The sequence below is a fragment of the Blastococcus sp. SYSU D00820 genome (assembly GCF_054050695.1).
Genome location: NZ_JBJGZW010000001.1, coordinates 57,672 through 115,221, shown reverse-complemented (window position 1 = coordinate 115,221; position 57,550 = coordinate 57,672). Strand labels below are relative to the sequence as shown.

Below are 57,550 nucleotides of genomic sequence, written 5' to 3'. Positions count from 1 at the left end.
GGAAGTAGTTAGGGTTCCACGTGAAACGCGGGCCGGGCTGCCTGAGGGCGACCGTCACCGCGTCCCGCGCGTCATCACCACCACGGTAGTGGCAGCGTCTCCCAGGTCTGCACCGACGGCCCGTGCCTCGATGTCGCGCATCCCGGCGGCGGTCAGCTCCGGGCGCAGACCGGGCAGGTCCTCCAGCGCGCGGGCACCGACCAGCGCGACCAGCGTCGTCCCCGGGCGCAGGAGACCGCGGCACCAGGTGACCAGCCGGGGGAGCGGAGCCACCGCGCGGGCGGTGACCACGTCGACGGGCCCGACCGTGGAGACCACCGAGCGCTCCTCCGCCCGGCCGCGGACGACCCGCCACGGCGTCCCGAGCTCGGCCACGGCCTCCTCGAGGAACTCCACCCGGCGGGCCATCGGCTCCACCAGCGTCAGCCGGAGGTCGGGCCGGGCCAGGCCCAGCGGGATGCCGGGCAGGCCGGCCCCGCTGCCGACGTCCACGACCCGCGAGCCCTCGGGCACCGCCTCGGCGACCGCCGCGCTGTTGAGCACGTGCCGCTCCCACAGCCGCGGCACCTCGCGGGGGCCGATGAGACCCCGGACCACGCCGTCGCCGGCCAGCCGGGCGACGTAGGCCTCGGCGGCCGGCAGCGCCGCCCCGAAGACGCGGGCGGCGACCTCCGGCGGCGCCGGGGGGAGAACCTGGTCGCTCACCGGGTCAGGAGCCGGGCAGGACCACGACCCGCCGGTTGGGCTCCTCGCCCTCCGACTCGCTGTGCACGCCGGCGACACCGGCGATGACGTCGTGGACGACCTTGCGCTCGAACGGGTTCATCGGCGCCAGCCGCTCCGGCGCGCCGCTCTGCGCCACCCGGCGGGCGGTCTCGCCCGCCAGCGCGGTGAGGTCGGCGCGGCGCTTGGCGCGGTAGCCGCCGATGTCGAGCATCAGCCGGCTGCGCACCCCGGTGGACTGCGCGACGGCCAGCCGGGTCAGCTCCTGGAGCGCCTCGAGGACGGCGCCGTCGGAGCCGACCAGGTCGCCGAGCTCACCGCCGACGATGGCCACCGAGGCGCGGTCGCCCTCGACGTCGAGGTCGATGTCGCCGTCCACGTCGAGGATGTCGAGCAGCCGCTCGAGGTAGTCACCGGCCACGTCGCCCTCGCGGACGAGCAGGTCGTCCCCACCGGCCCCACCCTTCCCACCGGTCCCGGTGGTCTCGGCGGGCTCGACGACGGAGTCGGCGTCCTCCGGACCGCTGTCGGGCAGCTCGGTGACGCCCGACGCGTCGGTCGCGGGGCTGAGCACGGCGTCGGAGGTGGCCTCGGCGGTCGCCGTCGTGTCGGCGGGGCTGGGGTGCGGGGCGCTCATGGGTGTCCTCCCAGATGGGTGCAGGCGGCCGGGGCGTCCCCGGTGGTCGGTGGCGGCGCCGCGAGGCGCCGGAACGGGGTCAGCGGCGCTTGCGCTTGCCCCGGTTGGCCGGTCCGGCGCCGCCGCGGCCGCTGCCGGGCCGGCTGGGCGCGCGGTCGGCCGGACCGGTGCCGTTGGTGACGGTGCCGTTGGTGCCCGTGCCGTTCCCGCCGTCACCGCTCGCGGAGGCCCCGCTCGGCGGGGACCCGCCGGCGGAGGTGCCGTTCGACGACGAGCCGTTGGACGAGGCGTTCCCGGCCGGCGGTGCCGCCGGGCGGGCACCCTTCGTGCGCACCGGCTTGGCGCCGGGCTTGGGGGCGAGCGTGCGCGGGTCGATGGCGGGCTTGTCGGCGGCGGCCTTGGCCAGCGCGGCCGGCGACCCCGGCGGGGGCAGCTTTTTCAGGATGTAGAACTGCTGGGCCAGCGTCCACAGGTTGTTGGTGAACCAGTAGAGCAGGACGCCGATCGGGAAGAAGAAGCCCGTGATGAACAGGCTGATCGGCATGCCGTAGAGCATCAGCTTCTGCACCATGGCGGCCTGGCCCTCGACCGGCCCGGAGCGGCGCATGATCTGCTTCTGCGTGATGAAGGTCGTCGCGCACATGATCACCATGAGCGTCAGCGCGACGATCCGGATGCCGCCCTCGGTCACCCCGGGCAGGGCGAGCAGCTGCTCGGCCTTGGTGCCGCTCATGTTGAACGACGAGGAGATCGGCGCACCGAACAGCTCGGCCTTGGCGGCCTGGTCGGTGAGCGTGTCGTCCCAGCTGTAGAGGCCCTTGCCCTCGGGCCGGAGCCGGCGCAGCACGTGGAACAGCGCGATGAAGACCGGGATCTGCGGCAGGATCGGCAGGCAGCCGGCCAGCGGGTTGACCCCGCGCTCCTTCTGCAGCGCCATCATCGCCTGGCTGAAGCCCTGCTTGTCGCTGCCGTACTGCTTGCGCAGCTTCTGGATCTCCGGCTGGAGCTCCTGCATGGCCCGCTGGCTCTTGACCTGCTTGATGAACAGCCGGAAGAGCAGCACGCGGATGGTGACGACGAGCATCACGATGGACAGCGCCCACGTGATGCCGGCGGCGGGGTCGAGGAAGGTGGAGAACAGTGCGTGCCACTGCTTCATCACCCACGCGATGGCGGTGTACAGCCAGTCAAGCAACGCCGGCCTCCTGCTGGGCGGGCCGGCGCTGCGCCGGCGGGGTGGCTCGGGGATACCGGGCCGGGTCGGGGCGACCGGCCGCGTCGGGGGCGGGCACCGGAGACGGCGCCCCTCTCCCCGACGAGCGGTCGGCGGTGTCGGTTCCGGATGGGCGCGGCCGCGGCGGAGGGACCGGGTCCCAGCCGCCGGGGTGCCACGGCGCGCACTTCGCGATCCGGCGCAGCGCCAGCCAGGTGCCGCGGGCGGCACCGTGCACGGCGATCGCCTCCGCGGCGTAGGCGCTGCAGGTCGGGGCGAAGCGGCAGCGCGGCGGTAGCGCCGGGCTGATGGCCCGGGAGTAGAAGCCGACGGCGGCCAGCAGCGCCCGGGCGACCGGCCCGCGGGGCCGGCTCACGGTGTGCGGACCCGCGGTGCGAGCAGCCGGTCGAGACCGGCGACGAGGTCGCGGTGCAGCACCGCCGAGGACGCCTCCGCGGCCTCCGGGCGCGCCCGGACCACGAGGTCGGCCTCGGCCGGCAGCCGGGACAGCTCGGCGCCGACCACCGCGCGCAGCCGCCGGGTCACCCGGTGCCGCACGACGGAGTTGCCGACGGCCTTGCCCACCACGAAACCAGCCCGGGGCCCTGCACCCTGCGGTGCCGGCCCCGGGCGTTCGGGGAGGTAGTGGAGGACCATGGTCGGCCGACCGGCGCGGCGGCCGGACCGGACGACCGCGGTGAACTCCGGACGCCGGCGCAGGCGTGCCTGCGCGGGCAACACCTCAGGCGGAGAGCTTCTCGCGACCCTTGCGGCGACGGCCGGCGAGGATCGCGCGGCCCGCACGGGTGCGCATCCGCAGCCGGAAGCCGTGGGTCTTGGACCGACGACGGTTGTTCGGCTGGAACGTGCGCTTGCTCACGGAGTACTCCCACTACACGACATCGGCGGTGCACACCCGCCGGCGGGCGGGCACGCGCGGGGTGCGACGGGACGGCGGTGCCGCCCCGGGGCCCCCGGAAGCTGGTCGACCGGGACCGTCCACGACCGCGCACCGGCACGAGAACGCGCCAGGACGCCGTGGCCGGGCCACAGACTCGGTCCAGCATAGCCGAGGTCGGCAACCGGACGGTGGGCCGGTTCGACCGCGACTCGTCAGGTTCCCCCAGCACCGGTCGCGGACGGGGACGGCGCGCCGACGCAGCCGCGCGACACGCCCGGCGACGCGCCGGGGACGGAGCCGACCGTCGTTGCCCGCCTGTGGACGAGGCTGTTAGCGTCGCCGTCGCTCCGCCCCCGGATCCGGGAGCCGGAGCACGGGCCGACCCGTGGGTCGCCCGGACCGCCGCACCGCCCGACCGACCGCCCGACCCCCTCCCCGACCAGCGACATCGCACCGGTCCGGACCTGCCGACACGGGCCCGGTCGCCGCGCGCCGCCGGTCGTGCACAGCCTGTGGACACTGGTGTGGAACCGGTGTGTCCGGATGTCCACAACGGGGGAGTCAGCGGGGGACGCCCCGGGATCCACCGGGTGCGCGGCCGGGCACCCGTCCCATCGGCGGTCCGCTCGGGGCGACGCGACCGGGCCGTGTGCGACGGCGCCGGACACAGCAAGGGGAGGAACCGTCATGGCCGATGCCACCGTCGACCTGGCGACGGTCTGGGACCAGATCCGCCGGCGACTGGCCACGAGCCTCTCCCCGCAGCAGAACGCGATGCTGAACCTGACCCGGCCCCTGGGTCTGGTCGAGGACACCGCGGTGCTGGCCGCCCCGAACGAGTTCACCCAGACGGTGCTGGAGTCCCGGATGCGCCGGGTGCTCGCCGAGGCGCTGTCCGAGCAGCTCGGCCGCGACATCCGGGTCGCCGTCCAGCTGGAGGACGCCCCGGCCGACACCCGGTCGGCTCCCGAGCCGGTCGAGCCGCTGCCCACCCGGCGGCCGTGGTCGCAGGTCGAGGCCTCCCGCGCCGAGGAGGACCGCGACCAGCGTGACCGGGCCGACGACGGCCGGTCGGCCTTCGGCGTCCGCGCCGACACCCCGCCCCCGTGGGAGCGCGAGGCCGCGCCACCGGCGCCGCAGCCGGGCACCGACTGGAGCCCCGCCGCGCTCCGCCCGGCCGGGGGCCGCAGCCGGCGCAGCACCCGCGACTGGGGCGGTGCCGACGACGGCGCCGCCGTCCTCCCCTTCGACCTCGGCCTGCCCGACGAGCCGCCGGCCGACGACGACGCCGCACCGCGACGCCCGGACTCCGGCCGCCCCGCCCGCGGCGGCGGTGGCGGTGGCGGTGGGGAGGCGGTGTCGCTGTTCGGCGGCGAGCGCCGGCCGGCCGGTCAGGACCCGGGACTCAACCCCAAGTACGTCTTCGACAGTTTCGTCATCGGCAACAGCAACCGGTTCGCCCACGCCGCGGCGGTGGCGGTCGCCGAGGCACCGGCGCGGGCCTACAACCCGCTGTTCATCTACGGCGACTCGGGGCTGGGCAAGACCCACCTGCTGCACGCCATCGGCCACTACGCCGCGCGCATGTTCCCCAACGTGCGGGTGCGCTACGTGAGCACCGAGGAGTTCACCAACGAGTTCATCAACCTGGTCCACTCCGGCCGGGCCGAGGACTTCCGCCGTCGCTACCGGGACATCGACTTCCTGCTGATCGACGACATCCAGTTCCTCGAGCGGGCCGAGCGGACGCAGGAGGAGTTCTTCCACACCTTCAACACGCTGCACAACGCCAGCAAGCAGATCGTCATCACCTCCGACCGCGCGCCGAAGAAGCTGACGACGCTGGAGGACCGGCTGCGCACCCGGTTCGAGTGGGGACTGATCACCGACGTCCAGGCGCCGGACCTCGAGACCCGCATCGCGATCCTGCGCAAGAAGGCCTGGGGCGAGCGGCTGCAGGTGCCCGACGCGGTGCTGGAGTTCATCGCCAGCAAGGTGCAGACCAACATCCGCGAGCTCGAGGGCGCGCTGATCCGGGTCACCGCGTTCGCCAGCCTCAACAAGCAGCAGGTCGACCTGCCGCTGGCCGAGCTGGTGCTGAAGGACCTGATCAGCGACGAGCAGGGCCCGCAGATCACCGCGGCGATCATCATGGCGGCCACCGCGGAGTACTTCTCCGTGACGATGGAGGAGCTGCAGGGCAGCAACCGCAGCCGCACCCTCGTCAACGCCCGCCAGATCGCCATGTACCTGTGCCGCGAGCTCACCGAGCTGTCCCTGCCGCGCATCGGGGCGTCCTTCGGCGGCAAGGACCACACCACGGTCATGCACGCGGTCAAGAAGATCACCAACCTCATGAGCGAGCGCCGGGCCACCTACACCCAGGTGACCGAGCTGACCGCGCGGATCAAGAGCCGCGCCCGCCAGTAGTCCCCCGGCTGTCCACAACCCTGGGGACCGCCGCGGTCGGTGACCGCCCGGGCGGACGGCGGCTTCCGGGCCCACCCGGGCGGTGACCTCGGTCGACACGTCGACGAGTTGTCCCCAGGAATGTGCACAGGTTGGGGAATCCCGGCCGCCGGTCCCGTGGACGGCGGCCCCGCGGCCACTCCGCTGGCGCCGGTCGCGATCACCCGTCCGGGGCACCGACACGCGGCTGACCTGCATCGATGCGCTCCGTGTGCAGTTCCGGACGGTCTGGAGCCGTTCCGTCGTGCGGCCGTCGCCGGACGCCCTGGGTACGGCCTGGGGACGGGGACGGGAGACAGCAGGGGACAGGACGTGGACGACGGGCACCCCCGGTGCACAACCGTCGAGATGTCCACGTGTCGACAACAGGCGCACAGCGACCACCCACAGTCGGCCAACATGTCGACTCCGGCACTGACCTGCGCGAACGACCTCCGTCCCCAGCTTCCACACCAGTGATGACGAGGATGAGGGAGTTATCTCGGGGAGTTCTCGAACCACACTCTGGGTGGGGACGCTGCGGTCCGGGGGTCCCCGGGACCGCAGAAGATCAGCAGGGACAGCAGGAAGGGACCGCGCCCGGACGGGCCCCGGGACCCGATCGCAGGACAGCGGTTTCCCCCCTGGGGGCCGCACACGGCACGATGGGTCCAGCCGCACGCGGTACCGGGTGTCCCGTGCCGAGGCGTGCACGGAGCAGGACGACAGAGCAGGGGTGGGTCAGGTCATGGAGTTCCGGGTGGCACGCGAGGTGCTCTCCGATGCGGTCGCGTGGACGGCGCGCAGCCTGCCGCCTCGTCCGTCGGTCCCCGTCCTGGCCGGCATCCTGCTGGAGGTCGACGGCAGCCAGCTGTCGGTGTCGGGCTTCGACTACGAGGTGTCCGCGCGTGCGGAGGTCGACGTCCAGGCCTCGGAGAGCGGCCGGGTGCTCGTGCCCGGCCGGCTGCTGGCCGAGATCACCCGCGCGCTGCCGCCGCATCCGGTCGACGTGCGGGCCGAGGGCGCCCGGCTGGCCATCACCTGCGGCAATGCCCGGTTCAGCCTGCCGACGCTGCCGGTCGAGGACTACCCGTCACTGCCCTCGATGCCGTCGTCGGCCGGCGTGGTGGACAGCGACGTGTTCGCCGAGGCGGTCAGCCAGGTGGCCGTCGCCGCCGGCCGGGACGACACCCTGCCCATGCTCACCGGCGTCCGGCTGGAGATCGAGGACGACCGCGTCACCCTGGCCGCGACCGACCGGTACCGGCTCGCGGTGCGCGAGTTCGCCTGGCGCCCGGACACCCCCGGGATCTCGGCGGCCGTCCTCGTGCCGGCGCGCACGCTGGCCGACGCCGCCAAGACGCTGACCAGCGGACCCGAGATCGTCGTCTCGCTGTCCTCCGGCGGCTCGGGCGAGGGCATCCTGGGCCTGTCGGGCAAGGACCGGCAGACCACCACCCGGCTGCTGGACGCCGAGTTCGTGAAGTACCGGGCGATCATGCCGAGCGAGTCGCACGCGCACGCGACGCTGCCGGTCGGGCTGTTCACCGACGCGGCCAAGCGCGTCGCGCTGGTCGCCGAGCGCGGCACCCCGCTGCGGTGCGAGTTCACCCCCGGGCAGGTCACCCTGCGGGCCGGGGGCACCGACGACGAGGGCCAGGCCGAGGAGCGCTGCGACGTCGAGTTCGAGGGCGAGCCGCTGACCATCGGCTTCAACCCGTCGTTCCTGCTCGACGGGCTGGCCGCGGTGCACACCGGCCGGGCGCGGATGGACTTCGTGAGCCCCCTCAAGCCCGCCGTGCTCTCGGGGGTCGAGGAGCCGGCCGCCGACGACGACGCCGCGCAGCGCCCCGAGCAGCCGGGCAGCTACCGCTACCTGATCATGCCGGTGCGCCTCCCGGGCTGAGCGCACCTCGCTGCCCCACCGCTGGCACGCTCACGGCGGGACCCTGCAGCGAGGCCGGGCATCGCGCACGATGAGCGCTGGAAACGGGATCACGAAGAGGGGACTGCTGTCGTGCAGCTGGGGCTGGTCGGGCTGGGCAAGATGGGCGGCAACATGGCCGAGCGGGTACGCCGCGCCGGTCACGAGGTGGTCGGCTACGACCGCTCGCCGGGGAAGCGGGACGTCGACAGCCTCCCCGCGCTGGTCGAGGCGCTGCAGGCGCCGCGCGTGGTGTGGGTGATGGTGCCCGCCGGGGAGCCCACCCGGGCGACGGTCAAGGAGCTCGCCGACCTGCTGGAGCCCGGCGACGTCATCGTCGACGGCGGGAACTCCAAGTACACCGACGACCAGGTGCACGACGTCATGTGCCGCGAGAAGGGCATCGGCTACATCGACGCCGGCGTCTCCGGCGGCGTGTGGGGCCTGGAGAACGGCTACGCGCTCATGGTCGGTGGCACCACGGAGGACGTCGCCAAGGTGCAGCCGGTGTTCGACGCGCTCCGGCCGCCGGCACCCGAGGACGAGTCCGGGCAGGCGATGCCCGGCGCCGGCTTCGTGCACGCCGGGCCGGTGGGCGCCGGGCACTTCAGCAAGATGGTCCACAACGGCATCGAGTACGCGATGATGCAGGCCTACGGCGAGGGCTACGAGCTGCTGGCCGCGGTCGACCTGATCGAGGACGTCCCCGGCGTCGTCGCCTCCTGGACGCAGGGCACCGTCATCCGCTCCTGGCTGCTGGACCTGCTGGTGCGCGCGCTGCAGGAGGACCCGGGCCTCGAGCGGATCCGGGGCTACGCCGAGGACTCCGGCGAGGGCCGCTGGACGGTGGAGCAGGCCATCGAGAACGCCGTCCCGATGCCGACGATCGCCGCGTCGCTGTTCGCCCGCTTCTCCTCCCGGCAGGAGGACTCGCCGACGATGAAGGCGGTCGCCGCGCTGCGCAACCAGTTCGGCGGGCACGCCGTCCAGGCGGTGCAGGCCCAGGAGGCCGAGCGCCCCGCGTGAACGACACCGCACCGACGGGGTCCTGAGCCAGGTGTACGTCCGCCACCTGCAGCTGGGCTCCTTCCGCAGCTGGGAGCTCGTGGACCTCGCCCTGCGGCCCGGCCCGACGGTCTTCGTCGGCCGCAACGGCGAGGGCAAGACCAACCTGGTCGAGGCCGTGGGCTACCTGGCCACGATGAGCAGCCACCGGGTGTCCTCGGACGCGGCGCTGGTCCGGCACGGCGCGGCGCAGGCCGTCGTCCGGGCCGCGCTGCGCCGGGAGGACCGCGAGCTGCTCGTCGAGATCGAGGTGAACCCCGGCAAGGCCAACCGGGTGCGGGTCAACCGGGCGCCGCTGCCCCGCCCCCGCGAGGTCCTCGGCCTGGTGAAGACCGTGCTGTTCGCGCCCGAGGACCTCGTGCTGGTGCGCGGCGACCCCGCGGAACGGCGCCGCTTCCTCGACGACCTGCTGGTCAGCCGCACCCCGCGGCTGGCCGGCGTGCGCAGCGACTACGACCGGGTGCTCAAGCAGCGCAACGCGCTGCTCAAGACCGCCCGGATGGCCCGCGGCGGCGCGCTGGCCACGCTCGACGTCTGGGACGGCCACCTGGTCGACCTCGGCAGCCAGCTGCTGGCCGCCCGGCTGCGGCTGGTCGCCGACCTCGCGCCGCACGTCGAGCGGGCGCACGGCCAGGTCGCCGGACCCGATGCCCCGTCCGCCGGGCTGGGCTACAGCAGCACCGTCCCGCTGGCCGGCGAGGGCGCTGCGCTGACCGCGGGGACGGCGCTGCCGACGACGGCCGAGCTGGCCGAGGCGCTGCGGGCCCGGGTGGCCGAGCGGCGGCAGGACGAGGTGGACCGCGGGATGACGCTCGTCGGTCCGCACCGCGACGACCTGGTCATCCACCTCGGTCCCGTGCCGGCCAAGGGCTACGCCAGCCACGGCGAGTCCTGGTCGCTGGCGCTGGCGCTCAAGCTGGGCTGCTTCGCGCTCTTGAGGGCCGACGGCGAGGAGCCCATCCTCGTGCTGGACGACGTCTTCGCCACCCTCGACGCCGACCGGCGGGCGGCCCTGGCCGCGGTCGCCCGCTCGGCCGAGCAGACGCTGATCACCGCGGCGGTGCTCGACGACGTGCCGCCGGAACTGCGCGGCACGCGCGTGCAGGTGGCCGGCGGGTCGGCGTTCGTGGTCGACGATCCCGCGGAGGACGCCTCCGCGGACGAGCCCGAGGTGCTGGAGGAGGGGGCCCGGTGAGCGAGGAGAGGCCGGGACGGCCGAGCGACGTCGCCCGCGCGGCGCTGGAGGCCGCCCGCGCCGCGGCCGCCTCCCGCCCGCAGCCGACCCGGCGCCGGATCGCCGGCCCGCGGCGGCGGTGGACCCCCGCCGGCCCCAGCGCCGACGACCCGCAACCGCTGGGGCGGCTGGTCGACAAGCTGGTCAGCGACCAGGACTGGACCGCGCACACCCGGGTGGGCTCGGTGTTCGGCCGCTGGGACGCGCTGGTCGGCCCGGAGATCGCCGCGCACTGCCGGCCGGAGACCCTCAGCGAGGGCGAGCTGCTGGTGGTGGCGGAGTCGACCGCCTGGGCCACCCAGCTGCGGCTGCTCGCGCCGACCATCCTCGGCCGGCTGCGCGCCTCGGTCGGCGGGGACGTCGTGACCCGGTTGCGCGTTGTCGGACCGACGGCCCCGAGTTGGAAGAAGGGCCCGCGGTCGGTCCGCGGTCGGGGGCCGCGCGACACGTACGGATAGGGCGGCACCGGCCGCCCGGGAGGACCACCAGATGAGGACGTGCCAGCGATGACCAGCCCGCGCGACCGCGACCGGGACGGCTTCGACGACGACGCCGGCAACACCTGGCGGGAGCCGGCCCACCTCGGCGACGGGTCCGACACCCCGCCCGCCGGTGCGCAGCCCCCGGCCGCCGACCGGCCGGCCGAGGGCGCGGGGTGGCAGCCGCCGGGCTGGGATCTCCCCCCGGCCACCCCCGACCGGCCGGCGCCGGCGCCCCAGCCGGGCTACGAGCCGTGGCAGCAGCCCGATCCCGACCAGCCCACCGTCGAGCAGGCCCCGCCGCAGCGCGGGCTGTTCGGACCACGCCGCCCGCGCACGCCGGGCGAGGTCGAGAAGGTGTTCGCCTACCAGGGTGACCAGGTCGGCGCCCAGGGCTGGGCGGTGCAGCACGGCTGGACGGTGTCCGACGGCAGCGGCCCCCAGGACGCCGTCCTCGCCGAGCTCGTCGCCTCGGCGCCCACCCGGCTGACCAGGGACCACCGCGCCGCCGGCGTGATGCGCGGCCGGTACGGCAGCCTCGAGCTGGTCGCCTTCGACGTCGTCTACGCGTCCGGGAAGTACCTCGTCCCGGAGTACGCGATCACCGCCGCCCCGGTGCTGACCGGCCTCCCGGGGCTGCGGCTGTCGCCGGCCCGGTTCTGGAAGCACCGCACCGGCGGGCTGGTGCCGGTGCCCAGCGGCGATCCGGAGTTCGACTCGCGCTGGCAGCTGCTGGCCACCGAGGACGGCCCGGCCGTGCAGCGCCTGGTGCAGGACCCGGCGGTCCGCGGGCTGCTGCTGGGCAGCGACGACGGCGACGAGTTCTGGTCGGCGGCCGGGCACCTCGCGGCCATCCGGCCCGACGGGCACCGGCCGGAGCTGATCGAGCACCACGCCCGGCTGCTCGCCGCGATGGTCGGCGCGCTGGCCGCCGCCCTGTAGGCCGGCACCTGGACGCGACCGGGGCGCCGGCACCGCCCGCCGCCGGGCTGCGCCAGCTGCTGCCCCTGCTCCGCCCGCACCGCCGGGCGCTGGCGCTCGCGGCCCTGCTCTCGCTCGTGGGAGCGGCCGCGGCGCTGGCGCAGCCGGCCCTCGTCGCGCGGGTGATCGAGGCGGTCGGCGCCGGGCGGGCCCTGCTGCCCGAGGTCGCCGCGCTGCTCGTCGTCCTCGTCGGCGCGGCGGTGCTGGGCGCCGCCCAGTCCTACGTGCTGCAGCGGAGTGCCGAGGGCGTCGTCCTCACCACCCGGCGGCTGGTGGCCGACCGGCTGCTGCGGCTGCCGGTCGCGGAGTACGACCGCCGCCGCACCGGCGACCTGATGTCCCGGCTCGGCGCGGACACCACGCTGCTGCGCGCGACGGTCACCTCCGGCGTCGTCGAGGTGGCCGGGTCGGTGGTGGTCGCGGTCGGTGCGCTGGTGGCGATGGCGCTGGTCGACGTCTGGCTGCTGCTGGTGACCGTGCTCGCCGTCGCGGTGGGCACCACCGTCGCGATCTCCACCAGCCGGGGCGTGCGCCGGTTGTCCCGCCAGGCGCAGGAGGAGGTCGGCGCGATGAGCGCCGCCGTCGAGCGCGCGCTGTCGGCGGTGCGCACCATCCGGGCCAGCGGCGCGACCGCGCGCGAGGTGGAGGTCGTGCAGGGCAGCGCCGCCCGCGCGTACCGGGCCGGGGTCGCGGTGGCCCGGCTGCAGGCGCTGGTGGAGCCGGCCGGTTCGATCGCCGTCCAGGGGGCCTTCCTCGCCGTCCTGGGGCTGGGCGGCTACCGGGTGGCGACCGGCTCGATCGCCGTCGCCGACCTCATCGCGTTCATCCTGTACCTGTTCCTGCTGGTCATGCCGCTGGGCCAGACCATCTCGGCGTGGACCCAGCTGCAGACCGGGCTGGGCGCGCTCGCGCGGGTGCAGGAGGTGCTGGCGCTCGAGCCGGAGGACGACGCGCGGCCCGAGCGGGGCGGCGCCGTCGTGGCGGCCCCGGCCCGTCCCGCCCCCGGGACGCCGCTGCTCGAGCTGGACGACGTCTCGTTCGCCTATCCCGACGGCACGCCGGTGCTGCACGGGGTCTCGCTGACCGTGCCCGCGGGCGCGCGGGTGGCCCTGGTCGGGCCGTCCGGGGCGGGCAAGTCCACGGTGCTCGCCCTGGTCGAGGGCTTCTACCCGCTGACCGGGGGCGCGATCCGCTGGGCGGGCACCGACGTGCGCGACCTGCCGCGCGCGGCGCTGCGGGCACGGCTGGGCTACGTGGAGCAGGAGGCGCCGGTGCTGGCCGGCACGGTGCGGGAGAACCTGCTGCTCGCCGCGCCGGAGGCGACCGAGCCGGAGCTGTGGGCGGTGCTGGCCGACGTCGGCCTCACCGGGATCGTGCAGCGGTCGCCCCGCGGCCTCGACGTCCTGGTCGGGGACGAGGGGGTGCTGCTCTCCGGCGGCGAGCGGCAGCGCCTGGCGATCGCCCGGTCGCTGCTGGCCCGGCCGTCGCTGCTGCTGCTCGACGAGCCCACCGCCAGCCTCGACGCCCGCAACGAGGACCTGCTGCGCCGCACCCTGGCGGCCGCGGCCGCCGACCGCGCCCTGCTGGTGGTGGCGCACCGGCTGTCGACGGTGCTCGACAGCGACGAGATCGTCGTCCTGGACGGTGGCCGGGTGGTGGGCCGCGGCACGCATGCGCAGCTGCTGGAGACCAGCCCGCTCTACCGGGAGCTGGCCACGGCCCAGCTGCTGGTGTGAGCGCCCCCCACACGATCAGGGTCCCTGATCGTGTGGGGTCCTCCCCGGGGGTGCGCGGTCGGGGAGGACCCGTTGCGGTCGGGGAGGACGGCGGTCAGGCCGCCGTCGCCGGCTGCGCGGGATCGGTCGCTCCGCGCTCCGCCGCCCGGCAGATGTTGCGGATCATGCTGCCGAAGACGAATCCGTGGAACGGCGCGACCGACCACCAGTAGGCGTGGCCCAGGAGCCCGCGCGGGTGGAACGTGGCCTTCTGCCGCAGCACGGTGCGGCCGTCCACCTGTTCCACGTGGAACTCCAGCCAGGCCAGGCCGGGCAGCCGCATCTCCGCCCGCAGCCGGAGCAGCCGCCCCTCCTCCAGCTCCTCGACCCGCCAGAAATCCAGGGCGTCGCCGACGTACAGGTCGGTCGGACTGCGCCGGCCGCGGCGCAGGCCCACCCCGCCGACTGCCCGGTCGAGCAGCCCGCGCACCTCCCAGGCCAGCGGGAACGAGTACCAGCCGGTCTCCCCGCCGATCCCCTCGACCACCCGCCACAGGGCGTCCGGGGTGGCGTCGGTCTCCCGGGTCCGCTCGTCGAGGTAGAGGCTGCCGCCGGCCCAGTCGGGATCGGTGGGCAGCGGGTCCGACGGCGCGCCGGGCACGGAGGCGCTGGCCCAGCGCGTGGCGACGTCGTGGTCGCGGATCCGCTGGATGGCCAGCCGGACGGCGTCGTCGAAACCGAGCAGCCCCTCCGGCGGATCCGGCACGTACCGCGCGATGTCGTGCTCCTCGACGACGACGGTGTTGCGCAGCGACTCGACCAGCGGCCGGGCGATCGACGCGGGCACCGGCGTGATGACCCCGACCCAGTGGGAGGACAGCGACGGGCTGAAGAACGGCACCGGCAGGATCCGCCGCCGGGGCAGGCCGGCCACCTCGGCGTAGCGCTGCATCATCGACGCGTAGTCCATGACGTCGGGGCCGCCGATGTCGAAGCACCGGTGGACGTCGGCCGGCAGGGTGGCGCAGCCGACCAGGTAGCGCAGGACGTCGCGGATGGCGATCGGCTGGATCCGGCTGTGCACCCACCGCGGGGTCACCATGACCGGCAGCCGCTCGGTCAGGTAGCGCAGCATCTCGAACGACGCCGACCCCGAGCCGAGCACGACCGCCGCCCGCAGCACCACGGTCGGCACGCCGGAGTCCAGCAGCACCGAGGCCACCTCGGCGCGCGAGCGCAGGTGCGGTGAGAGCTCCTCGTCCCGCGGCTCGAGCCCGCCGAGGTAGACCAGCCGGCCCACCCCGGCCGCGCGGACGGCGCCGGCCATCACCTGCGCGGTGCGGCGGTCGCGCTCCTCGAACTCCGCGCCGGTGCCGAGCGAGTGGATCAGGTAGTAGACGACGTCGACGCCGTCCACCGCGGCGGCGACGGCCGCCTCGTCCAGCGCGTCGCCCCGGGCGATCTCCACCTGCCCGGACCACGGCTGGTCGCGCAGCCGGGCGGGGTCGCGGGTCAGCACCCGCACGCGGTGGCCGGCGGCCAGCAGCTCGGGCACCAGCCGCCCGCCGATGTAGCCGGTCGCCCCGGTCACCAGGCAGGTCAGGGACGGGGGATTCGCAGCGGGCTCGGCCATGTCCCGAGTGTCGGCGCCCGTCCGGGTGACCGCCCGGCCGGAGCCCGCCGTCCGAGTCGCGGCCCGCCGGGCCAGCCGAGATCATCTCGACACCGGCATCCCGGCCGAGGTCCGAGCGGGTCGAGCAGGAGGCGGGTCATGGCGAGCACGCAGACCGGCGAGGAGACGACGAGCGGCCAGCCGGCCCTCAAGCGGGTGATGGGCCCCGGCCTGCTCCTGCTGTTCATCGTCGGTGACGTCCTGGGCACCGGGATCTACGCGCTGACCGGCACGGTCGCCGCCGAGGTCGGCGGTGTGGTGTGGCTGCCGTTCCTGATCGCCTTCCTCGTCGCGCTGATCACCGCCTTCAGCTACCTGGAGCTGGTCACCAAGTACCCGCAGGCGGCGGGCGCGGCGCTGTACACGCACAAGGCGTTCGGCGTCCACTTCGTCACGTTCCTCGTCGCCTTCGCGGTGATGAGCTCGGGCATCACGTCGGCCTCGACCGCGGCGCGGGCGTTCAGCGAGAACGCCGCCGAGGTGTTCGGGGTCGAGCTCGGCGGGTGGGGCATCACGTTCATCGGCCTGGGCTTCATGGCACTGGTCGCCGCGGTCAACCTGCGGGGCGTCGGCGAGAGCGTGAAGAGCAACGTCGTCCTCACCTGCGTGGAGCTCTCCGGCCTGCTGATCATCATCGGCATCGGCGCCTGGGCGCTGTTCGGCGGCGAGGGCGACTTCTCGCGGGTCACCGAGTTCGACACCGGTGACAAGGGCGTCCTGGCCGGTGTCATCGCCGCGACCGGCCTCGCGTTCTTCGCCATGGTGGGCTTCGAGGACTCGGTGAACATGGCCGAGGAGTGCAAGGAGCCGCGGCGGATCTTCCCCAAGGTGCTGCTCACCGGCCTGGGCATCACCGGCCTGATCTACGTGCTGGTGTCGATCTCGGCGATCGCCCTGGTGCCGTCCGAGCAGCTCAGCGACCCCGACACCCCGCCGTTGCTGCGGGTCGTGTCCGCCGGCGCACCGGACTTCCCGCTGGGCCTGTTCGGGATCATCACGATGTTCGCCGTCGCCAACACCGCGCTGATCAACATGCTCATGGCCAGCCGGCTGGTCTACGGCCTCTCCCGCGAGCGGGTGCTGCCGCCGCAGCTGGGCCGGGTGCTGCCCGGCCGCCGCACCCCGTGGACGGCGATCCTCTTCACCACGCTGCTGGCCTTCGGCCTCATCACCTTCGTCGGCGAGGTGCCGGCCCTGGGCGGGACGACGGCGCTGCTGCTGCTGGTCGTCTTCACCGTCGTCAACGTGGCGGTGCTGGTGCTCCGCAAGGACCGGGTCGACGCCGACCACTTCCGGACGCCGACCATCCTGCCCGTCGTCGGCGCGCTGGCCTGCGGTTTCCTCGCCACGCCGTTCTCCGGGCGGGCCGCGGAGCAGTACCGGATCGCCGGCGTCCTGCTCGCGATCGGCGTCGTCCTGTGGCTGGTGACGGTGTTCGTGAACAGGCGGACCGGCGCCGGCCCCAGCGACCTGGAGGCCGCGCTGCACAGCGACGCGCCCCCGCACGGCCCGCGCAACTAAGGAGGGGCCGCGTCGCGGGCGGGCGTGCCGCCGGCATCCGGCGCGCGGCCCTCAGCGCCCGCCGGACGGCGCGGGAACGCCCGGCCCCGTCCCGGTGGTGGCAGAGGTGTCGGGAGTGGCACAGGAGCGACCTGAGGGCCTGGACGGCGCGGTTCCTGTCGTACCACCCGGTACTCTTGAGAGCGAACACCGCCAGCAACCGGCTGAGTGCCTCTCTGCGCCCTCGGAGCACCCCACGGCAGTGGGGTGCCCGGGCCCCCGGTTGCGCGACAGAAGGGTCCCACGTGGTCGCTCGACCGAAGACGGACAGCACGACCGACAACGCCTACTCCGGGTCGTCCATCACGGTCCTCGAGGGTCTCGAGGCCGTCCGCAAGCGCCCCGGTATGTACATCGGCTCCACCGGTGAGCGCGGCCTCCACCACATGGTGTGGGAGGTCGTCGACAACGCCGTCGACGAGGCGCTCGCCGGCTACTGCGACACCGTGCGGGTCACCCTGCTGGCCGACGGCGGCGTCCGGGTCGAGGACAACGGCCGCGGCATCCCCGTCGACATGCACCCGGTGGAGAAGCGGCCCACCGTCGAGGTGATCATGACCGTCCTCCACGCGGGCGGGAAGTTCGACGGGAAGAGCTACGGCGTCTCCGGCGGTCTGCACGGCGTCGGCGTCACCGTCGTCAACGCCCTGTCCACGCGCCTGGACGTCACCGTCTGGTCGCACGGCAGCGAGTGGCAGCAGAGCTACACCTACGCCAAGCCCGGGCCGCTGACCAAGGTCGGCCCGACCACCAAGCGCGGCACCGCCATCACGTTCTGGGCCGACGGCGACATCTTCGAGACGACGACCTACTCGTTCGACACGATCAACCGGCGCCTGCAGGAGATGGCCTTCCTGAACAAGGGCCTGACCATCGTGCTGCGCGACGAGCGGCCGGGTCAGGGCAAGGCCGACACCGGCCTGGCCGACGAGGCCTCGCTCGCCGAGGAGGCCCCGGCGCCCGGTCACGAGGACGAGGCGTTCGAGCCCACCGAGATCACCTACCGCTACGACGGCGGCCTGGTCGACTACGTCACCCACATCAACCGGCGCCGCACCCCGATCCACCGGTCGGTCATCAGCTTCTCCGCCGACGGCACCGGCAAGAACGACACCGCGATGTCCCTCGACGTCGCCATGCAGTGGTCCGACGCCTACTCGGAGTCGGTGCACACCTTCGCGAACATCATCAACACGCACGAGGGCGGCACCCACGAGGAGGGCTTCCGCGCGGCGCTGACCTCGATCGTCAACCGCTACGCCGTCGAGAAGAAGCTGCTCAAGGAGAAGGACGAGAAGCTCACCGGCGACGACATCCGCGAGGGCCTGGCGGCCATCGTCTCGGTGAAGCTCGGCGACCCGCAGTTCGAGGGCCAGACGAAGACCAAGCTCGGCAACACCGAGGTCAAGGGCTTCGTGCAGCGCGTCTGCAACGAGCAGATCGGCCACTGGTTCGAGGCCAACCCCACCGAGGCCAAGGCCGTCATCACCAAGGCGTCGTCCGCCGCGCGGGCCCGCCGCGCCGCGCAGGACGCCCGCAAGCTGGCCCGCAAGAGCCTGCTGTCGGTCAGCGGCCTGCCGGGCAAGCTCGCCGACTGCCGCTCCACCGACCCGCGCAACTCCGAGGTCTACATCGTCGAGGGCGACTCGGCCGGCGGCTCGGCCAAGTCCGGCCGCGACTCGATGTTCCAGGCGATCCTGCCCATCCGCGGCAAGATCATCAACGTCGAGAAGGCGCGCATCGACCGGGTCCTCAAGAACGCCGAGGTCCAGTCGATGATCACCGCGTTCGGCACCGGCATCCACGACGAGTTCGACATCACCAAGCTCCGCTATCACAAGATCGTCCTGATGGCGGACGCCGACGTCGACGGCCAGCACATCAGCACGCTGCTGCTGACCCTGCTGTTCCGCTTCATGCGGCCGCTGGTCGAGGGGCAGTACGTCTACCTGGCCAAGCCGCCGCTGTACAAGATCAAGTGGGGCGGCAAGATCGGCGACGAGTACGCCTACAGCGACAAGGAGCGCGACGCCGTCGTCAAGGCCGGCGCCGAGAGCGGCCGCAAGGTCAAGGACGAGATGATCCAGCGGTTCAAGGGGCTCGGCGAGATGAACGCCAGCGAGCTGTGGGAGACCACGATGAACCCCGAGACCCGCATCCTGCGCCAGGTCACCCTCGAGGACGCCGCCGCCGCCGACGAGCTGTTCAGCATCCTCATGGGCGAGGACGTCGAGGCCCGCCGCAGCTTCATCACCCGCAACGCCAAGGACGTCCGCTTCCTCGACGTGTAACGCCCCCTGCCCCTGCACCATCCCGGCCCCGTCCCGGGCCCCGCCCCGAGCACGCGAGGGGTGGGGAGGACGGGGTCCTTCGACTGAGGACCTGAACCGTGACGGAGACCCCAGCCCGCGACCGCATCGAGCCGGTCGACCTCCAGCAGGAGATGCAGCGCAGCTACATCGACTACGCGATGAGCGTGATCGTCGGCCGCGCCCTGCCGGAGGTCCGCGACGGCCTCAAGCCGGTGCACCGGCGCGTGCTCTTCGCGATGTACGACCAGGGCTTCCGCCCGGACCGCGGGTACGTCAAGTGCGCCCGCCCGGTCGCCGAGGTCATGGGCAACTACCACCCCCACGGCGACTCGGCGATCTACGACGCCCTCGTCCGGCTGGCCCAGCCGTGGTCGATGCGCTACCCGCTGATCGACGGCCAGGGCAACTTCGGCTCCCCGGGCAACGACCCCGCGGCCGCCATGCGCTACACCGAGTGCCGCCTGACGCCGCTGGCCATGGAGATCCTGTCCGGCATCGACGAGGAGACCGTCGACTTCCAGGCCAACTACGACGGCCGGACGCAGGAGCCGCTGGTCCTGCCGTCGCGGGTCCCGAACCTGCTGATCAACGGCTCGGCCGGCATCGCGGTCGGCATGGCGACCAACATGCCGCCGCACAACCTGCGCGAGGTCGCCGAGGCCGTCTTCTGGATGCTCGAGCACCCCGAGGCCGAGGCCGAGGAGGCGCTCACCGCCTGCATGGAGCGGATCAAGGGCCCGGACTTCCCCACGTACGGCCTGATCGTCGGCCGCGAGGGCATCGAGGACGCCTACCGCACCGGCCGCGGCTCGGTCCGCATGCGCGCGGTGGTCACCGTCGAGGAGGACGCCCGCGGTCGCGTCCAGCTCGTGGTCACCGAGCTGCCGTACCAGGTGAACCCGGACAACCTCGCCGAGTCGATCGCCGAGGCGGTCAAGGAGGGGCGCCTCCAGGGCATCAGCGAGATCGCCGACGAGTCCTCCGACCGCGTGGGCCGCCGGCTGGTCATCACCCTGCGCCGCGACGCCGTGGCCAAGGTCGTGCTGAACAACCTCTACAAGCACACCCAGCTGCAGACCTCGTTCGGCTGCAACATGCTCTCGATCGTCGACGGCGTCCCGCGGACGCTGCGCCTGGACGAGCTGGTGCGCCAGTGGGTCAACCACCAGATCGAGGTCATCCAGCGGCGCACCCGGTACCGGCTGCGCAAGGCCGAGGAGCGCGCGCACATCCTGCGCGGCTACGCCAAGGCCCTCGACCAGCTCGACGCGGTCATCGCCCTCATCCGCAACAGCCCCTCGGCCGACGCCGCGCGCACCGGCCTCATGGAGCTGCTCGAGGTCGACGAGATCCAGGCGGTCGCGATTCTCGACCTGCAGCTGCGCCGGCTGGCCGCCCTCGAGCGCCAGCGGATCATGGACGAGCTGGCCGAGATCGAGGCCCGCATCGCCGAGCTGCAGGCGATCCTCGCCTCGCCGCAGCGGCAGCGGGAGATCGTCCGCGACGAGCTCGCCGAGATCGTGGACAAGTACGGCGACGACCGCCGCACGAAGTTCGTCGCCAACGAGGGCGACGTCTCCATGGAGGACCTCATCGCGGAGGAGGAGGTCGTCGTCACCATCACCCGCACCGGGTACGCCAAGCGGACCAAGAGCGACCTCTACCGGTCGCAGCGCCGCGGCGGCAAGGGCGTGATGGGGGCGACCCTCAAGCAGGACGACATCGTCGACCACTTCTTCGTGGGCTCCACCCACGACTGGATCCTCTTCTTCACGAACAAGGGCCGGGTCTACCGGGCCAAGGCCTACGAGCTGCCCGAGGCCAACCGCACCGCCCGAGGCGCCCACGTGGCCAACATCCTGGCGTTCCAGCCCGACGAGCGGATCGCCCAGGTCATGCAGATCAAGGACTACTCGGTCGCGCCGTACCTGGTCCTGGCCACCGCCAACGGGCAGGTGAAGAAGACCCGCCTCACCGACTTCGACAGCCCGCGCAGCGGCGGCGTCATCGCCATCAACCTGCGCGACGGCGACGAGCTGGTCGGCGCCGCCCTCATCGACCCCGACCAGGACCTCCTGCTGGTCACCCGCAAGGCGATGTCGATCCGGTTCAAGGCCGACGACACCAGCCTGCGGCCGATGGGCCGGGCGACCGAGGGCGTCCGGGGCATCTCGCTGTCCCCCGACGACCAGCTGCTGTCGATGATCGTGGTCGAGGAGGGCGTCGACGTCCTCGTCGCCACCGAGCGCGGCTTCGCCAAGCGGACCGGCATCGAGAACTACCCGCCGCAGGGCCGTGGCGGCAAGGGCGTGCTCACCGCCGACCCCAAGGCCCGCAAGGGCTCCCTGGTCGGGGCGCTGGCCGTCCGGCTCGGTGACGAGCTGTACGCGATCACCTCCGGCGGCGGCGTCATCCGGACGCCGGTCAACGGGGTCCGCCACAACAAGGACCGCGCCACCATGGGTGTCAAGCTCATGAACTTGCCGGAAGACGTGTCGATCGTCGCGATCGCCCGGACGACGGACAACGACGAGCCGCCCGCCTAGGGTGGAGTGCGATGACCGGCGCCTCGCGGCACCGCGTCCCATGACGTGGTCCCGCGAGACCGGTCACCTGACAGCGCAGCGGCGCCCGCCGCTGGGGAACGGGAGACAGGCATGAGCGACCGGACGCAGGGTTCGGTGCGCACCGGCACCCGGCTCGGTGAGGACGCCGAGCCGCAGGGCAGTCCGGTCGGCACCGGCGGTGCGTCGCCGGTCGCCTCCGCCCCCATCACCGGCAGCGCCGCCCTCCAGGCGGCCGGCGCCCCGGCGGGTGCCGGGCCGGCGGGCTCGTCGGCCACCGGCCGCCCGTCGGGCGACCGCCCGGCCGGTGCCAAGGGCAAGGGCAAGGCCGCGCGCGGTCCCCGCCGCGCCCGGCTGCAGCTGCGGCACATCGACACCTGGTCGGCGCTGAAGATCTCGCTGGTCCTGTCGATCGCGCTGTTCTTCATCTGGATGGTCGCCGTCGGGATCCTCTACGGCGTCCTCTCCGGTCTCGGCGTCTTCGACACCCTCAACGACCTGTTCGGGCAGCTCGGCAGCGCCTCGGGCTCCAGCGGCGGCGGGGACGTCATCACGCCGGGCATCGTCTTCGGCGGCGCCGCGGTGATCGGCGCGATCAACATCGTGCTGATGACCGCGCTGTGCACCGTCGCGGCGTTCATCTACAACATGTGCGCCGACCTGGTCGGCGGCCTCGAGGTCACGCTCTCCGAGCGCGACTGAGAAAGGACCCCGTCCTCCCCACCCCTCGCGGGCTCGGGGCGGGACCCGGGACGGGGCCTGACCGTCCTTCCCACCCCTCGCAGGCTCGGGGCGGGACCCGGGACGGGGCCTGACCGTCCTCCCCACCCCCCTCGGGGGTCGGGAAACCGGCCAGGTAAGCTGGTCGAGGTTCACGGGCCTGTAGCTCAGGCGGTTAGAGCGCATCCCTGATAAGGATGAGGCCGGAGGTTCAAGTCCTCCCAGGCCCACCCGTGTGCCGGCTCCGGCCGGCGTCGCCACCGGTCCCCGCGGCCCCTGCCCGGGGCCGCGGGCTCTCCGCCGAGGAGGCACCCGCGTGATCAAGAAGCTCGCACTGGCCGCTGCTGCTGCCGCCGCGCTGGCCGCCGTCCGCAAGCGCTCCGCGGGCCGCACCGAGGCCGACCTCTGGCAGGAGGCCACCAGCGGCCCCCAGGCGGTCAGCACGCCCACCACCCGCTGAACCCGGGGTCGGAGCCCTCAGGGGCCGACCCTCCCGGGGACGTAGCTCAATTGGCAGAGCACCGCCTTTGCAAGGCGGGGGTTAGGGGTTCGATTCCCCTCGTCTCCACTCCTCCTCCACCATGGTCGACCTGCTCGCCGGCAGGGGATCACGGCGACTCGTGGCGCCCGAGGGGTCCCATCTCGGTTAGCGTTCTTCCGTGGCGGAGGAGCATGCCCAGGACCGGCGCGGGGGCCGCTCGTCCCAGAGTGCCGAGGCGCGGCGTCTGTCCGCATCGACCAGCACGGGCGGCGAGCCCGATGCCCGCACGGATCTCGGCGAGGCGATGGGGCGGGCCGCTCGGTCGCTGCAGGAGCGCCACGGAGACGTCGAGGCGACGCTGCAGGTGATCACCGAGAGTGCCGTCGGAGTCGTCCCGGGCGTGGAGGAAGCCTCCATCAGCTACGTGATCGGTCGACGACGGGTCGAGGCGCGTGCTGCGACCGGGGACCTGCCTCGGCACGTGGACGAGATCCAGAACCGTCTCCAGGAGGGGCCCTGCCTGGATGCGGTGTGGACGGAGTCGACCGTCCGCATCGACGACATGCGCAGCGAGGAACGCTGGCCACGGTTCGCGGCGGCCGCGGCCGAGCTCGGCGTCCTGAGCTCGGTGAGCTTCCAGCTGTTCGTCGAGGGTGACAACCTCGGGGCGCTCAACCTGTACTCGCGGCAGCCGGATGCGTTCGGCGAGGAGTCCGAGGACGTCGGCCTCGTCTTCGCCGCCCACGCCGCGGTGGCGCTGGCCGGTGCCCAGCACGAGATGAACCTGCGCACCGGGATGGGCAGCCGCGACGTGATCGGTCAGGCCAAGGGCATCCTCATGGAGCGGTACGCCGTCAGCGCCGACCGCGCCTTCGCGATCCTGGTACGGGTCTCCCAGCAGACGAACCGCAAGCTCCTCGACATCGCCACGGAGCTGACGGTGACGCGAGCCGTCCCGCAGGTCCCGGCAGCGGCGCGAGGCCGGGCCGACGCCCCGTCGACGTCGCGGTAGGAGCTCAGGCGGACCTGTCGTCGTAGGCGAGTTCCTCGAGCGGCACGTCGCGGGCGAGCACGCGGGCGGCGAGGTCGTCGACCGCCAGGCCGGAGCTGTAGGCGTGCGCTCGGAGCAGGGCGAGGGCGTCCTCGCTGGTGATGCGCAGCCCGGCGTTGAGGAACCCCATGGCCTGCCAGACGAGCGCCCGGCGCTCGGCGGCCGGTGCTCCGAGCCAGGCCGGCCCGTCGGCGCCGACCGGGCGTGCGGCGCGGTGGAGCAGCGAGACGACCTCGCGGGTCACGACCAGCGCGTCGTAGAGCGTGACGGTGCGGACGTCGTGGGGCGGGACGACATAGAGATCCAGTGCGCCGTGACCGCGGAGCTCGTCCTGGAACGGGAGCGAGATGATCCCGCGCACCGAGGTGCGGCTGACCAGGGCGTCGTGGAAGGCCGGCCACCGGGCCTCGATATCGGCCTCCTCGGCGACGACGGGCCGGCCGGACGCGTGAGAAGAGAGGCAGGGCCCTCGCCGACGGTGAACTGCAGTCGCTCGGCCTGCGCGGACACCTGGTCGCTGGCACCGAGGGGCAGCCGGCGGTCGGCGGCGAAGAAAAGGCTGATCCCGGCCCCGTCGACGGGGACGACGGCGGCGGCGGCCCTGGCCAGGCGCACGGGCAGCAGCTCCGGGTCGGGGAGGTCCACGGCGGAGGCGGCGAGGGCGACGGCGAACCGCTCGGCGATGCTCATCGCACTCCGGTCATCCGAGCTCCGGCCCGCACGGTCACGAGCGGGCTGAGGGGTCGTTCGACGCCCCGCTGACGCCGTCGACGATGGCCTGGGCGATGTCGCGGAGCTTGCGGTTGGACCGCTGGGAGGCGGCGGCGAGCAGGTTGAAGGCCTCCGCGGCATCGCAGCGCCGCTGGCTCATCAGGATGCCCTTGGCCTGCTCGATGACCGCTCGGGTGCGCATGGCGGTGTCCAGGTGCTCGGCCAGCTCGCGGCTGCTCTCGTAGAGCTGACGGTTCTGGACGGCGATGGCGGCGTAGGAGGCGAACTCGGTCGCGACGGCCTTCGCCTCGTCACCGAATGCATGCGCCCGGGTCGCGTAGAGGTTCAGGGCACCGTGGACCGATTCCCTGACCGGCAGGGGAACGGACAGGGAACTCAGAGACCCCCGCTCGACGCACTCGCGGGCGTGGCCCGGCCAGCGGTCCTCGGTGCGTGCGTCGGTGATCTCCTGGATCTCCTGGCCCACGGCGGCTTCCAGACAGGGACCCTGACCTCGGCTGTACTGCGACTCGTCGAGCTGGACCGACAGCGGGCCGGTGAAGGCGGCACTGGTCGCCTTGTGATGGGTGACGAGGGTGACCGAGGCCTCCGCGACGCCGGGGGTGACCCGCTTGGCGAGCTCGGCGATGCGCAGCAGCATCACGTCCATCGAGGTAGGTGTCCGCGAAGGACAACCGCCCGAGCTCCGCGAACGCGGCCTGGACGTCGAACGGTTCGGGAGAATGCCGATCGGGCGGAGGGCTCATAGCGGATCCGGTCCATCGGGTCCGGCTGGTCGACGAAGGCGATCGACCCCGGAGTGAGCCCTGCTCGAGAGGAAGACCCTGGATCTGGCAGGCCGCGTCATGACCCAACAGGTGCCGCACTGCGGCACGGAGCAGACCGTACTCCCCGAGCCGGCTCACCGGTCAGCCGGGAACCCTTTCGTCGTCCACGTCCGGCCTCTCTCCGATTGCACAGCGCCGGGGGAGGGTTGGCCGTAGGGGGCCCGCGACGGTGGCGCGCGGCGCCCGCCGGCAGGGTGGCTGGGAGGCGTAGCGTCGAAGGGCCCGAGAAAGGGGCGCACTGCGACCCCGAGGCGTCCACCCTGTCCACAGACACGCTCGTCCTGGCCTGCCGTCTCTGCGGCCTCTCCCTCGCCGAGCTCTGGTGGGACTACCTCGCGCTCGGCGGGATGAACTCGATGCAGCAGTTGTCGGCTCGCATGACACTCGGGCACGAGTGGTCGGGCATCGAGGACCTGGTGCTCGCGACCGCTGCTGACGAGGCCCTCGTCGACGGCGGCCTGCCGCGGCTCGGCCCTTCCCCGGCGCACTGAGCGATCGGCGAGCGCACCCACGCACGGGCCGCCGGGCCTGCCCAGGTCCTCCGCGCCGACCAGGTCGGTGGGAGAGTGGAGGTCGTGACCGAAGCGACCCCCGCACGCCGCGCCGTGCTGCACACCAATCACGGCGACATCACCGTGGACCTGTTCCCCGACCACGCCCCCAAGACGGTGGCGAACTTCGCCGACCTGGCCGAGGGCCGTCGCGAGTGGACCCACCCGCAGACCCGGCAGAAGACCACCGACCCGCTCTACAACGGGACGATCTTCCACCGGATCATCTCCGGCTTCATGATCCAGGGCGGCGACCCGCTCGGTCAGGGCATCGGGGGCCCGGGCTACCAGTTCGGCGACGAGATCCACCCCGAGCTGGCCTTCACCAAGCCCTACCTGCTGGCCATGGCCAACGCCGGCCCCGGCACCAACGGCTCCCAGTTCTTCATCACCGTCGCCCCGACCACGTGGCTGACCGGCAAGCACACGATCTTCGGCGAGGTGGCCGACCAGGCCAGCCGTGAGGTCGTCGACCGGATCGCCGCCGTGCAGACCGGCCGCCAGGACCGTCCCGTCCAGGACGTCGTGATCGAGTCGGTCGAGGTGCAGCGCAGCTGACCACCCCGCCGTCCGGTGGTGACGCCGGCTGGGACGCCTCCCAGCCGGCGCCGCCACCGGCCACCTGCTACCGGCACCCCGACCGGCCCACCCGGATCTCCTGCGCGCGCTGCGGGCGTCCCATCTGCCCCGAGGACATGACGCCGGCCTCGGTCGGCTTCCAGTGCCCCGTGTGCATCGCCGAGGGCCGGGCCAGCGTCCGCGCGCCCCGTCGTCCGCCGGCGCTGCGCAGCGCCGGCCGGCGGTGGGGCGTCGTCACGCTCGCGCTCATCGCGCTCAACGTGGCGGTGTTCGCCGCGACCGCCGTCTCCGCGGGCGTGGAGGGCGCCAACCCGTTCGACAACCAGCGCTCGCCGCTGTTCGCCGACCTCATGCAGGCACCGGTCCTGGTGACCGTCTTCGGCGAGGACTGGCGGCTGCTCACCGCGGCGTTCCTGCACATCGGCCCGGTACACCTGGCCGTCAACATGCTGACGCTGCTGATCTTCGGCTCGGAGATGGAGCGCCAGCTGGGCCGCTGGCGGTTCCTCGCCGTCTACCTGGTCTCCGCCCTGGGCGGCGCCGTGGCGATCCAGCTGTTCGGCAACCCGAACGCACCCGTGGCCGGCGCCTCCGCGGCCATCTACGGGCTCCTGGGCGGCCTGGCGGTCGTCATGATCGCCGGCCGGCAGGACCTCCGCGGCCTGCTCACCCTGCTGGCGCTGAACGTGGCCATCAGCTTCCTGCCCGGCATCTCGCTGCTGGGTCACCTCGGCGGGCTGGTCGCCGGCTTCCTGGCGACCGGGCTGGTCGTGCTGGCCCGCCGGCGCACCGAGCTGCAGGTGCTCGGCCTGCTGCTCCTGGCCGCCGCGCTCGTCGTCGTCGCGCTGACCGTGCCGACGCTGGCCGTCCTCGACTTCTAGCCGCCGGCGGCTAGCGGCGCGGCGGCCGGCTGGGGTCCAGGGCGGTCAGCGCCCGGGCCACCGCCGCCGGGTCCGTGCCCAGCTCCCAGCGACCCAGCAGCAGCAGGACGCCGTCGTCGTCCGGGCCGGCGGCGGTGTCCAGTTCCAGCAGCTGGGAGCGCACCCCCAGGCGCCGGGTCTCCCGCAGCCGCACGCGCAGACCCGCCCAGGTCAGCCGGACGCGTCCCCCGAGCCGGCGGACGACCAGACCCTCGGGCCCGGCGGCCAGCCGGGGGCGCAGCAGCGCGTCGCGGACGGCCAGTCCGAGCAGCAGGACGGCGGCCGCGCCCACCAGCACCCGGCCGACCGGGTCCAGCAGGGCGGCGGCGATCCCCAGGACGACCCCGGCCAGCGCCTCGACCACGACCGTCGCGGGACGTGCCGACCACTCCACGTCCCCAGCGTCCCAGGTGGCCGGTCCCACGGTTGTGCGGTAGGGGTGTGGGTATCGCAGGTGTGCAGGTCAGCGGCCTGTCCGGGGCACACATGTCGACTTCTCCACAGCTGGGTACACAGCTGGGGACAGAAGCACAGGCGTGTAGTTACGCCGTCGTCCTCCTCGTCACACGAGCCACACCGCGGTCATCTGCGCAGGTCAGCGACGTGCCGTCGAACATGCGTTCTCCACATCCGGTGGACAACCCTGGGGAGTTCCCGCCATGTCGACCTGTGGACAACCGAGTGGTCTGTGCACAGCGATGCACAGGGGAGCACCCTGGGACGGAGCCGTCCGCCCGGACGACGAGGGCCCCCGTCCCGCGGTGCGGAACGAGGGCCCTCGAGGGTCCGTGCAGGTCAGCGCCAGCGCATCGACATGACCAGGCCGACCACCATGGCGCCGAAGCCGATGGCGAAGTTCCACGCCGACAGCGAGACCATGAACGGGATCCGGTCGCCGGCCACGTAGTACACGACGATCCACAGCAGGCCGACGAGCATGAGGCCGACCATCAGCGGGGCGTACCAGCGCGGGCTGGGCTGCACGGCCCGCGCGCGGGCGGCGTCGGTCCGCAGGACACCCTGCGGCGGCGTGTAGGCCGACTTCTTGCGCACCTTCGACTTGGGCACGGGCGGGTACTCCTCCTCCGGCGGTCGGCCTCCGCCGGCCGCGACTGTCCCCAGCCTAAGCTGCGCACGGGGGACGACGCGGCAGATCCCGCCCGTGCCACCCCGACGGAGGCAGGCAGACCGCCGCCGCGTCCGCTGCCGAGGAGGTGCCCGTGGCCCGCATCCGGTGGCCCCGGCCCGCCCGCACGGGCGGCCGGCGCAGCGGCTGGGCGGTGCTGGTGCCCGTCGTCGCGCTGGCGGCCGGCCTGCTGTTCGCCACCTCCAACCGGACGGCGCTCGGCACCGACCTGCGCGGCGGTGAGGTCACCGAGCTCAGCGAGCTGATCCGCCAGCGCGGTGGTGTCATCGCCGGGCAGGAGGAGCAGCTGGCCGAGCTCCAGGCGCAGGTGGAGCAGCTGACCGAGCAGGCCGCCGGACAGGACGGCGCCGTCGCCGCCGCCCAGGAGGAGGGGGACGCCGGCACCCTCTCGGCCGGCCTGGTGGCGCTGACCGGCGAGGGTGTGGAGATCACCCTGGACGACGCCCCCCGGCGGCCCGACGGATCGCTCCCCTCGGGCGCCCGCCCCGACGACGTGGTCATCCACCAGTCCGACGTCCAGGCCGTGGTGAACGCGCTGTGGGCCGCCGGCGCCGACGGCGTGGCCATCATGGGGGTGCGCCTGGTGGCCACCAGCGCCGTCCGCTGCGTGGGCAACACCCTGCTGCTCGAGGGGCGCACCTACTCGCCGCCCTTCGTCGTCACCGCCATCGGCGACGCCGACGCCTTCCGCGCCCAGCTGGCCGTCTCGCCGCAGGTGCGGGTGTTCCAGCAGGCGGTGCAGGCCTACGGGCTCACCTTCGCCGTCGACGACCGCGACGAGGTCGCGCTGCCCGCCTACGAGGGAACCCCGGCCATGGAGTACGCCACAGCGGCTGACCGCTAGGCCCCCCGCGGTGTACACAGAGACCGTGAGCCGGCCCGTCCTCGTCGTCGACAACTTCGACAGCTTCGTCTACAACCTGGTCCAGTACCTCGGCCAGCTGGGCGTGCGGTGCATCGTGCGGCGCAACGACGCCGTGACCGTCGACGAGCTGGCCGACCTCGACGTCGCCGGGGTGCTGCTGTCACCGGGCCCCGGGACGCCCGCCGATGCCGGTGTGACGGTTCCGATGGTGACCGCCGCCGCCGAGGCCGGGACGCCGGTGTTCGGCGTCTGCCTCGGCCACCAGGCGATCGCCGAGGCCTACGGTGCGTCGGTCGTCCGCGCGCCGGAGCTGCTGCACGGCAAGACCAGCCAGGTGGTGCACGGCGGCGCCGGCGTCCTCGCCGGGCTGCCCTCGCCCTTCACCGCCACCCGCTACCACTCGCTGGCCGTCGACGTGGACACCGTCCCCGACGAGCTCGAGGTCACCGGCAGCACGCCGTCGGGCATCGTGATGGCCCTGCGGCACCGCGAGCTCCCCATCGAGGGCGTGCAGTTCCACCCCGAGTCGGTGCTCACCGAGGGCGGCCACCGGATGCTCGCCACCTGGCTGGAGACCTGCGGGCTGGCGCCCGACCCGGCGCTGGTCGAGGCGGCCGCGGCGAGCGCGCGCCGGCTCTCCGCCGCAGCGGTCTGAGGACGACAGAGGGGCTCCTCCCGCACGGGAGGAGCCCCTCAGTCGTTCCTGGTCAGTTGCCGCCGCCACCACCGGCGCCGCCGCCACCACCGGCGCCGCCACCGCCACCGCCACCGCCACCGCCGCCGCCGGCGCCGCCACCGCCGGCACCACCGCCGTCGTCCGGCGTCGGCTCGGCGACGGTCAGCTGGATCGCCGTGCCGGTCGCGGCCTGGGTGCCGCCCGCGGGGGTCTGGGTGACCACCTGGGCGGACTGGACGTCGTCGCTGGTCGTCCGGGTCACCGAGATGTTGGTGTACCCGGCAGCGGTCAGGGTGGCCCGCGCCTGCTGCTCGGTCTGGCCCACCACGTCCGGCACGGTGGGCTGACCGGCCGAGACGGTGAGGGTGATCCGGTCACCGGCGCCGACCCGGCTGTTGGGGGCGGGGTCGGTGGAGAGCACCGTGCCCGCGGGCTGGTCGGAGGCGGTCTCGTCAACGGCGACGTTGGTGAAGCCGGCCGACGTCAGGGTGCCCTGGGCGCCGTCGACCGGCTGGCCGACCACGTCGGGCAGCGGCAGGGTGCCGCTGGAGACCTGCAGGGTGAACGTCGCGTCCGGCGCGGCCTGGGAGCCCTGCGCCGGGGTCGCGGAGACGACCTCGCCGCGGGGCTGCAGCGAGTCGGTCTCCCGGGTGTTGATGCTGCCCTCGAAGCCGGCGCTGCGCAGGTTCGCCTCGGCCTCGTCCGCCGGCAGGCCCACGATGTTCGGGACCAGCAGAGCGGAGGGACCGGCCCCGATGACGAGATCGACCTCGGTGCCGCGGTCGACCTCGGCGCCGCTGACCGGCGTGCTGGTGACGACCTTGCCCAGGTCGGCGTCGCTGCTCTCGGCCTGGGTGACCTCGCCGACGGCGAGCCCGGCGTCCTCGAGCAGCGCGGTGGCCTGCTCCTGCGTCTGACCGGCCAGCGTCGGCACGCGGACCTGCGTGGCGGCCGGCGGCTGCTCGTCGTCCCCGGAGTTCAGCAGCAGTGCCACGGCCACGACGGCGCCGACCAGCACCAGCGCGCCGACGACCAGGGCGATGATGCGGTTGCGCTTGCGCCGCTGGTCGGCCGCGTCGTCCCAGTCCTCGTCGCGGTCGCCGCCGTAGGACCCCGGGCCGGCCGCGAGGATCGTCGTCTTCTCCGACTCGCCCATGACCGGCGTGGCCTCGACCCGCTGCCCGGCCAGGGCCCGGAGCAGGTCGTTGCGCATCTCCGCGGCCGACTGGTAGCGGTTGGCCGGGTTCTTGCTCATCGCCTTGAGCAGGATGGCGTCGAGCTCCGGCGGGATGGCCGGGTTGATCGACGACGGCAGGCGGGGGTCCTCGCGCACGTGCTGGTAGGCGACGGACACGGGGGAGTCGCCGGTGAACGGCGGCGCCCCGGTGACCAGCTCGTACAGCAGGCAGCCCAGCGAGTAGACGTCGGAGCGGGCGTCGACGCCCTCGCCGCGGGCCTGCTCGGGGGAGAGGTACTGCGCGGTGCCGATGACCGCGGCGGTGGAGGTCATCGTCGCCGCGGAGTCGGAGACCGCGCGGGCGATGCCGAAGTCCATGACCTTGACCGAGCCCTGGGGCGTGATCATCACGTTGCCGGGCTTCACGTCGCGGTGCACGATGCCGTTGCGGTGGCTGAAGTCCAGGGCCCCGCAGATGTCGGCGCACAGGCTCATGGCCCGCTCGGGGGGCAGCACGCCCTCCCGGCGCAGCACGTCGCGCAGCGTCTCGCCCTCGACGTACTCCATGACGATGTACGGGGTGGCGCCGGTGGTGGTGCGGTCCTCGCCGGTGTCGTAGACCGCCACGATCGCCGGGTGGTTGAGCGACGCGGCCGCCTGCGCCTCCCGGCGGAAGCGGACCTGGAACGACGGGTCGCGGGCCAGGTCGCTGCGCAGCACCTTGACCGCGACCTCGCGGCCCAGCCGGAGGTCCCGGCCGCGGTGCACCTCGGCCATGCCGCCACGGCCGAGCACCCCGCCGATCTCGTAGCGCTCTCCGAGCACCTGGGGGGTGGTCATCGACGGTCCTCTCGGGCGGTGCTCGGCAGCGTCCCGGACGGGGCCGGGGCCTGCGGTGGACGGCGGCCGGGAAGGCCGCCGTCGAGCCTAGCCACTGGCGGGGGCACCCCCGGGACGGCGCGAGCGGTGCCGGTCACGCCGTCGCCACGCCAGCCCCACCCGCCGCCTGTGGTCCCTCGCCGGCGGGAGCCTCGGAGTCCGGCGGCGGAGGTGCGGTCGTCCCCGGCTGCGTGGTGACCGTCGGCGTGGTCGGGGTCGTCGGGGTGGTCGACGGCGCCGTCGGGGTGGTCGGCGTCGGGGCCGCCGACGTCGGCGGGTTGCTCGTGGTGGTCGGCGCCTGCGTGGTGGGGACGTCGTCCCCGCCCCCGCCGTCGTCGTCGCCGCCGCCGGTGTCCTCGTCCTCCGCCGGCGCGTCGTCGGGGCTGTAGGCCTCGGCGGCGACGGCGAGGGTGACCTCGGTGGCCGGGGCCAGCGGTCCCCGGGCCGGCGTCACCGCGGCCACCTGCCCGGCGGCCAGCGCCACCCCGGCGGCGGCCAGCTGGTCGGCGGTGGCGTCGACCGTGCGCACCTGCAGGCCCAGGCCGCGCAGCTCCTCGGCGACGGCCTCGGCGTCCTGCCCGATGTACCGGGCACCGTCGAAGGGCACCAGCGACTCGCCGGCCGGCGCGCTGGACGACGACGACGCGGTGGTGCGCCCGGCGTCGGTACCCGCCCCGCCGTCGTCCCCGCGGAGCAGGAACCAGGCGCCGCCGGCCAGCAGCAGGAGCAGCACCAGCCCGGCGGCCAGCCAGGCCCAGCGGCGGTTGCCGCCGCGGGACCGGTCGGGCTCGTCGTCCCAGCGGTCGGCGCCGGCCGGAGGGCCCTGCACCGGCGGCATGGTGCGCGGGCCGGTGCGCGGCGCGGCGACCGCGCCGGTGGCCGCCGCCGGGGCGGCGTCGAGCACGCGGGTGCTGGGCTCGTCCTCGGGCATGGCGACCACCTGCGTGGCGGTGCCGGTGGGCACGGGCGCCGGGGCCGGCGCGGGGCTGCCGCCGGCGGCGACCGAGCGGATCGCGGCGGCGAACGCGCCGCCGTCGGGGAACCGGTCGTCGGGGTCCTTGGCCAGCGCCCGCTCCAGCAGCAGCCGGACGGCGGGCGGCACGTTGGCCGGCAGCGGGGGCGGCTGCCGGTTGATGTGCGCCAGCGCGATGGCGACCTGCGACGTGCCGTCGAACGGGCGGCTGCCGGTCAGGCACTCGTAGCCCACGACGCCGAGGCTGTAGACGTCGGAGGCGGCGGTGACGTCGAAGCCCTGCGCCTGCTCGGGGGAGAGGTACTGGGCGGTGCCGACGACCATCCCGGTGCGGGTCAGCGGTGTGGCGTCGCGGGCGCGGGCGATGCCGAAGTCGGTCAGCTTGACCACGCCGTCCGGGCGGACGATGAGGTTGCCCGGCTTGATGTCGCGGTGCACGACGCCGGCCGCGTGCGCCGCCGACAGCCCGTCGGCGGACTGGCCGAGCACGTGCAGCGTCCAGTCGACGGGCAGCCGGCCCTGCTCGTGCAGGATCGTGACCAGCGGCTTGCCCTCGACCAGCTCCATGACCAGGAACGCCAGGCGCTGGCCGGTGACCGCGTCGTCGGTCTCGCCGTAGTCGTAGACCGAGGCGATGTTGGGGTGCGACAGCGCGGCGGTGTGCCGGGCCTCGTTGCGGAACCGGGCCAGGAAGCTCGGGTCGCCGGTGAACTCGCTGCGCAGCACCTTGGCCGCGACCTCGCGGTCGAGGACGCGGTCGCGGGCGCGCCAGACCTCGCCCATGCCGCCAGTGGCGATCGGGGCGGTGATCTCGTATCGGCCCGACAGCAGGGTGCCGGTGGAGAGCGCCATCAGCCGCCCTGCCCCTCGAGGTAGGCCTGCATCACCTGACGGGCGATCGGTGCGGACACGTCGCCCCCGGTACCCCCGCCGTTGGCCACGAAGACCGCGACGGCGATCTGCGGGTCGTCGGCGGGGGCGAACCCGACGAACCAGTTGTGGTCGGGCACGCCCTCGGCGACCTGGGCGGTGCCGGTCTTGCCGGCGACGTCGATGCCGGGGATGCGGGCCGCGCGGCCGCTGCCCTCGTCGACGACGCTGACCATCATCTCGGTCAGCTGCCCGGCGACCTCGGGGGTCACCGGCTCGGAGAACACCTCCGGGTCGGTCTGCTCGAGGACGGTGAGGTCCGGTGCCCGCAACTGGTCGACCAGGTAGGGCTGCATGAGCGTGCCGTCGTTGGCCACCGCGGCGGCGACCATGCAGGCCTGCAGCGGGGTCATGCGCACGTCGCGTTGGCCGATCGAGCTCTGGCCGAGGGCGGCGTCGCTCTCGATGTCACCGACGCTGCTGCCGGCGACGGTGAGCGGGATCTCCATCCCCTCGCCGGTCATGCCGAACGCCTCGGCCATGTCGCGGACGGCGTCCTCGCCGAGGTCGATGCCGAGCTGGGCGAAGGCGGTGTTGCAGGAGATGGTCAGCGCGTCGATCAGCGTCTGCTCCCCGCTGCTGCTGCACGCCGAGCCGCCGAAGTTCTCCAGGGTGGTGGAGGTGTTGGGGAGGGTCAGCACGTCGGGCGCGGGGACGACCGAGTCGGGCGTGTACCCGTCGGAGAGCGCGGCTGCCGAGACGATCACCTTGAACACCGATCCGGGCGGGTAGTTGTCGCTGATCGCGCGGTTCAGCCGCGGGTCGCGGTCCATGGCGTCGAGCTGGGCGGCGTAGTCGCGGATCGCCGCCGGATCGTGCGTCGACAGCAGGTTCGGGTCGTAGGTCGGCGTGCTGGCCATGCCGAGGATCGCCCCGGTGGAGGGGTCCATGGCGACGACGGCACCGGTGACGCCGTCCAGGGCGGCCATCGCGGCCTCCTGCACCCCGGCGTCCAGGGTGAGGACGACGTCCCCGCCGGCCGGGTCGCGACCGGTGAACAGGTCGGCCAGCCGGCGCACGAACAGCCGCGCGTCCGAGCCGGCCAGGATCTCGTTCTCGGCCCGCTCGATCGCGGTGTTGCCGTAGACCAGCGAGTACGAGCCGGTCACCGGCGCGTACACCGGGCCCTGCGGGTACTGCCGCAGGTAGGTGAGGTCGTCGTCGGTCTCGACCGACAGGGCGACGGCGTCACCGCCCACGACGATCGACCCGCGCTCGCGGTCGTACTCCTCGGCGAGCACGCGGGTGTTGCCCGGGTCCTCGCGCAGCTCGTCGGAGCGGACGACCTGGATGTAGTTGACGTTGACGATCAGCAGCGTGAAGAGCACGAGCACGCTGATCGCCACCCGGCGCAGGGGGGCGTTCACGGTCGGACCACCTCGGTGGGAGCGTCCCCGATGGGCGTCCGCGGCGGCACCACCGGCGTCGCCGGCCGGCGGGCCGCGTCGCTGATCCGCACGAGGATCGCCACGAGGGCGAAGTTGGCCACCAGCGAGGAGCCGCCGTAGGCGACGAACGGGGTGGTGAGGCCGGTCAGGGGGAGCAGGCCGGTGACGCCGCCGAGGACGACGAACACCTGCCAGGCGATGGCGAAGGCCAGGCCGGCGGCGAGCAGCTTGCCGAACGCGTCGCGGACGATCAGCGACGTGCGCAGCCCGCGCTCGACCAGCACCAGGTAGACGACGATCACCGCGACCAGGCCGAACAGGCCCAGCTCCTCGCCGATGGCCGCGGCGATGAAGTCGCTCTTGGCCACCGGCACCTTGTCGGGGCGGCCGCCGCCGAGACCGGCGCCGAAGAGCCCGCCGGTGCCGAGCCCGAACAGCGACTGGACCAGCTGGTAGCCGCCCTCGTCCCGGTAGGCGAAGGGGTCCAGCCAGGTGTCGACGCGGACCCGGACGTGGCCGAAGACCTGGTAGGCCAGGAACGCCCCGGCGGCGAACAGGCCGACGCCGATGAGCAGCCAGCTGGCCCGCTCGGTGGCGATGTAGAGCATCACGATGAAGATGCCGAACAGCAGCAGCGAGCTGCCCAGGTCGCGCTCGAAGACCAGGACGAGGATCGACAGCATCCAGGCGACCAGCACCGGGCCCAGGTCGCGGCCGCGGGGCAGCTCCAGCCCCATCACCCGCCGGCTGGCCAGCGCCAGGACGTCGCGCTTGTCCACCAGGTAGGCGGCGAAGAAGATGATCAGGCAGATCTTGGCGAACTCACCGGGCTGGATGCTGAACCCGGCCACCCGGATCCAGATCTTGGCGCCGTAGACCTCCGAGATCGACGCGGGCAGCACCGCCGGCAGGGCGAGCAGCACCAGGCCGACCAGGGCGAGGGTGTAGGCGAACCGGGACAGCAGCCGGTGGTCGCGGATGACGGCGAGCACGGCGACGAACAGGACGACGCCGAGCGTGGCCCACACCAGCTGGACCGGCGCGTCCTCGCGGGTGGCGGCGTCGACCTGCTCACCGGCGAGGTCCAGCCGGTGGATCATCGTCAGCCCCAGGCCGGACAGCAGCGCGACCGCGGGCAGCAGCAGCGGATCGGCGTAGGGCGCGAGCTTGCGGACCACCAGGTGCATCACCACCCACAGGGCGGTGAACCAGCCGCCGAAGGTGCCCAGCTCCGCGCGCAGGGACCCGGTGACGGTCAGGTCGACGATGCACTGGGCGGCGAGGGTGATGACGACGGCGAACCCCAGCAGCGCCAGCTCGGTGCCCCGCCGGGTGGGGGGCGCCGCGCCCGCGCCGGCCGCCGGGGCGTCGGTCGGCGGGCCGGGCCTCACTCCGCCTCCCGGCAGTCGCCTCCCGGCCGGCCCGTCTTCTCCGGCTGCGCCGACGTCGAGGCGGTCGTCTCCGCGGGGGCCGTCTCCGTGGCGGTCGTGGCGCTGCCGTCGCCGGGCACCGGCTGCTCCCCGCCGGGGAGCGGCACGCCCGCGGTGGTGCCGGGCGCCGTCGTCGCCGGCTCGTCGGCCGGGTCGCGGGTCTCCTCCTCCGCGCAGACCGGCGGCAGCTCGTCGCGCAGCATCTCGACCTTCTGGTCGGCCGCGGCGCGGTCGTCGACGGCGATGCCGTCGGCCACCTGCCCCTCGAAGTAGCCGGGCAGCTCGGACGCGGGGATGCCGGTGGTCTCCTCGAGCCGGTAGAGGTCCACGCCCAGGGCCGAGACGTCCAGCCCGCGGAAGACCGCGACCTCGCCGGAGGACTCGTCGACGCCGACGAACCAGTGGTTGAACACCCACACGTAGGCGCCGATGGCCGCGGCGGCCAGCACCAGCACGGTGGCCAGCGCGATGAACCAGCGCTTGCGGCGCCGGCGCGGCGGGGGAGCGGCGGCCATGGGCACCGCGGGCGGGGGCGCCGCCGGGGCCGGATCGGCCAGGGCGGCCCGGCCGGCGGCGGAGCTGGGGTCGACCTGGCGCTGGCCGACGTTGTCACCGGCGGCGCCGTCGACGACCGGTTCCATCGAGGTACCGCCGCCGCCGTCCTCGACGACGTCGGCGACGATCACGGTGATGTTGTCCGGGCCGCCGCTGCGCAGCGCCAGCTCGACCAGCCGGTCGGCGCAGGAGTGCGGATCGGGGTCGCGCAGCGTCTCGGCGATCGTCTCCTCGCTCACGACGCCGGACAGGCCGTCGGAGCACAGCAGGTAGCGGTCGCCGGCGCGGGCCTCGCGCATCGACAGGTCGGGGTCGACGTCCTGGCCGTTGAGCGCGCGCAGCAGGAGCGAGCGCTGCGGGTGGTGGTTGGCCTCCTCCTGCGTGATCCGGCCGTCGTCGATCAGCGTCTGGACGAACGTGTCGTCGTGCGTGATCTGGCTGAGCTGGCCGTCGCGGAGCAGGTAGGCGCGGGAGTCGCCGACGTGGCAGAGGGCCAGCCGGCCGCCGGCGAAGAGGACGGCGGTGAGCGTCGTGCCCATGCCCTCGAGCTGGGGGGACTCGCGGATCACCTCGCGCAGGTGCTCGCTGCCGTCGAAGACCGCGTCGCGCAGCGCCTGCAGCATGTCGCCGGAGGGCGCGTCGTCGTCCAGGTGCTCGAGGGCGGCGATGACCACCTTGCTGGCGACGTCGCCGGCGGCGTGCCCGCCCATGCCGTCGGCGACGGCGAGCAGCCGGGGACCGGCGTAGACGGAGTCCTGGTTGTTTCCACGGACCAGACCGCGGTCGGACCGGGCGGCGTAGCGCAGAGCGAGGCTCACGAGCGCAGCTCCAGGGCGGTCTGGCCGATGCGGATCGGCTGGCCGGGGGCCACGAGCAGGGGGCCCTGCACGCGCTGCTGGTCGAGGTAGGTGCCGTTGGTGGAGCCGAGGTCCTCGACGTACCACTGGCCGCCGCGGTTGGTCAGCCGGGCGTGCCGGGAGCTGGCGAAGTCGTCGGTGAGGACGAGCGTGGAGTCGTCGGCGCGGCCGATGAGGATCGGCTGGTCGCCGAGGTTGATCTTCGTGCCGGTCAGCGGCCCGGCGGTGACCACCAGGGTGCGCGGGCCCTTGCGCTTGCCGGCGGGGGTGGCCCGCGGCGGCACCGAGGCGACCCGGCCGGCGCGGCCGCCGAACAGGTCGGCCCGGACCACGCGGAACGCGGCGAAGATGAACAGCCAGAGCAGCAGCAGGAAGCCGAAGCGGAAGACCTGCAGCACGATCTCGGCGGTCACCGGGGAACCTCGCTCACGCGCCGTCCTGCCGGTACACCAGCACGGAGTGACCGATCCGGATGACGTCGCCGTCGGCGAGCACCTGCCGGGTGATCCGGCGCCCGTTGACCAGCGTGCCGTTGGTGGAGCCGAGGTCCTCGCAGACGGCCTGCCCGCCGTCGAGGACGACGTCGACGTGCTTGCGGCTGACGCCGGTGTCGGGCAGCCGGATGTCGGCGTCGGTGCCGCGGCCGATCACGTTGCGGCCGGTGGTGAGCTCGTGCCGGGTGCCCGGGCCGTCGACGACGAGCACGTGGGTGACGCCGGGGCGGGAGCCGGCCCGCCCGACCACCGAGGGGCTCTGCCGGCCGGTGTCGGTGGCCACCCGCCCGCGCAGCGGGGGCAGCGGCGGCATCGCGGCGCCGCCGGTGGGCGGCGGCGCGGCCGGCAGGACGTCGGAGCGGGGGGCGGGCCGGGCCGGGTCGGCCACGTGCGAGCCGACCTCGAAGACGCCGGTGCGCAGCGAGTCGTCGCGCTCCAGGCGCACCTGCACCTCGCCGAAGACCTGGTAGCCCTCGGAGGCGATGTGCTCGGAGACCATGTCGGCGAGCTCGGCGGCCAGCTGCTCGGACCACTCGGCGAGGTTGTCGAAGTCGACCGGGCCCAGCCGCACGTCGTAGACGTTGGGCGCCAGGACCCGCCCCTCACCCAGCACCGAGCGCTGCTCGTCGGCCTCGCGGGTCAGCGCCTTGGCGATCTCGGCGGGGTGCACCTTGCCCTTGAACAGCCGGGCGAAGGCCAGCCCGACCATGCCCTCGAGGCGCCGCTCGAAGCGCTGCAGCACACCCACAGTCGCTCCCTCGCCCTCGCGTCGCCGTCCTCGCTGCCACCGATGATCGTAGCCGGGCGCCGGGCCCGCGACCGGCCAGGAACGCACGACGCCCCGGACGACTCCGGCCCCCGCGGGGGCGCGCGACCCCCGGTCCGACCCCCCGCCCGGGCCCGCCGCCGGCGGCTGCTAGTGTCTTCCCTCGCCAGGGCAAGTGGCGGAATGGCAGACGCGCACGGTTCAGGTCCGTGTGTCCGAGAGGACGTGGGGGTTCAACTCCCCCCTTGCCCACAACGACGACAGCGGCCCCCGGGACATCCCGGGGGCCGCTGTCGTTCCCGACGGGTCCTGCGTCAGTGCGGCGCGGGGGATGTTCGGGCGTCGGCGAGGAGGGCGTCCCGCACGGCCGCGGGCGCGGCGGGACGGCCGAACAGGTAGCCCTGGACCCGGTCGCAGGCCATGCCCTGCAGCGCCTCCGACTGGGCGCACGTCTCCACGCCCTCGGCCACGACGCGGAGGCCGAGGCCGTGGGCGAGGCCGATGATCCCGGCCACGAGCGGCGACGAGGGCGTGGCCTCGGCGAGCTGCGACGTGAAGGACCGGTCGATCTTGAGCTCGGTGACCGGCAGGCGCTGGAGCTGGGCCAGCGAGGAGTAGCCGGTCCCGAAGTCGTCCACGGAGATGCCCACACCCAGGGCCCGGAGGCGCTCCAGGTGGCCGTGGCGGGTGGCGACCTCGGTGAGCACCTGGCTCTCGGTCACCTCGAGGATCAGCGAGCGCGCGGGCAGCCCGGTCCCGGCGAGGACGCGGAGCACGGATCCGGCGAAGTCGGGATCGGTGAGCTGGACGGCGGAGACGTTGACGGCCACCTCGACGTCCAGCCCGTCCGCGTGCCAGGCCGCGACGATCCGGCACGCTTCCCGCAGGACGTGGTCGCCGATGGCCCGGATGCGGCCGCTGGCCTCGGCGATGGGGACGAACGCGTCGGGTGGGACGGACCCGAGGACGGGGTGCTGCCAGCGCGCGAGCGCCTCGACGGCGACGACGCGGCCGGCGGCGAGGTCCACCTGCGGCTGCAGGTGGACCTCGATCTCCCCGCGCTCGACCGCGCCGTGCAGGTCGGTCTCCAGACGCAGGTGCTCGCGTGCCCGCTGCTCGCGCGGTGCACCGGAACCGGGCGTGCGGCGGCGCATGTCCTCCTCGGCGCGCTCGAGCAGGTCCTGTGCCAGGTCGCGGACGTCGCCGTCGGACAGGTGCCCGGACGACTCGGTCACGGCCACGCCGATGGCCAGGTCGACGAACACCTCGTCGTGCCCCGTCCGCACCGGGGCCACCAGGGACCGGTGGATGCGGTCGGCCACCTCCCGGACGCCGGACTCCGGCGTGCCGGGGAGCAGCACGGCGAACTCGTCGCCGCTGAACCGGGCGACGGTGTCGTGGTCCCGGACCGCCGACCGCAGCCGGCGGGCGACCTCCGCGAGCACCTCGTCGCCGGCGCCGTGCCCGAGGCTGTCGTTGACGCGCTTGAGCCGGCGGACGTCGCAGAAGAGCAGGGCGGTGCTCGCCCCCGGGCGATCGGGTCGGCCCAGGGCGGTCCGCAGCCTCGAGTCGAGGAGCACCCGGTTCGGCAGGCCGGTGAGCGGGTCGTGCGCGGCCCGGCGCCGGATCTCGTCGAGCAGATGGGTGTTGTCCAGGGCGACCCCGGCCAGGCCGGCCAGTCCCCACATCCGCTCGGTGATCCCCTCGCCGAGCGAGGCCGGCGGCCTGCTGTGCGCCCAGTAGGCGAGGACGATCCCCACGAGCCGGTCGTCGACCGTGATCGGCACCCCGCCCATCGCGGTCACGTCGAAGTCGGTCAGGACCGCGTCCGCCCACGGCGAGCTCGACCGGTCGACCAGCATCGGGGCGCCCACGGCGATCAGCTCGCACAGCTCGGGGCTGTCCGCCGTGCTCGTGACGAAGCCGGCCGCCCGTTCGGCCAGGTCCGGCGGCCATCCGCTGAGGCCGGCGATCCAGACGGACTCGGTCTCCGCATCCCACAGGGCGACGGCGGCGCGATCGGCGCCGCAGAGGCTGGGCACGGCGTCGGCGACGGTCTGGGCGATCTGCTGGGCCTCCCGGCGCCCGGTGAGCGACCGCGCGACGCTGAGCAGCAGGCGTGCGGTCTCCTCCTGCTCGCGTGCCTCGGCCAGGGACGCCGTCATCTCGATGGCCACTGCCGCATGCCGGGCGTACGCGGTGAGCAGCTCGACGTCGCCGGGGAAGGGCTCCTGGCCGGGCCAGCCGACGACGGCGAGGACGCCGTAGTCCCGCGTCGCGGACGTGACCGGGACGGCGAGGACGGAGGTGCCCCCGACCTGCCGGCAGCCGACCTCGAGCCGCCGCTCCCCGAGCGCGGCCAGCACCGAGGAGCCCAGGCCACGGGAGCGCACGTGCCGCTTCCCGTGGGGCAGCCGGACGTCGAGCACGTAGCCGGGGGCGTGCACGGCGCGGTCCGCGCGTGCGGCGACGCGGTCGAGGGTGTCCTCGAGCGAGTCTCCGCTGAGCAGGTCGGTGGCCGCTGCCTGCAGGTCGTGCAGCCGCTCCTCCGCATCAGCGACGGGCGCGTGGTCCGTTCGCCGGGGCGTCGGGCGGCTCCGGCCGCGGCGGCGCCACCGGGAGGTCGCGTGCGGCTCCTGCCACGTGACCGTGTACTCGCACTGGGGGGCGCCGTCGACCTGGCAGGTCCAGTGCTCGACGACCGCCTGCGGGAGCCCGAACAGCACCGGAGCCTCGCGGAGCATCCCGATGTTGTAGTCGCAGTCCACCCGACCGGGGGAGTGCGGCGGCAGCACCCGCCAGCTCAGCCGTGCCGACCCGTCGTCGGCGGACTCGCAGCGGAAGACCGTGCAGGTGTCCAGCCGGGTCGCGATCCGCGAGATCTGACGGAGCAGGCCCGCCGGCGTCCCGAACGTCACCAGTACGCGCCGCAGCGTCGTCACCGCGGGGTCGGACATGGCCGCCTCGCCGAGTGCCAGCCCGATCCGCGGGTTCCCGAGCTCCTCGGCCGCTGCCTCGAACAGGCGCAGCTTCTCCGAATACGACACCCGGCCCCGGATGCCCTGCAGCAGCGTCCGCCGGTCGGCCAGTCCTGCCCGGTCGAGCACCCGCTCGACCGCTCCCTCGGTGCCGCGCGCGGCGACGACGCGCAGCAGCAGCCGCGTGGTCACCGTGGAGGTCCCCGCCAGTGCTGTCGCGTCGTCCACGGTGCCTCCCGTCCTGTCCGGCCCGGCGCCGACGTCCGGCCCGGGGATCCGCCTTCCCGCCAGGTATCGGCCGATCGCGTCTCGGCTTGAGGCCTCGCATGCCTCTCTCCTCCGCAAGGGTGCTGTGGTCCCGTCCGGACGTCCGTCGGTCGCCGTCCTGGCGGTCACGGGAACGGCACGGGCGGGGTCTGCGTGGGTGCCGACCGCGCGACCCGCGTCGACGAGCCCGTCGGCGACCTGGAGCCGTTCCGGATCGCCGGGACGGAGTCATGTCGACACGGCAGGAACGGGTCATCGAACGATCTGCACGGATCGTGCAGGACACGTCGAAATAGTGAACGCAAACGGCCGGATCCGTCCTAATTTCCCGTCCGTCGCCGATACGCCACTCGACGACCTGTACGTCGGTCCATCCCGGCGCGACGGATCCCGTCCCAGCCGTGCATCACCCGCTCACTGGAGAACTCCCATGACCGCACCCGCCCTGCCCGCCCGGCACCGTCGGGCGCGCTGGTTCGCCGACCGTCCGATCGGCGTCAAGATCGGCGCCGCGCTCGCCGTCCTGGCGATCGTCGCGTCCGCCCTCACCGTCCTGGCCGTCCAGCGGATCGGCACCCTGGCCGACGCCGGCGACACCCTCTACGAGGACTCGATCGTCCCGCTCAACAAGCTGGGCGAGGCGCAGCGGACCTTCCAGGGTTCGCGTGCCCGCTACATCCTCTACGGGCTCTCCCCCGAGACGCGGGCCAGCCTGGAGCCGGAGCTGGCGGAGCGGCGGGAGACGTTCGACCAGCAGTGGGAGGCCTATGTCGCGACGCTGAACGACCCGGCTGACGCGGCCGGACTGCAGGACGCGATCGACACCTACTACGGAGTGGTCGAGACCCAGCTGGTCCCCGCGACCCGGACCGGTGACATCCGGAACGCGCTGGCCGTCGCGAACGGCACCCTGGCCGAGGCCGGTCGTCAGCTCTCCGACGCCTTCGGCGCCGAGCAGGAGCGGCAGGCCGCCGACGCCCGGGCGGACGCCGCCGCGGGACAGGACCTCGCCACGACGGCGCGCTACACCCTGTGGACGGCGCTCGCCCTCGGGATCGCCGTCGCCGCGCTGATCGGCGTGCTCGTCGTCCGGCAGATCGTGCGCACCGTCCGCTCGGTGCAGGGCTCCGTGGATGCTCTCGCCAAGGGTGACCTGACGGTCAGCCCCGAGGTGCGCTCGGCCGACGAGCTCGGCCGGATGGCCGCCTCGCTCGCCACGGCCCAGACGAGCCTGCGGTCGGTCCTCGGGACGGTGGCCGCGTCCGCCGACGCGGTGGCCGCGTCGTCGGAGGAGCTGTCGGCGTCGTCGGCGCAGATCTCGGCGTCGGCGGAGGAGACCTCGGCGCAGTCGGGTGTCGTGTCCTCGGCGGCCGAGGAGGTCAGCCGGAACGTGCAGACGGTGGCGGCCGGTGCCGAGCAGATGGGTGCGTCGATCCGGGAGATCGCGAGCAACGCCGCGGAGGCGTCGGAGGTGGCCGCGCGCGCCGTCACGGCGGCGGAGACGACGACGGCGACGGTGGCGAAGCTGGGTGAGTCGTCGGCGGAGATCGGCAACGTGGTGAAGGTGATCACCAGCATCGCGGAGCAGACGAACCTGCTGGCGCTGAACGCCACGATCGAGGCGGCCCGGGCCGGTGAGGCCGGGAAGGGCTTCGCGGTGGTGGCCAACGAGGTCAAGGAGCTGGCGCAGGAGACGGCCAAGGCGACCGAGGACATCGCGCGGCGGGTGCAGGCGATCCAGGCCGACACCGGGGACGCCGTCACGGCGATCGGGGAGATCTCGCAGATCGTCGCGCAGATCTCCGACCGCCAGACCACCATCGCCAGCGCGGTGGAGGAGCAGACGGCGACCACCAACGAGATGTCGCGGTCGGTCCAGGAGGCCGCTCAGGGGTCGGGTCAGATCGCGGAGAACATCACCGGCGTCTCGACCGCGGCGGACTCCACGACCCAGGCGCTCACCCAGACCCGCACGGCGGTCGACGAGCTCTCCCGCATGGCCGCCGACCTGCGGACCACGGTCGGCCGCTTCACCTACTGACCACGGCGCTCCCCGCGGCCGACCGGACCGGCCGCGGGGAGGGCCCGGCAGCGCCGGCTGCCGGGCCCTCGTCGTTCCGCCACCCGCTCCGGCCGCGCGGCTTCACGCACGGGCCACCCGCGGCTCGCGTCGTCGTCACCGGGCCGCCGTGCGGCGCCGGGAGCGTGCCGGCCATGCGCGTCATCGGCCACCGCGGCACACCCCTCCACCCGGCGTTCCCCGAGAACACCGTCGCCGCCCTCACCGCGGCCCTCGATGCCGGGGCGGACGGCGTCGAGGTCGACGTCCGCACCACCGCCGACGGCGTCCTGGTGCTCTCCCACGACGCGGACCTCGGCCGCGTCCTCGCCACCGGCGCCGGCGCCGGCCCCGTGGTCGCGGCGACGTCCTGGGCGGAGCTGCGCGCCGTTCCGCTGCCCGGCGGCACCGCCGTGCCCAGCCTGGTGCAGGTGCTCGACCTGGCCGCCGCTGCCGGGGCGATGGTGCTCACCCAGGTCAAGCCGGAGATCGGCGGCCCCGAGGCACGGCGGACCGCCGGACTGCTCGCCGCGCTGCTCACCGACCGGCGCCGCCGGCTGCCGGGTGCCGACCGGGTCGTCACCACCTCGTTCGACCTGGACACCGCGGCGGCGCTCGCCGGGTGCGGCACCGTCTCCGGTGCCCTCATCGTGGCGCCCTCGGTCGACCCCGACCTCGCCGCGCTGCGCGCCCGCGCCCGGGGGCTGACCGACGTGCACCTGCATCTCGCGCACGTGCGGGCCGACCCGGCGGTCGTCGCGCGGGTGCGGGCCCGGGGCCTGCTCGTGGGGGTGGGGGTCGTCAACGACCCGGCCGAGGCCGAGGAGGTGGCCGCCCTCGGCGCCGACCTGCTGTGCACCGACGACCCCGCCGGGCTGCTGCGCACCCGCGCGAGCCGGCCGGCGGCCGTCGTGGCCGGCTGACGCGGCGGCCGGCCCCCTCCCGCCCGGCGTATCCCCTCCGGGCCCTCTCTCGTTCCTGCCTGCGAACCGCCCCCGGACCTGGTCGCGCCGGGGCCGGACGGAGACAGGGAGGTCCCCGTGGCGCGTCGGCGCATGCCCCCGCAGGACAGCCTCTGGCTGGAGCTGGACCGGCCGGAGCACCTGATGACGATCACCTCGGTGCTGTGGACCGAGGAGCCGGTCGACCCCGACCGGCTGCGCGAGGTGGTCGCGGAGCGGCTGGTCGGCCGGTTCCCGGTGTTCTCGCAGCGACCGGTGCTGCACGGCGGCGTGGTGCGGACGGCGTCCTGGGAGGACGACCCGGACTTCGACCTCGACCGGCACGTCGTCGTCCGGGACGTGCCGGCGCCCGGCGACCGGGCGGCGCTGCAGGCGTACGTGGCGGCGCTGCGCGGCGAGCCGATCGACCGCGCGCACCCGCTGTGGACCATCCACCTGCTGCAGGGCTACCGCGGCGGCAGCGCCGTGGTGCAGCGCTACCACCACGCCATGGCCGACGGCGTCCGGCTCGTGCAGGTGATGCTCGGCATCCTCGAGCCGGTCGCGGAGGACACCGGGCTGGCCGCCACCGTGGGCCGCAGCGGGCCCGGCCGCGCCGGGCTGGACCCGGTCGGCGCGCTCACCGGGCTGGCCCGCCGGCTGGGTGCCGGGCCGCTCGTGGACGCCGCGGCCTCGGTCACCGGCCTCCTGCCGCGCGGCCTGCGGCCGGAGAAGGTGGCCGGCGCCGGTGCCGACGCCGGGCTCGCCGCGCTGAACACCGCCGGCAGCCTCACCAAGCTCGCGCTGTGGACCAATCCGGAGAACGCCCTGGCGACCGCCCCGCCGGGCACCGGGAAGACGGCGGCCTGGGGTGAGCCGGTGCCGCTGCGGGTGCTGCAGGACCTCGCCCGCGCCTCGGGCGGCACGGTCAACGACGTCTGCCTGACGCTGGTCGCCGGCGCGGTGCACCGCTACCTGGCCGACCATCCCACCCCCGGCAAGCGGTGGGACGTCGCCGACCGCGACCAGGACCTCGCCTGGATGGTGCCGGTCAACCTCGAGCCGGCCGGCGCCGAGCCGCCGCCGGAGCTGGGCAACCACTTCGCGCTGGTGCTCGCCGTCCTCCCGCACGGGCCGGCCGGCTTTCCCGCGCGGCTGCGCGAGGTGCGCCGGCGGGTGCTGCGCATCCGCAACTCCTGGGAGCCGGTGATCACCGCCGGACTGGCCGGGGTGCTGGCGCGCAGCCCGTCACCGGTCGGGCCGGCGGCGACCGAGCTGCTCGCCGACAAGGCGGTCGGGGTGCTCACCAACGTGCCCGGCCCGCGCGGCCGCATGGCCCTGGCCGGGGCGACGGTGGCCGGGGTGGTCGGCTGGGCGCCGTGCAGCGGCCGGCAGGCGGTCACCGCGTGCGTCTTCAGCTACGCGGGGGAGGTCACCGTGGGCTTCGGCACCGACCGCGGCGTCGTCCCGGATCCGGAGCGGCTGGTCGAGGCCTTCGACGCCGAGCTCGCCGGCGCGCTGGAGTCGGTGCCGGCGGCGTCCCGGCCGGAGCGGGTGGCCGCGACGCGCTGACCGGGCTCAGCCGCCGGTGCCCGACCCCAGCTCGCGGCGGCCGTCCCGCCGGTCGGCGGTGAGCGTCTGCGCCAGCAGCACCGCCCCCCACGGGCCGACCACCCACACCGGCCACGGGTAGAGCAGGTCGCCCGAGCCGATCGAGGTGGCCAGCCAGATGGTGACCACGATCAAAGAGGTGGTCAGCCAGCTCGCCCAGGCCGCGCGCAGCGACGAGCCACCGGCCCAGCCGCCCCAGCCCCAGGCGTGCATGCCCATGCCCCAGGCCCCCCACGGCTGGCAGGCGCCCTGCGCCGGCTCCGTGCGCGGCTCGGGTGCCGCCACGCCGGTGGCGCGGGGTGCCGGGAGGTCGGCGACCAGGTCGTCGAGCTCCCCGTAGGTCCTGGCGGCGTAGGCGGCGGCCAGCCGCTCCTCGTACTCGGCCACGGTCAGCCGCCCGGCGGCCATGTGCTCCCCGAGCACGGTGGCCATGGCGGCGCGGTCGGAGTCGGCGGCGCGCAGGTGCGGGGCGGGCATGCGCCCAGTCTGGTCCGCCGGCGAGCGGCCGCACCACTGACGGACGTCACGGGTTCCACGTGGAACCCGGCGTGCCGGGTCAGCCGGCGGCGGGCACCGGCCCGGCCGCCAGGTGCCGGCCGATCACCATCCGCTGGATCTGGTTGGTGCCCTCGAAGATCTGCATGACCTTGGCCTCGCGCATGTACCGCTCGGCCGGGTGGTCGCGGGTGTAGCCGGCTCCGCCGAGCACCTGGACGGCGTCGGTGGTGACCTTCATGGCCGCGTCGGTGGCCACCAGCTTGGCGATGCTGGCCTGGCGGGCGTAGGGCTTGCCGGCGTCCTTGCGCCGCGCCGCGACCAGGTACGTGGCGCGGGCGGACTCGACGGCCGCGGCCATGTCGGCCAGTAGGAAGGCCACGCCCTGGTGGTCGACGATCCGCTTGCCGAAGGCCTCGCGCTCCCGGGCGTAGGCGACGGCGACGTCGAGGGCGGACTGCGCCAGGCCGACGGCGACCGCGCTGACGCCGAGCCGGCCGGAGTCGAGCGCGGCCAGGGCGATCGCCAGCCCGCGGCCCCGCTCGCCGACCAGCCGGTCGGCCGGCACCGGGACGTCGTCCAGCCGGATGGCCGCCGTGGTCGAGCCGGTCAGCCCCATCTTCTGCTCGGGCGGCGCGGCGCCGAACCCGGGCAGGTCGGGGGTGAGGTGGAAGCAGCTGATGCCCTTGGGGCCGTCGTCCGGCGTCCGGAGGAACGTCGAGTAGAAGTCGGCGTGCCCGCCGTGGGTGACCCACGCCTTCTCCCCGCCGGCCAGCCAGCCCTCGCTCGTGGCCCGGGCGCTCGCGCGCATGGCGGCGGGGTCGGAGCCGGCGTGGGCCTCGGACAGGCAGTAGGCGCCCAGCAGGGAGCCGCCGACCATGTCCGGCAGCAGGTCCCGGCGCTGGGCCTCGCTGCCGAACCGGTCGACCGGGAAGCAGGCCAGCGTGTGCACGCTGACGCCGAGCGCGACGCTCGCCCAGCGGGCCGCCAGCTCCTCGACGACCTGCAGGTACACCGCGTACGGCTGACCGCCGCCCCCGACGTCCTCTCCGAAGGGCAGGCCGAGCAGCCCCGCCTCGCCGAGCAGCCGGAACACCTCGCGCGGAAAGCGCTCCTCGCGCTCGTGGGCGGCCGCCTTCGGCGCCAGCTCGGCGTCGGCGATCTCGCGGGTGAGGGCGATGAGGTCCTCGGCCTCGCGGGTGGGCAGCTCGCGGTCGACGGGCACGGGGACCTCCGGATCGGCAGTACCCCGGACGGTACCGCAGTACTGTTCGCGGTCCTGGGGGAAGCTGTCGGCCGGTCGAGTCCGGAGGAGGTGGCGTGACCGGGTCCACGCGCGCGGCGTCGCTGTCCGCCGAGCCCGCCGAGCGGCGGCTGACGCCCCGCCAGGCCGAGCTGCTCGACCAGCTCGAGGAGCTGTTCCTCCGCGCGGGCTTCGCGCAGTGGACGCTCGAGGACCTCGCCGCCTACCTGCACTGCTCCAAGAGCACGCTCTACGCCCTCGCCGAGAGCAAGGAGCAGCTCGCCGTCCGGGTGGTGCGGCACTTCTTCCGCAAGGCCACCGCCCGGGTCGAGGAGTGGACGGCCACCGAGCAGGACCCGGCCCGCCGGGTGACGGCCTACCTCGACGCCGTCGCCCGCGCGCTGGCCCCCGCCGGTCCGGCGTTCTACCGGGACCTCGACGACTTCGCCCCGGGCCGGGCGGTCTACGAGCGCAACACCGCGCTGGCCGCCGACCGGGTGCGGCAGCTGGTCGACGAGGGCGTGGCCGAGGGCCGCTTCCGCCGGGTGCACCCGGAGCTGGTCGCCGACACCGTCACCACGCTGATGTTCCGGATCGTGCGCGGCGACACCGCCCGGGCCACCGGGCTCAGCGACGCCGCCGCCTACCGGGAGCTGGCCGCGCTGCTGCTGCACGGGGTGAGCCGGTGACCGTCACGATCACCCCGGCGGCCTGGGACGACGAGGACGTCCGGACGCTCACCGCCGCCCAGCAGGCCGAGCTGCGGGCCCGGTACGACGGCGACGGCGAGCCCGGCACCCCGCCGTCCGCGGCCGACGTCGCCGTGGTCCTCGTCGCCCGCGACCCCGACGGGCGGGCGCTCGGCTGCGGCGCGCTGCGCGGCCTGGCCGACGGCGTCGCGGAGGTCAAGCGGATGTATGTCGTCCCGGAGGCCCGGGGCCGCGGGATCTCCAAGGCGGTGCTCGGCGGGCTGGAGGCCGCGGCGCGCGAGCGCGGGTGGACGACGCTGCGGCTGGAGACCGGCCCGCGCCAGCCCGAGGCGATCGCGCTGTACGAGGGCGCCGGCTACCGGCCGATCGGCGCGTTCGGCCGGTACGCGGACGATCCGGACGCCGGCTGCTCGCTGTACTACGAGCGGGTGCTCGGCCCCGCCTGATGCCACCGGGCGCAGGCGGGCGTGAACCCGATCCGGCGGTGCGGACATGGAGGGGTGTGACGAGCCCACCGCCCGCGCCCGCCCTGTCGTCGGGGCCGCCCGCGGACCCGCCCCGGCTGACCGCCCTCCCCGACCGCCTCCCCTCCGACGCCGAGCTGGTGGCGCGGTCGCTCGAGGACCCCGAGCAGTTCGCGACGCTCTTCGACCGGCACGCCGACGCGGTGCACCGCTACCTCGGCCGCCGGATCGGGGAGCTCGCCGACGACCTGCTCAGCGAGACGTTCCTGGTGGCCTTCCGCCGCCGCGCCGAGTACCGGCCGGAGCGGCTGGACCTGCGCCCGTGGCTGCTGGGCATCGCCACAAACCTGGTGCACGGCGCCGCGCGCGCCGAGCGGCGCCGGTACCGGGCGCTGGCCCGGGCGGCGGGCGAGGCACAGCACCCCGGGGGCGATCCCGCCGACGACGCCGGGCGGCTCGACGCGCAGGCGCTGCGCGGTCCGCTGGCCGCGGCGCTGGCCGGGCTCGAGGAGCGCGACCGCGACGTCCTGCTGCTGTTCGCCTGGGGGCAGCTCGGCTACGAGGAGATCGCCGCCGTCCTCGACGTGCCCGTCGGCACCGTCCGCTCCCGCCTGCACCGCGCCCGCCGGCGGACCCGCGCCGCGCTCGGCCCGCTCGTCCCCGACGACTCCCCGGAGGACCCCCGATGAACGAGGTCACCCTGCTCCGCGAGGCCGGTCCCGACGGGCCGGCCCTGACCCCCGCCGCCCGCGCGGCCGCCCGCGCCGCGCTGCTCGAGGAGATCGGGACGTCGCGCGCGTCCCGCCGCCGGCCGCCGCGCCGGCGGCCGGCGCTGCGGATCGGGACGGCGGTGGTGGCCGTCGCCGCGGCCTGGACGGCGGCGGTCCTCGTCTCCGGCCCGGATGCTCCCGCGCCGCCGCGCCCGGGCGCCGGGGCCGACGGCGTCGCGCTGGTCGACTTCGCGCTGCCGCTGGCCCCGCTCGCCCTGCCGGAGCCACCGCCGGGGACCACCGGCCCCGTCTTCGGCGCCGACGCCACCGGCGCGACCGTGCTGCAGTACGCCGGCAGCGGGGGCTCCCCCGACCGGCTGGCCGTCCACGCGAGCGGTTCGGCCACGCCGCTGGCGGAGGGGCTGCCCGAGGGCTCGGTGGTCGAGGGAACCGCCACGGTCGCCGGCCGGCCGGCCCGGGTGGTGGTCATGAACCCCGAGGTCGACGACGCCCGCACCGTCTACCTGGAGTGGGAGCGCACTCCGGGGCAGTGGGTGCTGCTGGTCGGGTCGGGGCGGTACGCGGACGTGGGCGTCCTCACCGACCTCGGCGGCCGGCTGGTCGACAGCCCGCAGGCGATTCCCGTGCAGCTGCACCTCGCGCCGGCCGGCTGGGTGCTGGACTTCCTCAAGGACGACGGCCGCGTCGTCCGGCTCGCCGACCCCGGGGACCCCGAGCGCGGGATGACCGTCTCGCTGCTCGCGGAGGCGGCCCCGGCCGACCGGGTGCTCGAGCTGGTGCCGGGCGCGGTGGGGCCGGTCGAGGAGGTGGTCGTGCAGGGGCAGCCGGCCTCGCTGCTGCACGTGTCCGGAGGCGGCGACCAGCGGGACTGGTACCTGCAGGCTTGGTTGCCCGACGGGACGGCTTTCGCCGTCCAGGCCCCCGGTGACCTCACCCCGGAGCAGGTCGTGCAGCTCGCCGACGGGGTGAGCCGGGGGGCCTGAGGCCGATCGGTAGCCCGGCGACCTCGTGCTCTGCCCCCTCCTGCGGGCAGAGCACGAGGTTCGCGGGGACGTGTCCGAGAGGCCGTCTGCCGTCGCGCTCCGTCCCCGGCCTGTGGTGGGCTGGCGCCATGACCAGCGTTCCGCCGCACACCGCCTGGCCGCCGACCCAGCCGCTCGACGTCGAGCTCGTCGCGGGCGACGCCCGGCTCGCGGTCGATCTGCGCGGTGGCGGCATCCGCGCGCTGACCGTGGGCGGGTGGGAGGTCGTCGACGGCTATCCGGCGGGCGCCGTGCCGGCCGGACGGCGCGGCGGGGTGCTGCTGCCCTGGCCGAACCGGCTGCGCGACGGGCAGTGGCGGTGGCAGGGGCGCGACCTCCAGCTCGACGTCGCCTCGGCGGCCACGCCGAACGCCGCGCACGGGCTGGTCAGCTGGCAGCCGTTCGCCGTCCTCACGCGCTTCTCCGACGCCGTCACCGTCGGCACCCTCGTCGAGCCCCGGCCGGGCTATCCGTTCCGGCTGGCCGCGGCCCTCGACTACGCGCTCGCGCCGGACCGGCTCACGGTGACGGTGCGGGTGCGCAACGCCGGGGCGGACCCGGCGCCGTTCGGCGTCGGCATGCACCCCTACCTGGCCGTCGGCGCCGGCGCGGACGGCGGCATCGGCGACGCCGAGCTCACCCTCCCGGCCCGCACCGCCCTGGAGACCGAGGGCGGGCTGCCCACCGGTGGCCGCCGCCCGTTCGACGGGCGGATTGGCCGGCTGGGGGAGCGGGCGCTCGACGACCCGCTCACCGATCTGGAGCGCGACGCCGACGGCTGGGCCCGCGTGCGGCTGCGGGGCGCGGCCGGCGCGGTGGAGCTCGCGGTGGACGGCGCCTGGCCGTGGCTGCAGGCCTACACCGGCGACACCCTGCCGGAGGGGCAGCGGCGGCGGTCGGTGGCCGTCGAGCCGATGACCTGCCCGCCCAACGCGCTGGCCGACGGCGTCGACCTCGTGGTGCTGGAGCCGGGCGCCGACTGGGCGGGCACCTGGACGCTGTCCTGGACGCCGGCGTGAGGGTCGCCGAGCTGTGGCGGTATCCGGTCAAGTCGTTGCAGGGGCAGCGGCTGGCCGCGGTCGACGTCGGTCCGGAGGGGCTGACCGGCGACCGGCAGTGGGCGCTGTTCGACCGGGAGACCGGGCTGGGGCTCACCGCCCGCCGGGTGCCCGACCTGCTGTTCGCCACCGGCCGGCTGCGCGCGGACGGCGGGGTGGAGGTGGTGTTGCCGGACGGGTCCGTCACATCCGACGACGCGGACCTGTCGGCCTGGCTGGGGCGCCCGGTGGCGCTACGCGCGGCGCCGGACGAGGCCGGCGAGCGGCGCTACGAGAACCCCTTCGGGGTGGGTGGCGACGACGAGTACGACTGGGACGCCTTCACCGGCGCCGGTGGCGCCTTCCACGACAGCTCGGGCATCCGCGTCTCACTGGTCTCCACCGGCACGCTCGGCACCTGGGACCGCCGCCGCTTCCGGGCCAACGTGCTGCTCGACGGCGCGGGCGAGGACGACCTGGTCGGCGCGCGGGTCCGGCTGGGCGGCGCGCTGCTGGACGTCGGCGGGCGGGTGCCCCGCTGCGTGATGGTGACCCGGCCGCAGCCCGGGGGCATCGGCCGGGACACCGGCGTGCTCAGGACCGTGCACCGCGAGCGCGGCGGTGACCTCGCCGTCGGCGCGCGCGTGGCCGGGCCCGGCGCCGTGGCGGTCGGCGACCGGCTCACCGTCGAGCCCGGGGGAGGATGAGCGGCGTGCGCACCGTCTCCCTCCGCCCCGGCGAGGACACCATCCGGCTCGGCCAGCTGCTCAAGCTGGTCGACGCCGTGCCCACCGGCGCCCAGGTGAAGGACGTCCTGGTCACCGGCGCCGTGCGGGTCAACGGCGAGCCCGAGGAGCGCCGCGGCCGGCAGTTGCGCGCCGGCGACGTCGTCTCCATCGAGGGCGCCGAGGACGTCCGGATCGGCTGAGGGGTTCCACGTGGAACGCGGACCGGAGACCGCCGCCCGGCGGCGGCTGCCCCGCTGGCCGGTCGAGGCCGGGCCCGACTTCGCCGCGATCCGGGCGGAGCTCGACGTCCCCGAGGAGTTCCCGGCCGCGGTGCTCGCCGAGGCCACGGCCGTGGCGGCGGCGCCCCCGCTGCCCGAGCGGGATGCCACCGACCTGCCCCTGGTCACCCTCGACCCCGAGGGCAGCCGCGACCTCGACCAGGCCGTGCACCTCGCGCCGCGCGGCGCGGGTTACCGGGTCAGCTACGCCATCGCCGACGTCGGCGCGGCCGTCCCGGTGGGCAGCGCGCTCGACGCGGAGGCCCGCCGCCGCGGCCAGACCCTCTACAGCCCCGACCGCCGCACGCCCCTGCACCCGCCGGTGCTCAGCGAGGGCGCGGCGAGCCTGCTGCCCGGGGAGCTGCGGGCCGCCGCGCTCTGGACGATCGACCTGGCCGCCGACGGCACCGTGGTCGCCGTCGACCTGGTCCGGGCCCGGGTGCGCAGCCGCGCCCAGCTGGCCTATCCGGCCGTGCAGCAGCAGGCCGACGCCGGCACCCTCCCGGAGCCGCTCGCGCTGCTGCCCCGGCTGGGCCGCCTGCTGGTCGAGCAGGCCCTCGACCGCGGGGCGATCGAGCTGGGCACCCCGGACCAGGAGGTGCGCCGCGCTCCCGACGGCCGCTGGGCGCTGGCCTTCCGCGCCGACCTGCCCGTGGAGACGTGGAACGCGCAGATCTCCCTGCTCACCGGCCGCTGCGCCGCCCGGCTGATGCTGGACGGCGGCGTGGGCCTGCTCCGCACCCTGCCGCCGGCCCCCGCGGCCGACGTCGGACGGCTGCGCCTGGTGGCCGGCGCCCTCGGCGTCGGCTGGCCCGAGGGCGCCGGCCCCGGTGCCGTGCTCGCCGGGCTGGACGCCGCGGAGCCGCGGGCCGCGGCCTTCCTCGAGGAGGCCGGGGCGCTGCTGCGCGGTGCCGCCTACACCCCGTTCGACGGCGCGCCGCCCGGGCTGACCGTGCACGCCGGGGTCGGTGCCCCGTACGCGCACGTCACCGCGCCGCTGCGCCGGCTGGTCGACCGGTTCGGCACCGAGGTGTGCCTCGCCCTGGCCGCGGGCCGCGGGCCCGACCCCGCCGTGCGCGCGGTGCTGCCGGAGCTGCCCGGGCTCATGGCGGCCAGCGACCGGCGCACGCGGGCGGTCGAGCGCGCCGTCCTCGACGCCGTGGAGGCCTGGCTGCTGCAGGACCGGGTGGGAGAGGTCTTCCCCGCGGTGGTCGTCGACGCCGAGGGCGAGCGGGCGACCGTCGTCCTCGAGGAGCTGGCGGTCCGGGCGCGCTGCCGCGGCGCCGGCCTGCGGGCCGGCACGCGGGTGCGGGTGCGGCTCACCGCGGCCGACGTCGCCCGGCGCACGGTCGCCTTCGAGGTGGCGGGGCCGTGAGGCGGCCGTACCTCTCGGCCCGCCTCGCCGGGTTCGGGACCACGATCTTCGCCGAGATGAGCGCCCTGGCGGTGGCCACCGGCTCGATCAACCTCGGCCAGGGCTTCCCCGACTACGCCGGCCCGCCCGAGGTCCTCGACGTCGCCCGCGCCGCCATCGGCACCGGGGCCGACCAGTACCCGCCCGGCCCGGGCACGCCCGAGCTGCGGACGGCGGTCGCCGAGCACCTGGCCCGGTTCCGCGGGCTGTCCTACGACCCCGCCGACGAGGTGCTGGTCACCGCCGGGGCCACCGAGGCGCTGACCGCGGCGCTGGTCGCGCTGCTCGAGGCCGGCGACGAGGTCGTGCTGTTCGAGCCGATGTACGACAGCTACGCCGCCGCGGTGGCGATGGCCGGCGGCGTCGTCCGTCCGGTGCCGCTGCGCCCGCCGGCCGACGGCACCGGCCCCTGGACGTTCGACCCGGCGCAGCTGCGCGCCGCGGTCACCCCGCGGGCCCGGCTGCTGCTGCTCAACACCCCGCACAACCCGACCGGCACGGTGTTCGGCGGTGCCGAGCTGGCCGCGATCGCGGAGCTGGCCCTCGACGCGGACCTCCTCGTGCTGACCGACGAGGTCTACGAGCACCTGGTGTTCGACGGCGCCGCGCACGTCTCCATCGCCGGCCTGCCCGGCATGCGCGAGCGCACCCTCGTCGTCGGCAGCGGTGGCAAGACGTTCAGCACCACCGGCTGGAAGGTCGGCTGGATCTGCGGGCCGGCCGAGCTGGTGACCGCCGTCCGCACGGTCAAGCAGTTCCTCACCTACGTCAACGGCGGGCCGTTCCAGCCGGCGATCGCCGCCGGGCTCCGGCTGCCCGGCACGTACTTCGCCGGCATCGCCCGCGACCTGCAGCGCCGCCGCGACCTCCTGGTGGCGGGGCTCCGGGCGGCCGGCCTGCCGGTCGTCGTCCCGCAGGCGACGTACTTCGCCACGGTCGACGTCCGCCCGCTGCAGCCGGACGGCGACGGCGTCGCCTTCTGCCGCTCGCTGCCGGAGCGGGCCGGCGTGGTCGCCGTCCCCATGGAGGTCTTCTACGCGCCCGGGCACGCCCACCTGGGCCGGCACCTGGTGCGCTTCGCGTTCTGCAAGCGCGAGGAGGTGCTCGCCGAGGCGGTCGCGCGCCTGGGCAGGATGGGCGGGTGAGGATCGCCGCGGTGCAGCACGACATCGTCTGGGAGGACCGGGAGGCCAACTTCGCCCGGCTGGCGCCCCAGGTGGCCCGCGCGGCCGCCGCCGGGGCGGAGCTGGTGCTGCTGGCCGAGACCTTCTCCACCGGCTTCTCGATGACGCCGGGCATCGGCGAGCCCGAGGGCGGCCCCTCGGCCCGCTTCCTCGCCGGGCAGGCCGCCGAGCACGGCGTGTGGGTGGCCGGCAGCTGCCCCGAGATCGCGCCGGACGGCGACCTGCCGTTCAACTCGTTCGTCCTGGCCGGTCCCGACGGCACGGTGCACCGCTACCGGAAGCTGCACCCGTTCACCCACGGGGGCGAGCACGAGCGGTTCCGCGCCGGCGAGGCGCCGGTGACCGTGGAGATCGGCGGCCTGCGGATCACCCCGTTCATCTGCTACGACCTGCGCTTCGCCGACGTCTTCTGGGCCGCGGCGCCGTCCACCGACGTCTACCTGGTGACGGCGAACTGGCCGGCCGTGCGGCGCACCCACTGGCAGGCGCTGCTGCAGGCGCGGGCCATCGAGAACCAGGCCTACGTCGTCGGCTGCAACCGGGTCGGCGCGGCCGGCGACGGCACCGAGCACGCCGGCGACAGCCGGGTGGTCAGCCCGATGGGCGAGCTGCTGGCCACCGCGGCCGGCGTCGAGACCGTCGTCCTGGCCGACGTCGACCCCGCCGAGGTGGCTGCCACCCGCGACCGGCTGCGCTTCCTCCCCGACCGCCGCTCCTAGGCGGAGGGCGGGCGGCGAGGAAACCTCGCCGCTCACCCTCCGCTGCGGGTCGGGGTCTGCTCCACCACGACCTGCTCGCGCTGCACCTGGTCGGTCACCTGCTCGGTGCCGGTCACCGTCTCCACCCGCAGCCGCACCCGCTCGACCGGCACGACCTCGACGCTGACCACCGGCCGCTCGGCGTGCAGCACGATCTCCTCGGGCAGGCCGCCCGTCGGCACGGCGCCCCCGCTGACCAGCGAC

52 protein-coding genes and 3 tRNA genes (1 of these 55 running past the window's edge) are annotated in these 57,550 nt (G+C 74.7%); 33 read left to right on the top strand and 22 right to left on the bottom strand.

The genetic code is table 11. The features are described 5' to 3' along the window. Nucleotides 1-54: 54 nt before the first annotated feature. The 6 genes from rsmG to rpmH all read right to left on the bottom strand — a co-directional run bounded on the left by rsmG (nt 55) and on the right by rpmH (nt 3,453). Nucleotides 55-705, bottom strand: coding sequence for a 16S rRNA (guanine(527)-N(7))-methyltransferase RsmG (rsmG, locus tag ACI79R_RS00530; protein ID WP_456571611.1), 651 nt, complete (start codon nt 703-705; stop codon nt 55-57). Nucleotides 706-709: 4 nt separating this feature from the next. Next, nucleotides 710-1,360, bottom strand: a complete 651-nt coding sequence (locus ACI79R_RS00525; protein WP_456571610.1) for a Jag family protein — start codon at nt 1,358-1,360, stop codon at nt 710-712. 79 nt (nt 1,361-1,439) lie between these two features. After that, complete coding sequence (gene yidC / locus ACI79R_RS00520) at nt 1,440-2,555, bottom strand: membrane protein insertase YidC (protein ID WP_456571609.1); 1,116 nt, start codon at nt 2,553-2,555, stop codon at nt 1,440-1,442. Continuing rightward, a complete protein-coding gene (gene yidD, locus ACI79R_RS00515) occupies nt 2,548-2,949 on the bottom strand; it encodes a membrane protein insertion efficiency factor YidD (protein ID WP_456571608.1) in 402 nt (133 codons plus the stop codon). Before yidD ends, yidC begins: the two co-directional genes overlap by 8 nt. Beyond that, complete coding sequence (rnpA, locus tag ACI79R_RS00510; RefSeq protein WP_456571607.1) at nt 2,946-3,314, bottom strand: ribonuclease P protein component; 369 nt, start codon at nt 3,312-3,314, stop codon at nt 2,946-2,948. The genes yidD and rnpA overlap by 4 nt, the downstream gene beginning before the upstream one ends. 1 nt (nt 3,315) lies before the next feature. Continuing rightward, complete coding sequence (gene rpmH / locus ACI79R_RS00505) at nt 3,316-3,453, bottom strand: 50S ribosomal protein L34 (protein ID WP_040338882.1); 138 nt, start codon at nt 3,451-3,453, stop codon at nt 3,316-3,318. A gap of 708 nt (nt 3,454-4,161) precedes the next feature. On the opposite strand from rpmH, the gene dnaA reads away from it, so the two are divergent. From dnaA to ACI79R_RS00470, 7 genes are all read left to right on the top strand, one after another. Further along, the gene (gene dnaA, locus ACI79R_RS00500; protein WP_456571606.1) at nt 4,162-5,904 is read left to right on the top strand and encodes a chromosomal replication initiator protein DnaA; all 1,743 of its coding nucleotides are present in this window, start codon (nt 4,162-4,164) and stop codon (nt 5,902-5,904) included. Nucleotides 5,905-6,682: 778 nt separating this feature from the next. After that, nucleotides 6,683-7,828, top strand: a complete 1,146-nt coding sequence (gene dnaN / locus ACI79R_RS00495; protein WP_456571605.1) for a DNA polymerase III subunit beta — start codon at nt 6,683-6,685, stop codon at nt 7,826-7,828. 21 nt (nt 7,829-7,849) lie between these two features. Next, on the top strand, nt 7,850-8,872 hold the full coding sequence (gene gnd, locus ACI79R_RS00490) for a phosphogluconate dehydrogenase (NAD(+)-dependent, decarboxylating) (RefSeq protein WP_456572269.1): 1,023 nt from the start codon (nt 7,850-7,852) through the stop codon (nt 8,870-8,872). Between the two features lie 31 nt (nt 8,873-8,903). Then, nucleotides 8,904-10,106, top strand: coding sequence for a DNA replication/repair protein RecF (recF, locus tag ACI79R_RS00485; protein WP_456571604.1), 1,203 nt, complete (start codon nt 8,904-8,906; stop codon nt 10,104-10,106). Then, complete coding sequence (locus ACI79R_RS00480) at nt 10,103-10,603, top strand: DUF721 domain-containing protein (RefSeq protein WP_456571603.1); 501 nt, start codon at nt 10,103-10,105, stop codon at nt 10,601-10,603. Before recF ends, ACI79R_RS00480 begins: the two co-directional genes overlap by 4 nt. 48 nt (nt 10,604-10,651) lie before the next feature. Next, nucleotides 10,652-11,566: a hypothetical protein gene (locus ACI79R_RS00475; RefSeq protein WP_456571602.1), complete on the top strand. Its 915-nt coding sequence runs from the start codon at nt 10,652-10,654 to the stop codon at nt 11,564-11,566. Nucleotides 11,567-11,574: 8 nt separating this feature from the next. Then, on the top strand, nt 11,575-13,341 hold the full coding sequence (locus ACI79R_RS00470) for an ABC transporter ATP-binding protein (protein ID WP_456572268.1): 1,767 nt from the start codon (nt 11,575-11,577) through the stop codon (nt 13,339-13,341). Between the two features lie 94 nt (nt 13,342-13,435). Here ACI79R_RS00470 and ACI79R_RS00465 read toward each other — a convergent pair whose 3' ends face one another. Further along, nucleotides 13,436-14,953: an SDR family oxidoreductase gene (locus ACI79R_RS00465; protein ID WP_456571601.1), complete on the bottom strand. Its 1,518-nt coding sequence runs from the start codon at nt 14,951-14,953 to the stop codon at nt 13,436-13,438. A 138-nt stretch (nt 14,954-15,091) separates the two neighbouring features. Here ACI79R_RS00465 and ACI79R_RS00460 point away from each other — a divergent pair, with 138 nt between their 5' ends. The 8 genes from ACI79R_RS00460 to ACI79R_RS00425 all read left to right on the top strand — a co-directional run bounded on the left by ACI79R_RS00460 (nt 15,092) and on the right by ACI79R_RS00425 (nt 23,641). Continuing rightward, on the top strand, nt 15,092-16,513 hold the full coding sequence (locus ACI79R_RS00460) for an APC family permease (protein ID WP_456571600.1): 1,422 nt from the start codon (nt 15,092-15,094) through the stop codon (nt 16,511-16,513). Nucleotides 16,514-16,797: 284 nt separating this feature from the next. Beyond that, nucleotides 16,798-18,843, top strand: coding sequence for a DNA topoisomerase (ATP-hydrolyzing) subunit B (gyrB, locus tag ACI79R_RS00455; protein ID WP_456571599.1), 2,046 nt, complete (start codon nt 16,798-16,800; stop codon nt 18,841-18,843). A gap of 98 nt (nt 18,844-18,941) precedes the next feature. Continuing rightward, on the top strand, nt 18,942-21,410 hold the full coding sequence (gene gyrA, locus ACI79R_RS00450) for a DNA gyrase subunit A (RefSeq protein ID WP_456571598.1): 2,469 nt from the start codon (nt 18,942-18,944) through the stop codon (nt 21,408-21,410). A gap of 111 nt (nt 21,411-21,521) precedes the next feature. Further along, nucleotides 21,522-22,130, top strand: a complete 609-nt coding sequence (locus ACI79R_RS00445; protein ID WP_456571597.1) for a DUF3566 domain-containing protein — start codon at nt 21,522-21,524, stop codon at nt 22,128-22,130. 174 nt (nt 22,131-22,304) lie between these two features. Next, nucleotides 22,305-22,378, top strand: a tRNA-Ile gene (locus ACI79R_RS00440). An 86-nt stretch (nt 22,379-22,464) separates the two neighbouring features. Further along, on the top strand, nt 22,465-22,608 hold the full coding sequence (locus ACI79R_RS00435; protein ID WP_456571596.1) for a DLW-39 family protein: 144 nt from the start codon (nt 22,465-22,467) through the stop codon (nt 22,606-22,608). 35 nt (nt 22,609-22,643) lie between these two features. Further along, nucleotides 22,644-22,716, top strand: a tRNA-Ala gene (locus tag ACI79R_RS00430). A gap of 217 nt (nt 22,717-22,933) precedes the next feature. Continuing rightward, the gene (locus ACI79R_RS00425; RefSeq protein WP_456572267.1) at nt 22,934-23,641 is read left to right on the top strand and encodes a GAF and ANTAR domain-containing protein; all 708 of its coding nucleotides are present in this window, start codon (nt 22,934-22,936) and stop codon (nt 23,639-23,641) included. A 4-nt stretch (nt 23,642-23,645) separates the two neighbouring features. Here ACI79R_RS00425 and ACI79R_RS00420 read toward each other — a convergent pair whose 3' ends face one another. After that, nucleotides 23,646-24,041 (bottom strand): ANTAR domain-containing protein, encoded by a 396-nt coding sequence (locus ACI79R_RS00420; RefSeq protein WP_456571595.1) that lies wholly within the window; start codon nt 24,039-24,041, stop codon nt 23,646-23,648. A gap of 363 nt (nt 24,042-24,404) precedes the next feature. Next, nucleotides 24,405-25,061 carry an ANTAR domain-containing protein gene (locus ACI79R_RS00415; RefSeq protein ID WP_456571594.1) on the bottom strand — a complete coding sequence of 219 codons (657 nt, stop codon included), beginning with the start codon at nt 25,059-25,061 and terminating at the stop codon, nt 24,405-24,407. Nucleotides 25,062-25,814: 753 nt separating this feature from the next. On the opposite strand from ACI79R_RS00415, the gene ACI79R_RS00410 reads away from it, so the two are divergent. Beyond that, a complete protein-coding gene (locus tag ACI79R_RS00410) occupies nt 25,815-26,348 on the top strand; it encodes a peptidylprolyl isomerase (protein ID WP_456571593.1) in 534 nt (177 codons plus the stop codon). Between the two features lie 137 nt (nt 26,349-26,485). Further along, on the top strand, nt 26,486-27,250 hold the full coding sequence (locus tag ACI79R_RS00405; protein ID WP_456571592.1) for a rhomboid family intramembrane serine protease: 765 nt from the start codon (nt 26,486-26,488) through the stop codon (nt 27,248-27,250). A 10-nt stretch (nt 27,251-27,260) separates the two neighbouring features. Here ACI79R_RS00405 and ACI79R_RS00400 read toward each other — a convergent pair whose 3' ends face one another. Continuing rightward, nucleotides 27,261-27,683: a PH domain-containing protein gene (locus ACI79R_RS00400; RefSeq protein WP_456571591.1), complete on the bottom strand. Its 423-nt coding sequence runs from the start codon at nt 27,681-27,683 to the stop codon at nt 27,261-27,263. A 401-nt stretch (nt 27,684-28,084) separates the two neighbouring features. Beyond that, nucleotides 28,085-28,357 (bottom strand): cell division protein CrgA, encoded by a 273-nt coding sequence (crgA, locus tag ACI79R_RS00395; protein WP_456571590.1) that lies wholly within the window; start codon nt 28,355-28,357, stop codon nt 28,085-28,087. A gap of 152 nt (nt 28,358-28,509) precedes the next feature. On the opposite strand from crgA, the gene ACI79R_RS00390 reads away from it, so the two are divergent. Continuing rightward, a complete protein-coding gene (locus ACI79R_RS00390; RefSeq protein WP_456571589.1) occupies nt 28,510-29,280 on the top strand; it encodes a DUF881 domain-containing protein in 771 nt (256 codons plus the stop codon). A gap of 25 nt (nt 29,281-29,305) precedes the next feature. Continuing rightward, nucleotides 29,306-29,956 (top strand): aminodeoxychorismate/anthranilate synthase component II, encoded by a 651-nt coding sequence (locus ACI79R_RS00385; protein WP_456571588.1) that lies wholly within the window; start codon nt 29,306-29,308, stop codon nt 29,954-29,956. Nucleotides 29,957-30,008: 52 nt separating this feature from the next. On the opposite strand, the gene pknB is transcribed toward ACI79R_RS00385, so the two are convergent. The 7 genes from pknB to ACI79R_RS00350 form a co-directional block, all read right to left on the bottom strand. Then, nucleotides 30,009-31,994 (bottom strand): Stk1 family PASTA domain-containing Ser/Thr kinase, encoded by a 1,986-nt coding sequence (gene pknB, locus ACI79R_RS00380; RefSeq protein ID WP_456571587.1) that lies wholly within the window; start codon nt 31,992-31,994, stop codon nt 30,009-30,011. A 133-nt stretch (nt 31,995-32,127) separates the two neighbouring features. Further along, nucleotides 32,128-33,858: a serine/threonine-protein kinase gene (locus ACI79R_RS00375; RefSeq protein ID WP_456571586.1), complete on the bottom strand. Its 1,731-nt coding sequence runs from the start codon at nt 33,856-33,858 to the stop codon at nt 32,128-32,130. Continuing rightward, a complete protein-coding gene (locus tag ACI79R_RS00370; protein WP_456571585.1) occupies nt 33,858-35,303 on the bottom strand; it encodes a peptidoglycan D,D-transpeptidase FtsI family protein in 1,446 nt (481 codons plus the stop codon). The genes ACI79R_RS00375 and ACI79R_RS00370 overlap by 1 nt, the downstream gene beginning before the upstream one ends. Next, complete coding sequence (locus ACI79R_RS00365) at nt 35,300-36,715, bottom strand: FtsW/RodA/SpoVE family cell cycle protein (protein ID WP_456571584.1); 1,416 nt, start codon at nt 36,713-36,715, stop codon at nt 35,300-35,302. The genes ACI79R_RS00370 and ACI79R_RS00365 overlap by 4 nt, the downstream gene beginning before the upstream one ends. Next, the gene (locus tag ACI79R_RS00360) at nt 36,712-38,127 is read right to left on the bottom strand and encodes a PP2C family protein-serine/threonine phosphatase (protein WP_456571583.1); all 1,416 of its coding nucleotides are present in this window, start codon (nt 38,125-38,127) and stop codon (nt 36,712-36,714) included. The genes ACI79R_RS00365 and ACI79R_RS00360 overlap by 4 nt, the downstream gene beginning before the upstream one ends. Next, nucleotides 38,124-38,579, bottom strand: a complete 456-nt coding sequence (locus ACI79R_RS00355) for an FHA domain-containing protein FhaB/FipA (RefSeq protein ID WP_456571582.1) — start codon at nt 38,577-38,579, stop codon at nt 38,124-38,126. Before ACI79R_RS00355 ends, ACI79R_RS00360 begins: the two co-directional genes overlap by 4 nt. Nucleotides 38,580-38,592: 13 nt before the next feature. Further along, nucleotides 38,593-39,408 (bottom strand): FhaA domain-containing protein, encoded by an 816-nt coding sequence (locus tag ACI79R_RS00350; protein ID WP_456571581.1) that lies wholly within the window; start codon nt 39,406-39,408, stop codon nt 38,593-38,595. 187 nt (nt 39,409-39,595) lie between these two features. Between ACI79R_RS00350 and ACI79R_RS00345 the strand changes: the two genes are divergently transcribed. Continuing rightward, nucleotides 39,596-39,678: transfer RNA gene (locus tag ACI79R_RS00345), tRNA-Leu, on the top strand. A 62-nt stretch (nt 39,679-39,740) separates the two neighbouring features. On the opposite strand, the gene ACI79R_RS00340 is transcribed toward ACI79R_RS00345, so the two are convergent. After that, nucleotides 39,741-42,632, bottom strand: coding sequence for a putative bifunctional diguanylate cyclase/phosphodiesterase (locus ACI79R_RS00340; RefSeq protein WP_456571580.1), 2,892 nt, complete (start codon nt 42,630-42,632; stop codon nt 39,741-39,743). A gap of 469 nt (nt 42,633-43,101) precedes the next feature. Here ACI79R_RS00340 and ACI79R_RS00335 point away from each other — a divergent pair, with 469 nt between their 5' ends. The 3 genes from ACI79R_RS00335 (at nt 43,102) to ACI79R_RS00325 (ending at nt 47,243) form a co-directional block, all read left to right on the top strand. Further along, entirely contained in the window at nt 43,102-44,712 is a 1,611-nt protein-coding gene (locus ACI79R_RS00335; RefSeq protein ID WP_456571579.1) for a methyl-accepting chemotaxis protein, read from the top strand. A 173-nt stretch (nt 44,713-44,885) separates the two neighbouring features. Then, on the top strand, nt 44,886-45,653 hold the full coding sequence (locus ACI79R_RS00330; protein WP_456571578.1) for a glycerophosphodiester phosphodiesterase: 768 nt from the start codon (nt 44,886-44,888) through the stop codon (nt 45,651-45,653). A gap of 132 nt (nt 45,654-45,785) precedes the next feature. After that, entirely contained in the window at nt 45,786-47,243 is a 1,458-nt protein-coding gene (locus tag ACI79R_RS00325) for a wax ester/triacylglycerol synthase domain-containing protein (protein WP_456571577.1), read from the top strand. 6 nt (nt 47,244-47,249) lie between these two features. Here ACI79R_RS00325 and ACI79R_RS00320 read toward each other — a convergent pair whose 3' ends face one another. Both ACI79R_RS00320 and ACI79R_RS00315 read right to left on the bottom strand, forming a co-directional pair. Continuing rightward, entirely contained in the window at nt 47,250-47,759 is a 510-nt protein-coding gene (locus ACI79R_RS00320) for a DUF1707 SHOCT-like domain-containing protein (protein WP_456571576.1), read from the bottom strand. Nucleotides 47,760-47,838: 79 nt separating this feature from the next. Next, nucleotides 47,839-49,002 (bottom strand): acyl-CoA dehydrogenase family protein, encoded by a 1,164-nt coding sequence (locus ACI79R_RS00315; RefSeq protein ID WP_456571575.1) that lies wholly within the window; start codon nt 49,000-49,002, stop codon nt 47,839-47,841. Between the two features lie 95 nt (nt 49,003-49,097). Here ACI79R_RS00315 and ACI79R_RS00310 point away from each other — a divergent pair, with 95 nt between their 5' ends. The 10 genes from ACI79R_RS00310 (at nt 49,098) to ACI79R_RS00265 (ending at nt 57,307) form a co-directional block, all read left to right on the top strand. After that, nucleotides 49,098-49,709, top strand: a complete 612-nt coding sequence (locus ACI79R_RS00310) for a TetR/AcrR family transcriptional regulator (RefSeq protein ID WP_456571574.1) — start codon at nt 49,098-49,100, stop codon at nt 49,707-49,709. Further along, nucleotides 49,706-50,176 (top strand): GNAT family N-acetyltransferase, encoded by a 471-nt coding sequence (locus tag ACI79R_RS00305; RefSeq protein ID WP_456571573.1) that lies wholly within the window; start codon nt 49,706-49,708, stop codon nt 50,174-50,176. The genes ACI79R_RS00310 and ACI79R_RS00305 overlap by 4 nt, the downstream gene beginning before the upstream one ends. A 56-nt stretch (nt 50,177-50,232) precedes the next feature. Next, nucleotides 50,233-50,883, top strand: coding sequence for an RNA polymerase sigma factor (locus ACI79R_RS00300; protein ID WP_456571572.1), 651 nt, complete (start codon nt 50,233-50,235; stop codon nt 50,881-50,883). Beyond that, nucleotides 50,880-51,908, top strand: a complete 1,029-nt coding sequence (locus ACI79R_RS00295; protein WP_456571571.1) for a hypothetical protein — start codon at nt 50,880-50,882, stop codon at nt 51,906-51,908. Before ACI79R_RS00300 ends, ACI79R_RS00295 begins: the two co-directional genes overlap by 4 nt. Nucleotides 51,909-52,036: 128 nt before the next feature. Next, complete coding sequence (locus ACI79R_RS00290) at nt 52,037-52,966, top strand: aldose epimerase family protein (protein ID WP_456571570.1); 930 nt, start codon at nt 52,037-52,039, stop codon at nt 52,964-52,966. Beyond that, on the top strand, nt 52,963-53,691 hold the full coding sequence (locus ACI79R_RS00285; RefSeq protein ID WP_456571569.1) for an MOSC domain-containing protein: 729 nt from the start codon (nt 52,963-52,965) through the stop codon (nt 53,689-53,691). Before ACI79R_RS00290 ends, ACI79R_RS00285 begins: the two co-directional genes overlap by 4 nt. Further along, nucleotides 53,688-53,912 (top strand): RNA-binding S4 domain-containing protein, encoded by a 225-nt coding sequence (locus ACI79R_RS00280; RefSeq protein WP_456571568.1) that lies wholly within the window; start codon nt 53,688-53,690, stop codon nt 53,910-53,912. The genes ACI79R_RS00285 and ACI79R_RS00280 overlap by 4 nt, the downstream gene beginning before the upstream one ends. Before the next feature lie 10 nt (nt 53,913-53,922). After that, nucleotides 53,923-55,365 carry an RNB domain-containing ribonuclease gene (locus ACI79R_RS00275; RefSeq protein ID WP_456571567.1) on the top strand — a complete coding sequence of 481 codons (1,443 nt, stop codon included), beginning with the start codon at nt 53,923-53,925 and terminating at the stop codon, nt 55,363-55,365. Beyond that, the gene (locus ACI79R_RS00270; protein WP_456571566.1) at nt 55,362-56,549 is read left to right on the top strand and encodes a pyridoxal phosphate-dependent aminotransferase; all 1,188 of its coding nucleotides are present in this window, start codon (nt 55,362-55,364) and stop codon (nt 56,547-56,549) included. Before ACI79R_RS00275 ends, ACI79R_RS00270 begins: the two co-directional genes overlap by 4 nt. Continuing rightward, nucleotides 56,546-57,307 (top strand): nitrilase-related carbon-nitrogen hydrolase, encoded by a 762-nt coding sequence (locus ACI79R_RS00265; protein WP_456571565.1) that lies wholly within the window; start codon nt 56,546-56,548, stop codon nt 57,305-57,307. The genes ACI79R_RS00270 and ACI79R_RS00265 overlap by 4 nt, the downstream gene beginning before the upstream one ends. Nucleotides 57,308-57,339: 32 nt before the next feature. Here ACI79R_RS00265 and ACI79R_RS00260 read toward each other — a convergent pair whose 3' ends face one another. Beyond that, nucleotides 57,340-57,550, bottom strand: partial view of a PRC and DUF2382 domain-containing protein gene (locus tag ACI79R_RS00260; RefSeq protein ID WP_456571564.1) — the end only. 683 nt of this gene lie beyond the right edge of the window; only the last 211 of its 894 coding nucleotides appear in the window; its start codon lies beyond the right edge, outside the window — the gene reads right to left on this strand; its stop codon occupies nt 57,340-57,342.

Coding starts and splice junctions, on each gene's coding strand:
- ACI79R_RS00525 (WP_456571610.1), bottom strand. CDS start 1,360: ATGAGCGCCCCGCACCCCAGCCCCGCCGACACGACGGCGACCGCCGAG.
- dnaA (WP_456571606.1), top strand. CDS start 4,162: ATGGCCGATGCCACCGTCGACCTGGCGACGGTCTGGGACCAGATCCGC.
- ACI79R_RS00475 (WP_456571602.1), top strand. CDS start 10,652: ATGACCAGCCCGCGCGACCGCGACCGGGACGGCTTCGACGACGACGCC.
- ACI79R_RS00465 (WP_456571601.1), bottom strand. CDS start 14,953: ATGGCCGAGCCCGCTGCGAATCCCCCGTCCCTGACCTGCCTGGTGACC.
- ACI79R_RS00460 (WP_456571600.1), top strand. CDS start 15,092: ATGGCGAGCACGCAGACCGGCGAGGAGACGACGAGCGGCCAGCCGGCC.
- ACI79R_RS00445 (WP_456571597.1), top strand. CDS start 21,522: ATGAGCGACCGGACGCAGGGTTCGGTGCGCACCGGCACCCGGCTCGGT.
- ACI79R_RS00425 (WP_456572267.1), top strand. CDS start 22,934: ATGGGGCGGGCCGCTCGGTCGCTGCAGGAGCGCCACGGAGACGTCGAG.
- ACI79R_RS00415 (WP_456571594.1), bottom strand. CDS start 25,061: ATGGACGTGATGCTGCTGCGCATCGCCGAGCTCGCCAAGCGGGTCACC.
- ACI79R_RS00405 (WP_456571592.1), top strand. CDS start 26,486: ATGACGCCGGCCTCGGTCGGCTTCCAGTGCCCCGTGTGCATCGCCGAG.
- pknB (WP_456571587.1), bottom strand. CDS start 31,994: ATGACCACCCCCCAGGTGCTCGGAGAGCGCTACGAGATCGGCGGGGTG.
- ACI79R_RS00375 (WP_456571586.1), bottom strand. CDS start 33,858: ATGGCGCTCTCCACCGGCACCCTGCTGTCGGGCCGATACGAGATCACC.
- ACI79R_RS00335 (WP_456571579.1), top strand. CDS start 43,102: ATGACCGCACCCGCCCTGCCCGCCCGGCACCGTCGGGCGCGCTGGTTC.
- ACI79R_RS00330 (WP_456571578.1), top strand. CDS start 44,886: ATGCGCGTCATCGGCCACCGCGGCACACCCCTCCACCCGGCGTTCCCC.
- ACI79R_RS00325 (WP_456571577.1), top strand. CDS start 45,786: ATGCCCCCGCAGGACAGCCTCTGGCTGGAGCTGGACCGGCCGGAGCAC.
- ACI79R_RS00320 (WP_456571576.1), bottom strand. CDS start 47,759: ATGCCCGCCCCGCACCTGCGCGCCGCCGACTCCGACCGCGCCGCCATG.
- ACI79R_RS00295 (WP_456571571.1), top strand. CDS start 50,880: ATGAACGAGGTCACCCTGCTCCGCGAGGCCGGTCCCGACGGGCCGGCC.
- ACI79R_RS00290 (WP_456571570.1), top strand. CDS start 52,037: ATGACCAGCGTTCCGCCGCACACCGCCTGGCCGCCGACCCAGCCGCTC.
- ACI79R_RS00280 (WP_456571568.1), top strand. CDS start 53,688: ATGAGCGGCGTGCGCACCGTCTCCCTCCGCCCCGGCGAGGACACCATC.